The 49,415-nt window shown below is 67.0% G+C and carries 41 protein-coding genes and 1 pseudogene; 10 read left to right on the top strand and 32 right to left on the bottom strand.

What is annotated here, in order from left to right; genetic code table 11:
• Window positions 1-78 precede the first annotated feature (78 nt).
• The 3 genes and pseudogenes from QSJ19_RS23745 to QSJ19_RS23735 all read right to left on the bottom strand — a co-directional run bounded on the left by QSJ19_RS23745 (window position 79) and on the right by QSJ19_RS23735 (window position 3,160).
• Window positions 79-825, bottom strand: a pseudogene (locus tag QSJ19_RS23745) (SDR family NAD(P)-dependent oxidoreductase).
• A complete protein-coding gene (locus QSJ19_RS23740; protein ID WP_286323485.1) occupies window positions 822-1,772 on the bottom strand; it encodes an alpha/beta hydrolase in 951 nt (316 codons plus the stop codon). The pseudogene QSJ19_RS23745 and the gene QSJ19_RS23740 overlap by 4 nt, the downstream one beginning before the upstream one ends.
• The gene (locus tag QSJ19_RS23735; RefSeq protein WP_286323484.1) at window positions 1,769-3,160 is read right to left on the bottom strand and encodes a flavin-containing monooxygenase; all 1,392 of its coding nucleotides are present in this window, start codon (window positions 3,158-3,160) and stop codon (window positions 1,769-1,771) included. Before QSJ19_RS23735 ends, QSJ19_RS23740 begins: the two co-directional genes overlap by 4 nt.
• A gap of 124 nt (window positions 3,161-3,284) precedes the next feature.
• On the opposite strand from QSJ19_RS23735, the gene QSJ19_RS23730 reads away from it, so the two are divergent.
• Window positions 3,285-3,896: a TetR/AcrR family transcriptional regulator gene (locus QSJ19_RS23730; RefSeq protein ID WP_286323483.1), complete on the top strand. Its 612-nt coding sequence runs from the start codon at window positions 3,285-3,287 to the stop codon at window positions 3,894-3,896.
• 139 nt (window positions 3,897-4,035) lie between these two features.
• Here QSJ19_RS23730 and QSJ19_RS23725 read toward each other — a convergent pair whose 3' ends face one another.
• The 5 genes from QSJ19_RS23725 to QSJ19_RS23705 all read right to left on the bottom strand — a co-directional run bounded on the left by QSJ19_RS23725 (window position 4,036) and on the right by QSJ19_RS23705 (window position 9,752).
• Window positions 4,036-4,893 (bottom strand): LLM class F420-dependent oxidoreductase, encoded by an 858-nt coding sequence (locus QSJ19_RS23725; RefSeq protein ID WP_286323482.1) that lies wholly within the window; start codon window positions 4,891-4,893, stop codon window positions 4,036-4,038.
• A 66-nt stretch (window positions 4,894-4,959) separates the two neighbouring features.
• Window positions 4,960-5,931 (bottom strand): prenyltransferase, encoded by a 972-nt coding sequence (locus QSJ19_RS23720; RefSeq protein WP_502876338.1) that lies wholly within the window; start codon window positions 5,929-5,931, stop codon window positions 4,960-4,962.
• Between the two features lie 71 nt (window positions 5,932-6,002).
• Window positions 6,003-6,761, bottom strand: a complete 759-nt coding sequence (locus tag QSJ19_RS23715; protein WP_286323480.1) for a class I SAM-dependent methyltransferase — start codon at window positions 6,759-6,761, stop codon at window positions 6,003-6,005.
• A 34-nt stretch (window positions 6,762-6,795) separates the two neighbouring features.
• Window positions 6,796-8,070 (bottom strand): glycosyltransferase family 4 protein, encoded by a 1,275-nt coding sequence (locus QSJ19_RS23710; protein ID WP_286323478.1) that lies wholly within the window; start codon window positions 8,068-8,070, stop codon window positions 6,796-6,798.
• Between the two features lie 2 nt (window positions 8,071-8,072).
• Entirely contained in the window at window positions 8,073-9,752 is a 1,680-nt protein-coding gene (locus tag QSJ19_RS23705; protein WP_286323477.1) for an FAD-dependent oxidoreductase, read from the bottom strand.
• A gap of 99 nt (window positions 9,753-9,851) precedes the next feature.
• On the opposite strand from QSJ19_RS23705, the gene QSJ19_RS23700 reads away from it, so the two are divergent.
• Window positions 9,852-10,679 (top strand): acyl-[acyl-carrier-protein] thioesterase, encoded by an 828-nt coding sequence (locus QSJ19_RS23700; RefSeq protein ID WP_286323476.1) that lies wholly within the window; start codon window positions 9,852-9,854, stop codon window positions 10,677-10,679.
• A gap of 57 nt (window positions 10,680-10,736) precedes the next feature.
• Here QSJ19_RS23700 and QSJ19_RS23695 read toward each other — a convergent pair whose 3' ends face one another.
• The 9 genes from QSJ19_RS23695 to QSJ19_RS23655 form a co-directional block, all read right to left on the bottom strand.
• On the bottom strand, window positions 10,737-11,285 hold the full coding sequence (locus QSJ19_RS23695) for a DUF3558 domain-containing protein (protein ID WP_286323475.1): 549 nt from the start codon (window positions 11,283-11,285) through the stop codon (window positions 10,737-10,739).
• Complete coding sequence (locus QSJ19_RS23690) at window positions 11,282-12,178, bottom strand: DUF3558 family protein (RefSeq protein WP_286323473.1); 897 nt, start codon at window positions 12,176-12,178, stop codon at window positions 11,282-11,284. Before QSJ19_RS23690 ends, QSJ19_RS23695 begins: the two co-directional genes overlap by 4 nt.
• A 134-nt stretch (window positions 12,179-12,312) precedes the next feature.
• Window positions 12,313-12,507 carry a hypothetical protein gene (locus QSJ19_RS23685; protein WP_286323472.1) on the bottom strand — a complete coding sequence of 65 codons (195 nt, stop codon included), beginning with the start codon at window positions 12,505-12,507 and terminating at the stop codon, window positions 12,313-12,315.
• Window positions 12,508-12,712: 205 nt separating this feature from the next.
• Window positions 12,713-14,422 (bottom strand): hypothetical protein, encoded by a 1,710-nt coding sequence (locus QSJ19_RS23680; protein ID WP_286323471.1) that lies wholly within the window; start codon window positions 14,420-14,422, stop codon window positions 12,713-12,715.
• Window positions 14,423-14,552: 130 nt separating this feature from the next.
• Entirely contained in the window at window positions 14,553-16,214 is a 1,662-nt protein-coding gene (atzF, locus tag QSJ19_RS23675) for an allophanate hydrolase (RefSeq protein WP_286323470.1), read from the bottom strand.
• Window positions 16,211-18,259, bottom strand: a complete 2,049-nt coding sequence (locus QSJ19_RS23670; RefSeq protein WP_286323469.1) for a 5-oxoprolinase/urea amidolyase family protein — start codon at window positions 18,257-18,259, stop codon at window positions 16,211-16,213. The genes atzF and QSJ19_RS23670 overlap by 4 nt, the downstream gene beginning before the upstream one ends.
• 45 nt (window positions 18,260-18,304) lie before the next feature.
• Window positions 18,305-19,006: an urea amidolyase associated protein UAAP2 gene (locus QSJ19_RS23665; RefSeq protein WP_286323468.1), complete on the bottom strand. Its 702-nt coding sequence runs from the start codon at window positions 19,004-19,006 to the stop codon at window positions 18,305-18,307.
• A gap of 24 nt (window positions 19,007-19,030) precedes the next feature.
• Window positions 19,031-19,867 (bottom strand): urea amidolyase associated protein UAAP1, encoded by an 837-nt coding sequence (locus tag QSJ19_RS23660; RefSeq protein WP_286323467.1) that lies wholly within the window; start codon window positions 19,865-19,867, stop codon window positions 19,031-19,033.
• A gap of 172 nt (window positions 19,868-20,039) precedes the next feature.
• On the bottom strand, window positions 20,040-21,596 hold the full coding sequence (locus QSJ19_RS23655; protein WP_286323466.1) for an amino acid permease: 1,557 nt from the start codon (window positions 21,594-21,596) through the stop codon (window positions 20,040-20,042).
• 284 nt (window positions 21,597-21,880) lie between these two features.
• Here QSJ19_RS23655 and QSJ19_RS23650 point away from each other — a divergent pair, with 284 nt between their 5' ends.
• Entirely contained in the window at window positions 21,881-22,582 is a 702-nt protein-coding gene (locus QSJ19_RS23650) for a TetR/AcrR family transcriptional regulator (protein ID WP_286323465.1), read from the top strand.
• A 140-nt stretch (window positions 22,583-22,722) separates the two neighbouring features.
• Here the strand turns inward: QSJ19_RS23650 and QSJ19_RS23645 are convergent, their stop codons facing one another.
• Window positions 22,723-23,217: a DUF4188 domain-containing protein gene (locus tag QSJ19_RS23645; protein ID WP_286323464.1), complete on the bottom strand. Its 495-nt coding sequence runs from the start codon at window positions 23,215-23,217 to the stop codon at window positions 22,723-22,725.
• Between the two features lie 60 nt (window positions 23,218-23,277).
• On the opposite strand from QSJ19_RS23645, the gene QSJ19_RS23640 reads away from it, so the two are divergent.
• Window positions 23,278-23,871, top strand: coding sequence for a TetR/AcrR family transcriptional regulator (locus QSJ19_RS23640; RefSeq protein ID WP_286323487.1), 594 nt, complete (start codon window positions 23,278-23,280; stop codon window positions 23,869-23,871).
• A gap of 9 nt (window positions 23,872-23,880) precedes the next feature.
• Window positions 23,881-24,384, top strand: coding sequence for a MarR family winged helix-turn-helix transcriptional regulator (locus tag QSJ19_RS23635; protein WP_286323463.1), 504 nt, complete (start codon window positions 23,881-23,883; stop codon window positions 24,382-24,384).
• 15 nt (window positions 24,385-24,399) lie between these two features.
• Here the strand turns inward: QSJ19_RS23635 and mmsB are convergent, their stop codons facing one another.
• The 3 genes from mmsB to QSJ19_RS23620 form a co-directional block, all read right to left on the bottom strand.
• The gene (gene mmsB, locus QSJ19_RS23630) at window positions 24,400-25,269 is read right to left on the bottom strand and encodes a 3-hydroxyisobutyrate dehydrogenase (protein WP_286323462.1); all 870 of its coding nucleotides are present in this window, start codon (window positions 25,267-25,269) and stop codon (window positions 24,400-24,402) included.
• A 78-nt stretch (window positions 25,270-25,347) separates the two neighbouring features.
• On the bottom strand, window positions 25,348-26,514 hold the full coding sequence (locus QSJ19_RS23625) for an acyl-CoA dehydrogenase family protein (protein WP_286323461.1): 1,167 nt from the start codon (window positions 26,512-26,514) through the stop codon (window positions 25,348-25,350).
• Between the two features lie 49 nt (window positions 26,515-26,563).
• Window positions 26,564-28,099 carry a CoA-acylating methylmalonate-semialdehyde dehydrogenase gene (locus QSJ19_RS23620; protein WP_286323460.1) on the bottom strand — a complete coding sequence of 512 codons (1,536 nt, stop codon included), beginning with the start codon at window positions 28,097-28,099 and terminating at the stop codon, window positions 26,564-26,566.
• Window positions 28,100-28,308: 209 nt separating this feature from the next.
• Between QSJ19_RS23620 and QSJ19_RS23615 the strand changes: the two genes are divergently transcribed.
• The gene (locus QSJ19_RS23615) at window positions 28,309-28,770 is read left to right on the top strand and encodes a flavodoxin domain-containing protein (RefSeq protein WP_286323459.1); all 462 of its coding nucleotides are present in this window, start codon (window positions 28,309-28,311) and stop codon (window positions 28,768-28,770) included.
• A 71-nt stretch (window positions 28,771-28,841) separates the two neighbouring features.
• Here the strand turns inward: QSJ19_RS23615 and QSJ19_RS23610 are convergent, their stop codons facing one another.
• Window positions 28,842-29,708, bottom strand: a complete 867-nt coding sequence (locus QSJ19_RS23610; protein ID WP_286323458.1) for a DMT family transporter — start codon at window positions 29,706-29,708, stop codon at window positions 28,842-28,844.
• A 104-nt stretch (window positions 29,709-29,812) separates the two neighbouring features.
• On the opposite strand from QSJ19_RS23610, the gene QSJ19_RS23605 reads away from it, so the two are divergent.
• Both QSJ19_RS23605 and QSJ19_RS23600 read left to right on the top strand, forming a co-directional pair.
• Entirely contained in the window at window positions 29,813-30,124 is a 312-nt protein-coding gene (locus QSJ19_RS23605; RefSeq protein ID WP_286323457.1) for a hypothetical protein, read from the top strand.
• 17 nt (window positions 30,125-30,141) lie between these two features.
• Window positions 30,142-30,606 carry a SixA phosphatase family protein gene (locus QSJ19_RS23600; RefSeq protein ID WP_286323486.1) on the top strand — a complete coding sequence of 155 codons (465 nt, stop codon included), beginning with the start codon at window positions 30,142-30,144 and terminating at the stop codon, window positions 30,604-30,606.
• 44 nt (window positions 30,607-30,650) lie between these two features.
• On the opposite strand, the gene QSJ19_RS23595 is transcribed toward QSJ19_RS23600, so the two are convergent.
• The 5 genes from QSJ19_RS23595 to QSJ19_RS23575 form a co-directional block, all read right to left on the bottom strand.
• On the bottom strand, window positions 30,651-31,616 hold the full coding sequence (locus tag QSJ19_RS23595) for an esterase/lipase family protein (RefSeq protein ID WP_286323456.1): 966 nt from the start codon (window positions 31,614-31,616) through the stop codon (window positions 30,651-30,653).
• On the bottom strand, window positions 31,616-32,788 hold the full coding sequence (locus tag QSJ19_RS23590; RefSeq protein ID WP_286323455.1) for a DNA polymerase IV: 1,173 nt from the start codon (window positions 32,786-32,788) through the stop codon (window positions 31,616-31,618). The genes QSJ19_RS23595 and QSJ19_RS23590 overlap by 1 nt, the downstream gene beginning before the upstream one ends.
• A gap of 352 nt (window positions 32,789-33,140) precedes the next feature.
• A complete protein-coding gene (locus QSJ19_RS23585) occupies window positions 33,141-33,872 on the bottom strand; it encodes a hypothetical protein (RefSeq protein WP_286323454.1) in 732 nt (243 codons plus the stop codon).
• 304 nt (window positions 33,873-34,176) lie between these two features.
• Window positions 34,177-34,998, bottom strand: a complete 822-nt coding sequence (locus tag QSJ19_RS23580; RefSeq protein ID WP_286323453.1) for a carbon-nitrogen hydrolase family protein — start codon at window positions 34,996-34,998, stop codon at window positions 34,177-34,179.
• Complete coding sequence (locus QSJ19_RS23575; protein ID WP_286323452.1) at window positions 34,995-36,656, bottom strand: flavin monoamine oxidase family protein; 1,662 nt, start codon at window positions 36,654-36,656, stop codon at window positions 34,995-34,997. Before QSJ19_RS23575 ends, QSJ19_RS23580 begins: the two co-directional genes overlap by 4 nt.
• Before the next feature lie 157 nt (window positions 36,657-36,813).
• Between QSJ19_RS23575 and QSJ19_RS23570 the strand changes: the two genes are divergently transcribed.
• A complete protein-coding gene (locus QSJ19_RS23570) occupies window positions 36,814-37,188 on the top strand; it encodes a VOC family protein (RefSeq protein ID WP_286323451.1) in 375 nt (124 codons plus the stop codon).
• A 136-nt stretch (window positions 37,189-37,324) separates the two neighbouring features.
• On the opposite strand, the gene QSJ19_RS23565 is transcribed toward QSJ19_RS23570, so the two are convergent.
• Window positions 37,325-38,779, bottom strand: coding sequence for an MFS transporter (locus QSJ19_RS23565; protein ID WP_286323450.1), 1,455 nt, complete (start codon window positions 38,777-38,779; stop codon window positions 37,325-37,327).
• Between the two features lie 111 nt (window positions 38,780-38,890).
• On the opposite strand from QSJ19_RS23565, the gene QSJ19_RS23560 reads away from it, so the two are divergent.
• Window positions 38,891-39,601 carry a TetR/AcrR family transcriptional regulator gene (locus QSJ19_RS23560; protein WP_286323449.1) on the top strand — a complete coding sequence of 237 codons (711 nt, stop codon included), beginning with the start codon at window positions 38,891-38,893 and terminating at the stop codon, window positions 39,599-39,601.
• Window positions 39,602-39,716: 115 nt separating this feature from the next.
• Here the strand turns inward: QSJ19_RS23560 and QSJ19_RS23555 are convergent, their stop codons facing one another.
• The 4 genes from QSJ19_RS23555 to QSJ19_RS23540 form a co-directional block, all read right to left on the bottom strand.
• Window positions 39,717-43,673, bottom strand: coding sequence for a DNA-directed RNA polymerase subunit beta' (locus tag QSJ19_RS23555; protein WP_286323448.1), 3,957 nt, complete (start codon window positions 43,671-43,673; stop codon window positions 39,717-39,719).
• Between the two features lie 45 nt (window positions 43,674-43,718).
• Complete coding sequence (gene rpoB, locus QSJ19_RS23550; protein WP_286323447.1) at window positions 43,719-47,207, bottom strand: DNA-directed RNA polymerase subunit beta; 3,489 nt, start codon at window positions 47,205-47,207, stop codon at window positions 43,719-43,721.
• 424 nt (window positions 47,208-47,631) lie between these two features.
• Window positions 47,632-48,615, bottom strand: coding sequence for a hypothetical protein (locus QSJ19_RS23545; protein WP_286323446.1), 984 nt, complete (start codon window positions 48,613-48,615; stop codon window positions 47,632-47,634).
• Window positions 48,615-49,298: a hypothetical protein gene (locus QSJ19_RS23540; protein ID WP_286323445.1), complete on the bottom strand. Its 684-nt coding sequence runs from the start codon at window positions 49,296-49,298 to the stop codon at window positions 48,615-48,617. Before QSJ19_RS23540 ends, QSJ19_RS23545 begins: the two co-directional genes overlap by 1 nt.
• Window positions 49,299-49,415 lie beyond the last annotated feature (117 nt).

The raw sequence follows: 49,415 nt of genomic DNA, 5'->3' as shown, positions 1-49,415 counted from the left end.
CCCCCCCCCCCCCCCCCCCCCCCCCCCCCCCCCCCCCCCCCCCCCCCCCCCCCCCCCCCCCCGGGCGGTCAGGAGCGGTCAGGTCGCCATCATGGCTCGCACCTTGCCGAGCACATCCGGATAGCGCTGCAGGTGTGCGCCTCCGTTGACGTCGAAGGCGGCCCCGGTGATCCATCCGGCCCTGTCCGAGGTCAGGAAGGCCGCCATGTCGGCGACCTCCTCGGGTTGTCCGGCACGACCCAGCGGCGTGTTCTCGATGTACTCGTCCGTGAGACCGGGGACGAGGGCCAGGCCCTCGGTGAGCGGTGTGTCGACGACGCCCGGCGAGATCGCGTTCACCCGCACCCGTCGGGGGGCCAGCTCCAGCGCGGCGACCTCGACGAGCATCGTCACGCCGGCTTTCGACGCACAGTAGGCGCCCATCCCCGCGCCGGGCTGCCGCCCGTTGAGCGACGAGATCACGACAATGCCCCCGCCGTCGACGATCCTTCGGCCCGCGTGCTCGAGCACCAGGAACGTCCCGGTCAGGCACACGTCGATCGTGGTCCGCCAGTGATCGAGCTCGAGGTCGGTGATCGCGCCCGGGGATCGTCAGACCGGCGCAGCTGACCACGGTGTGCAGGTCGTCGAGGTCGGCCAATCCGGCCGCCACCGAGTCCTCGTGGTGACGGCTGTCGTGGCACCGCCGATATCGCCGGCTGCGGCGCGGGCCTTGTCGCCGTCGATGTCGGCAATCCTCACCGCGTGATCGTCGGCGGCCAGCACACGCGCGGTCGCCCGACCGATGCCGGAGGCACCGCCGACGACGACAGCACGCCGCGTCACCGGGCACCTGCCGCTTCGGAGTCAGCCGTTCGCTCGACGGCCAGATGTCGTCGGAGGAACGAGAGCTGATGTGCGACAGCCGGTTCGAACCAGTCTCGGCCGTCGAACACGTCGAAGTGGTCGCACGGGTAGTGACGGACCTCGGCGCGTGCCTTGAAGCCGGCCTTCGCGGCGGCATGCGGCGGCGCACCCTGGTCGAAGTCGGCGATCTGCATCAGCACCGGAGCGTCGATCCGTTCGGCGGCCTTGTCGGCGCGAAAGCTGCCCAGTTCGAGGCCCACCGTCGCGTCGACCTCGTTGCGCCACGAGGGCCCCGCGATGGAGAGATAGGCGTCGTAGAAGCCCGGCGAGGTCAGTGCCGCCTTGTCTCCCGGCCGACCGACGACGGGCATCGTGGTCGGCGGACGTCCCAGACGCACCGCGATCGCGCTGCCGATCCCGACGGCGGTCGATCGTGCCATCGCCGCCCCGCCCACCTGCGGGTAGTGGTGGACACCCGCGGAGAGACCGTTGACCAACGGCACCATCGCGATGATCGCGGCGATGTCGGTGCGATCAGCGCCGACGATGAGGCTGTGCCCACCGGATTGCGAGATGCCCCAGAGGATCACGCGTGACGCATCGACCCCCCTCTGCGCAGTGGCGGCGTCGATGGCGGCGCGATAGTCGTCGGCCTGACCGGCCATCGAGATACGTTGCCGCGGTTCACCGTCGGACAATCCGAATCCACGGTAGTCGAAGGCCAGCACCGCGAGCCCGGCGTCGGCGAATCGGCGCGCGTAGGGCTCGAGGCCGGAGTCCTTGGTGCCGGCGAATCCGTGCGCCATCACGACGACCGGTCGTCCGCCCGGGCCGTCGAATCCAGAGATGTCGACGCCGGGGAAAAACCAGGCGTCACAGTCAGTTCCGTGCGAGGTGTACGTCAGGTCGTGTCGTTCGGTGCTCATCGCGAACCCCCTCCTGCAGCCGCCGCCGTGACGTCGTCGGCGACCCGCGCCCATGCCGGCGCGCCGTGCGCCTGCGCCCGTCGTCGTCCCGCGGGTATCTCCTTCGTGCGGATGTTGTGTTCGTAGAGATAGTGATCGAGTTGCTGGGTGTGGCGGGGACGATCGAGCATGTGCCCCGTGAAGAACTGCTGATCGGCGACGATCACCTCGTGCATCTCCGCTTCCGACGGCAGGCGATACCGCCCGACGGCGTAGGAACCGATCACTCGCGCCTGGCATTCGACGAACGGGAACAGAGTCGGTGTCGCCTGGGCGAATCCGGCGAAGACCAGATCGTCGACACCCGGGTAGAACATGCGCTTGTAGAGGTCGATGCGGTTGTCGGGGGCGCTGATGAAGTCCGGGTCGAAGAAGGGGAACGTGATGTTGTAGCCGGTCGCGTAGATGATGATGTCGAAGTCGTCGGAGGTTCCGTCCACGAAGTGGACCGTCGAGCCGTCGAGGCGTTCGATGTCGGGTTTGGGCAGCACATCGCCCGAACCCAGCCGAAGAGGCAGTTCCACCGACTGGGTCGGATGTGCCTCGAAGAACTTGTGATTGGGGGTCGGGAGGCCGAAATCCTCGGGCCTCCCCGCCGTCATCGGCTGCATGACCTGCATGAACTTGCGTTGCCACGAGAACGGGATGTACGGCGACGTGTGGTAGTACTTGTCGGCCGGCTTGCCGGCGAAGTACTTCGGCACGATCCACGCCCCGGACCGCGTCGACAGGGTCAGCGTGTTCTCGAGCGATTTCGAGGACAGCTCGACGGCGATGTCGGCGGCGCTGTTGCCGAGACCGACGACCAGGATCCGCTTGCCCGAGAAGTCATGTGGTGTCTTCGGGTCGATGTAGTGGTGGGCGTGCATCTCGGTACCGTCGAACGTCCCGGGAAAGTCGGGGTACCGCGGATCCCAGTGGTGCCCGTTGGCGACCACGAGCAGATCGAAGAGTCGGCGTTCACCGCGTTGCGTCTCCAGCTCCCACCCGCCGCCGTCGAGCCGACGGGCGTGGGTGACACCGTTGGTGAACTCGATGTTGTCGAGGAGTCCGAACGCCTCTGCGTAGGAGTCCAGGTACGACTTGATCTGGGTGTGATGGGGAAAGTCCGGGTACTCTTCCGGCATCGGGAAATCCCGGAACGACAGTTGGTGTTTGGACGTGTCGATGTGCAGCGAGCGATAGGCACTGCTGTGACCGTTGGGGTTGCCGAAAGCCCAGTTGCCGCCGATTCGGTCCGAGGATTCGAAACAGGTGTAGGGCACGCCGTAGTCGGCGAGCATCTTGCCGGACGTGAGACCGCTGATCCCGGCCCCGATGACCGCTGTACGCGGCAGATATGCGCTCATGGTTCCTCACGGAGATGGCCCGCGCTCTCCGGGCAGTAGACAGATTGTTTATTCTGTCTACCCCATGACGCCGCGGAAGTGAACAGAATCCGAGATATGTCTACAGAACTGCTAGGGTTCGATCGTGAGCGAGGCATCGACGGACCAGCGACCGACGACCGGAATCAGCGCCCGCCTCCTGGATGCCACCGAGAAGCTGCTCGCCGACAAGGGCATCCGCGCGACGACGATGCAGGAGGTCGCGGAGACGGCCGGGGTGTCGCGTGCATGGCTCTATCGACACTTCCCCGACAAGTCGACCCTCATCGGCGCGGCGATCGTCCGGCTCAATGAGGCATTCTGGAACGACGCCCGAGACGAGTTGGAGGCCATCGACGGATTCGATCGTCAGATCGCGGCGGGTGTGCGGATCGGGCGCGGCGCGTACGACGATCCCGGCACCCTCCTGTTACGTCTGCGGACCGAGGAACCCGACGAGTTCGCGGCCTGCGCGGGCATGGGTGTCACGGGCCTCGTGCCCGATCTTGCCCTGTTCTGGCGGCCGTACATCGACGCCGCCGCCGCGCGCGGCGAGATCCATCCGGGTCACGACCTCGACGAGGTCGCGGAATGGGTTGCGCGCGTGCTGATCAGCCTCGGCACGGTGCCGTCGGAGACGATCGATCCCGACGACATCGATGCCCTACTCCGACACATCCGCCGCTACCTCATGCCGGCGCTGCGCGCTGAACCGTAACGCCGCGCACTCGCCCGACCCCCCGACGCGACCAGCACGGGGATCCCGCGCCCGAGCCCCGACGCGACCAGCACGGAGGTCGCGAAACAGGACACGACGCGGCGAGACCGCAAGGCCGCGACCCCACTCCCCGCGCGACTCAGACCGCGGCCGGAGCGAGTCCGAGCTTGCCGGCCAGCTTGGCGAGGTAGCCGGTCGCCCGTTCGACGCTGTCGTCGGGCAGGCCGTAGAGCACCTGGGTCACGCCGATCTCGCGCCACTTGTCAAGTTTCTCGGCCACCGGCTTGAAGTCGAGAACCACGATCTCGGGGACGCCCGCACGGCCGGCGTCGGTCCAGATCTGTTTGAGCAACGACACCGATCCCTCGATGTCCTCCTCACCAGGGGTGGTGATCCAGCCGTCCGCGCTTCGGGTGATCCACGTGAAGTTCTTCTCGTTGCCGGCAGCGCCGACGAGCACGGGGATCGTGGCCTGCGTCGACTTCGGCCAGGCCCAGCTCGGGCCGAAATCGACGAACTCACCGTGGTATTCGGCTTCCTCCTGGGTCCACAGTGCACGCATCGCCTCGAGGTACTCGCGGAGCATCGTCCGACGACGCTTCGGCGGGACGTTGTGATCCGCCAATTCGTCCAGATTCCAACCGAATCCGACGCCGAGCGTGACGCGTCCCGCAGAGATGTGGTCGAGGGTGGCCAGTGTCTTGGCCAGCGTGATCGGGTCGGATTGGACGGGCAGCGCGACCGCGGTCGCGAGTCGGATGCGCTCGGTGACCGCGGCAGCCGCGCCGAGCGACGTCCACGGATCGAGAGTGCGCATATATCGGTCGTCGGGCAGCGACGAATCCCCGGTCTGTGGGTGGGCGGCATCGCGTCGGGTCGGGATGTGTCCGTGTTCGGGCACGAAGTACGACGCGAACCCGGCGTCCTCGATCAGCGGCGCCAGCACATGTGGCTTGAGCCCCCGATCGCTGGTGAACTGCACGATTCCGAACTCCATGAACCCTCCAACGCCGCATCGCGAACTGAGCCGCCCACGACTCTGGACGACTGACTGGACACCAGTCTAGGGGATTCGGTCCCCCACGGCCAGGGTTTGCCGGACGTCGCGGAAGATTCCGTGTCCGGGAGTGGCCCGGCTGATCGCGTCGGCCGCCAGGACGACGGCGGCCGACGTCCAGCAGCTCTTCTCGACCGGCCATCGCTTGCCGTCGGAGAACACCAGCCCGGTCCAATACGATCCGTCCGGGTCACGCAGGTGCTGGATCGAATCCACCAGTACGATCGCGTCGTCGGTGTCACCGAGGGCGTCCACGGCGAGGGCGAGCTCGCAGGTCTCGGCACCGGTCACCCACGGGCGATGGTCGACGCAGCGAATCCCCTTGCCCGCGACGACGAACTCGTCCCACCGCTCGGCGATGACCTCTTGACCGGCTCGACCGCGTACCGCGCCGCCGAGCACCGGGTAGTACCAGTCCATCGAGTGATCGGACGGCGGCTCGAAGATCTCCGGCCGCTCACGAAGGGCCTCACCGAGCGCACCGTGCGCACGATTCCAGTCGTCCTCGGGTTGCCCGACCCTGTCGGCGATCCGCACAGCGCAGTCGAGTGCCTGGAAAATGCTTGCGTTGCCAGTGATCTGGGCCTGATCGAACATCGCCCCGGTGACGTGATCCCCACCCCACCGGAATGCACCGTCGGGTCGTTGGAACTTGACGACGAGGTCGATCGCCGACCACACGGTCGGCCACAGTCGTTCGAGGAACGCGTCGTTCCCGGTGATCAGGAAGTGATGCCACACGCCGACAGCGACGTACGCACAGAAGTTGCTGTCGACATTCGGATCCTCGACCCGCCCGACGACCGTGCGGATGGGCCACGACCCATCCGCACGCTGATGCCGCCGCGACCAGTCGTAGGCGGCCTCCGCCTCGGCGAACCGGCCGGTGACCGACAATGCCATCGCCGACTCCACGTGATCCCACGGGTCGGTCTGGCCACCCGGGAACCAGGGCAGCGCCCCTGAATCCTCCTGCATCGCAGCGATCGCCGCGCCGGTGGCGTCGACCTGCTGTGCGGTCAGGACTCCCGCGATCGCGGGAGTCGGGATCACGGCGCGTCGGCGCCGGAAGCGGAGCGCTCGGGCCGTGTGTCAGCGGCGGGCTTGCGCAGATACAGCGCCACCGACTTGCCGATGAACGGATTGAGCACCAACTCGCCCACGCGGGTGAGCGCGGGCTTGCTCATCATGTCCCACACCAGCAACCGGTGATAGCCCTGCACCAGGAAATTGTCGTTGTTCTCCACGCCCACAGCACATTTGAGCCACCAGTACGGCGCATGGAGGGCGTGCGCGTGATCGGTTCCGGTGACTTCGAGACCGGCGGCGGTCAGTTTTCCGGCCAGCTCCGAGGCCTTGTAGATGCGGACGTGGCCGCCCTCGACCTCGTGATACTCGTCCGACAGCGCCCAGCAGACCTTCTCCGGCCAGTAGCGCGGAACGGTGACGGCGGCAACGCCGCCGGGCTTGAGGATCCGGACCATCTCGGCGATCGCGGCCTCGTCGCTTGGGATGTGCTCGAGGATCTCGGACATCAATACGACGTCGAAACTGTTGTCGGCGTAGGGAAGTCGGAGAGCATCACCGACCTCGGCACGTGCTTTGGCCGCGGCGGGCACGTGTCCCTCCGCCATCATCGCGTCGAACATCTCCGCGACCTCGCCCATGTCCTTCTCGGACTGATCGAAGGCGATGACGTCCGCGCCTCGACGGAACATCTCGAACGAGTGCCTGCCCTGTCCCGCCCCGATGTCGATCGCCTTGGTCTGCGGACCCACCCCCAGGCGGTCGAAATCCACTGTCAGCACGTGATCTTCCCTTCGTTCATCCGGTACTGCGAGATCAGCGAGTCGCCGGCTCGGACGCGGCCGCATCACGGGCCACTCGTTCGAGAACGGTCTCGTAATGGGCCGCGGTCTTGGCCGCCACCGCCGCCCAGCTGTAGCGGTCCTCGACCCGCCGACGACCACCGTCGCCGAGGCGACGGCGCATGTCGGCATCGTCGAGCAGCCGCCCGATCGCCTGGGCCAACTTCCCCGAGTCGCGCGGCGGGACGAGCACCGCCGCCTCCGCAGCGGTCCCGACCACCTCGGGGATCGCCCCGGCACGCGTGGCGACGAGTGGCGTCGCACAGCTCATCGCCTCCACGGCGGGAAGCGAGAACCCTTCGTACAGCGATGGGACGCAGGCGACCTCAGCGGACGCGAGTAGCTCGGCCATCTCCTCGTCCTCGAGGCCCGACACCACCCGCACCTTGTCGCCGATGGCGAGGTCCTCGATCATCCTCGCCGACGGACCGTTCGGATCGAGTTTGGAGACGAGTACCAGCTCCACCGGGCGCTCGGCACTGAGTTTGGCCACCGCCTCGAGCAGATACGACACCCCTTTGAGCGGGGCGTCGGCGCTGGCCACACAAGCGATCCGGCCGGGCACCCGCTCGACACCGGGGCGGAACACCTCGGTGTCGACGCCCAGCGGGATCGTCGTGATCCGGCCTGAGGGGATGTCGAACGCCTTGCGGATGTCGACCTCGCTGCTCCGGGACACCGTGAGGAGTTCGGGGATGCGGCGTGAGACTCGACCCTGCATGCGCAGGAAGGAATGCCAGCGCCATGCGGTGATCTTGCGCCACCCCTTCGCGGCTTTCACCGCCAGGGTCCGGTCCCGGGTGATCGGGTGATGGATCGTCGCGATGAGGGGGAAGCCGGCCTTCTGGATGTCGAGCAATCCATAACCGAGACACTGATTGTCGTGCACGATGTCGAAATCGTCGCGGCGCTCCTTGAGGATTCGCGCGACTCGCAGACTGAAGGTCAGCGGCTCACCGAAACTCGCGGTCCACATCGATCCGACCTCGAGCAGGTCGATCCAGTCGCGGTACTCGCCCGGACGCGGTGTGCGGAACGGATCCGGCTCGTCGTAGAGCGCCATGCTCGGCACCTTGGTGAGCGTGACCCCGGCATCGACGGCCACCTGGTCGAGTTCGGGATAGGGCTGGCCGGAGAAGATCTCGACCTCGTGTCCGAGCAACGCGAGCTCGCGCGACAGATGACGGACGTAGACCCCTTGGCCGCCACAGTGCGGTTTGCTGCGATAGGACAGCAGTGCGACGCGCATCCCTATTGCACCGGTTCCATGCCGGCCGCGGTCTCGAACTCGGTGATCGAGACGAACTTGACCCGTCGGCGACCACCGCTCTTGCCCGCCGACTTCTCCGCCGCGTCGATCGCCTTCCAACCGTCGAGGTCGATCCGCCGCGCACCCCGGTCGGCGACGAGATCGGCGACGTCGTCACGGCTCGTCTGCGGCGCCGCGAGGACTCCGTCGACATGATCCCTCAGCACCGCCTCGGCGGTCTGTTGTCCACATACTCGGTTCATCCCTATCCCCCCGGTCGCACCCCGTTTGATCCATCCCGTCACGTACAGACCTGCGACGACATCACCGTCGGCCGAGGCCTGCACTCGTCCCTCGGTGTTCGGCACGACGCCTCTGACCTCGTCGAACGGCAGATCGATGACCGGAACGCCGCGGTAGCCGATCGCCCGCAGGACCAGTCCCGTCTCGAGTTCGAAGCGCTCGTCGGTCGGGGTCACCGCCACCCGTTCGGTGCCGTCGGCGTAGGCGTTGCGCACGACGGTGAGTCGCTCGATCGCGCTGTCGCCGGTGGCCTCCATCGGCGACACGAGGAAACGGAAGACGATGCGGCGATTGCCGTCGGTCGGCGGCCGCTCGGCGAACTCACGCGCGAGCCGGATCTTGGTGGCGATGGTCGAATCGAGGGTGTCGTCGTCGAGGGCCGACTCCGTGGCCGGGTCGAGGGCGAGTTCCTCCGCATCGATCACGACGTCGACGCCGTCGACATCGCCCAGCGCAAGGAACTCGCTGTTGGTGTAGGCCGCCTGCGCGACACCGCGGCGTGCCAGCAGCACGACCTCGGTGACCTTGGACTCGCGCAGCGCTGCGAGCGCGTGGTCGGCGATGTCCGTCTTCGCCAGCTCGTCCGGATCGCTGACGAGGATGCGCGCGACGTCGAGCGCGACGTTGCCGTTGCCGATCACCACCGCTCGCTCGCCGGTGAGATCGACGTCGAGGTCGGCGTAGTCGGGATGTCCGTTGTACCAGGCCACGAACTCGGTGGCCGGGATGGATCCGGCCAGGTCCTCTCCCTCGATGCCCAGGCGTTTGTCCGTCGCCGCACCAACCGCGTAGATCACCGCGTGGTACCGGTCGACGAGTTCGGCATGCGTGATGTGCTTGCCGACCTCGACGTTCAGGAAGTACGTGAAGTTCCGCTTGGCCGCCGTCGACGCGAACGTCTTCTCGACGCCCTTGGTCGGTGCGTGATCGGGAGCCACACCGGCACGCACGAGGCCGTAGGGCGTCGGCAGGCGGTCGAACATGTCGACCTTGACCTGCTGCTTGCGTACGAGCTCCTCAGCCGCGTAGAACGCGGCCGGGCCGGCACCGATGACCGCGACGTGCAGTTCCCCCTCAGGGAGTTGCGGCCCTTTCTTCGGCGGCACCAGCCCGCCCTCGACATCGTGATCCTTGTAGTAATCCGCGTTGATCTGGAGGTAAGGCTCGTCGCGTTCTTCCAGCTGGTCGTCGGGCAGGATCGCCTCGACGGGGCACTCATCGATGCAGGCACCGCAGTCGATGCAGGTCTCCGGATCGATGAACAGCATCTCCGCCGTGAAGAACTCAGGCTCGTCCGGAGTCGGATGTATGCAGTTGACCGGACACACGCTGACGCAACTGGCATCGTTGCAACATGGTCTGGTGATCACATGCGCCATCTGCTGTTTCCTTGAGATCCGACACGTGGAACGTGTTCTAGTTTTTCCGTCCTGAGTATCTTAACTGCAAAGATACCGGCGGCCGAAAGTAGGGACCGAGTGAGCGCCTCACCCAGTGGGACGAATGTCGAGCCATTGCAGGATCGCAAGAACGGAGCGCGGTACTTCGAAGCCGCGTATCGCGTCCGCACCGGCGATGTCGATCAGCAGATGCGGGTGCGACTCGATGCGGTCGCCCGCTATCTACAGGACATCGCCAACGACAACATCGAGGCGACCGACTATGGGGCGAGCGATCCGTTCTGGATCGTCCGGCGGACGGTGATCGATGTGATCCGGCCGTTCTCGTGGCCTGCCGGGGTGACGGCGCAGCGCTGGTGCGGTGCCCTGTCGACGCGCTGGACGAACATGCGGGTGCGGCTCACTGCCGACCACGAGACCAACCGCTTCAACCCCGACGAGCGCGCCCCCGGTCTGATCGAGACCGAGGCGTTCTGGATCAACGTCAACGACCAGGGCATGCCGTCGCGCATCACCGACGGCATGCTCGACATGTTGTCGCAGATGACCGACGAACATCGGCTGCGGTGGCGGTCGATGAATCCCGACAAGGCCCCCGATGCGTCGTCGGTCGAACTGCCCGACCGCCAGCATGTGCTGCGCAGCACCGACTTCGACCCGTTCAAGCACCTCAACAATGCGGCTTACCTGGAGGCGATCGAGGATGAACTGATCGATCAGCCGGATCTCGTCGAGGGACCGCATCGAGTGGTCATCGAATACCTCCGGCCGATCGTGCCCGGTGTGTCGATCACCTTGCGCAGGGTGCGTGAGGCCGACCGCCTCCTGGTGTGGATGCTCATCCCCGACGACGCCGGTGACCAGGTCGTCGCGGCGACGGTGTCGGTGTCGACGTTGCCGGCCTGACCCCCCACCGCGCCCTCCGGCCTCCCCGGGACCCGATCCGCCGCCGTCCCACGAGGCTCACTGACCTCCGCTGAGGAGCAGCTCCATGAGTTTGGTCGGCGCGGCGCACGGATCGGCGGGCACGGCGCTGGTGCGCGGCTCGACCCACCAGGTGTAGACGCCGCGACTCGGCGCCCTCGCCGTCACGCCGCACACCGCAGGCCGTTTCGGGTCGCGCTGGGTGAACGCCGACTGGCTGGCTATCTTGATGTTCTCCGTCTCGTAGCCGAGCTTCTTCGCGGTGTCCTTCTCGACCGTCGGGTTGCCCCATTCGAACCAGTTGAACGTGACGCCCGCGGTGACCGAGCCCTCGACGATCCACCGGCAGATCGCGCCGTTGAAGGTGCCGCGCGCGACCTGTCCCCCGACCACCTCGGCGATCTTCGCCGGCGAGAGCACCTCGCATTCGAGCAACAGCTTGTCGAACTGGTCGGTGTCGACGTGGCCCTGTTGCTCGTTGTCGGCGGCGCCGACGGCGACCGGTTCGCCGTCGATGCTCCGGGCACATGCCGACCCGAGACCGACGAGCATGATGAGCACCGCGACCAGCGAGAGTGTCCGCCTCATGACGCACGCTCGATCGACAGTCGCGACAGTTCGCGGGTGGCATCGCAGATCTGCTCGGTCGGCGGCGGCTGCTCCCCCATCAGGGCCTGTGTCCCGGCGCTGACAGACCATTCGAAGAAGTCGGCGCCGAAGGCGATGCCGATCTCACAGATCCCCACATCGGAGGCGATGAATCCCTTGTGCCCGTTGATGTCGATGTCCTTCGTCGACTCGCGTGACAGTTGCTCGGTGGCGCGTTCGCGTCCGATCGGTGAGCCGCGGTACCAGTTGAAGGAGGCCACCGGTCCGGTGCGGTCGTTGCTGCCGTCCCACTCACACACCGACGCGTTGTTCACCGTGTTGGAGAGGCCGGCGAACTTGGTGATCCGGATGACCTCGTCGGTGCTGAGCCCGCCGCACGCGCCGAAGAACGGACCGGCACCCGCGTTTCCCGGTGCTTCCGGCGTCGTGGGCGCCGCCGGGTCGTCGGAGTCGTCGGAGGAGCAGCCGGCCAGGACGAGAGCGAGGACGGCGACCATGGCGACCAGGAATCCGCTGCGCATGCGCAGGCGGTCGAGGTCGCGGCGTTCACGTTTTGTCGGGCGACCCGCGCCGGGATCGCGGCGCGGCTGGCTCGCGCGGATCTCCGTGGGCGGCGGTGGCGGACTGTTGTCGATGTAGCACTCGGCGGCAACCGGCGCGGACACCCGCTTGCTGATCAGCTTGGTGACCTCGACGACCCGTTCGATGCCGTGCAGGCGCACACGTACCTCGTCGCCGATCGACACCGGTTGCGCGGGTTTGGCGGTCACACCGTTGACGCGGACATGTCCGCCGCGGCACGCTGCGCCGGCCGCCGATCGGGTCTTGGTGAGCCGGATCGCCCAGATCCAGCTGTCGACGCGAGTGGCCACGTCAGAGGCCGATCCGGTCCGTCACGCGCAGGGTCACCCGACTCGGAGCCACCACCATGCAACTCTCCCTCCAGACTCGTTCGGTGCCCACTGTAGGTCGTGTCGGCCGTGGGTCGTGTCGGCTGTAGGTCGCGTCAGCTCCTCCGGGTCAGCAGGTAATACCCACCGGCGACGGCGACGATCCCGAAGAGGATCGCCAGGAACGGGTTCGTGAGCCACCACAGCAGCCCGAAGACGACGATGCCGGGCGACACCGCGACGAGACTCATCGCGGGATGCTGCCGGACGACTCCGGTGACCGCTTGACGTTTGGCCGGATCCACCGCCATGACTTCCTCCTTGGCCGAGGTGAGTGGTGATTCCACTGTAGCCAAGGCCGGACGGCGACCTCGTCCGTCGCGGACGTAGCGGACACCGTCGGTGGGCGACGATCTCGGCTACGTCTGCAGCGGACCGCGTCCTCGGCCGGGGAAGGGAAGCGCCCCGCGCGACGCGAGATGGGAGCGGCGTCACGCGGGGCGCAGTTCAGGGAGGTCAGTCGGTACCCGACTCCGAGGACGAGGAACCAGACGACGAGGAACCAGACGACGAGGAGCCGGACGACGTCGAGTCCGACGCGTCGGCACCCGAGCCCGATTCGGAGCTGTCGGTGATCGACGCGCCGGTGTCGCTGCCGCCGGCGTCAGAGCCCGTGGCACGACTTCCGCTGTCGCCGGAGCTGCTGTCTGTCGCGCTGCTGTCCGTCGAGCCCGCCGCTTCCATGCTTGGTGAATCGGCGTCGGCGCTCCGATGCTTGCCCACGTACTCCGCCGAGGACTCGGTGGCACGGTGTGTGCCGACGTATCCGCCAGCATCGCTCCCGTCGTCGGAGGTCGTGTGGCCGACGGCCGCGTCATCGGAGACATCCGACGACCGGGCGCCCGTCGCCGCGGTGGCGGGTTCCGCGCTCTCCGGGAAAGTCGCCGCGGTTCGCAGGCTCGTCGTCGCGGTCGTCGCCGCACTCGGGCCGGGTAGGCCGAAAGGCAATTCCACATCCGGGAAATGGATGATCGGAACGATCTCACCGGAGTCGAGCGCACCGAACTCGATCACCGGGGCACCGATGTGATTCGGCCGCTGCACTCCGTTGACCGTCACCCACGGGTTGAAGGTGACCTTCTGCCCGAGCCATTCGACGGTCGTCGGCGCCTGCGTGCCATAGTCACTCGTCCAGCGCACGAAGTTCCCGCTGCCGAGGTCGTAGTCGCCGCCGAAACTCAGGCGGCCGAAGTCCTTGCTCAGGGTGATCGGCAGATCGCCGTCCCCGGTGACATTGGTGATCACCGCGGTGATCACGTTCCCGAGCACCGTCTCCGGGTCGAAGAGGATGCCCGTCGGATCCGTCAGGCCGAACTGTACCTCGTTGTTGGGCGCCTTCCATCGAAAGTCGAACGTGCCCAAGATGTTTGCGCATGCACCGACCCCCTCCGCGTACGCGCCGGTCAGACCTCCGTAACAGCTGACGTGCTCGATGCCGGGAAGGCTGATCGGCAGTTCGATCCCGACGAGGGAGGTGGTCACCTCGTCGGTGGTCCACGCGTTGGCCATCCCGACCAGCGCGAGCGCATAGGCCGTACGGCCGTCACTCGCGCCCGCTGTGGCGAGACTGACCGGAAGGTACGAGACAGCAGTGGCGTTCCCACCGGTGGTCGCGAAGGCGAACTGGAATCCGCTGCCGATGATCGTCGCACTGCCGACCGGCTCCTCCGGGTCCCGAAGGGGCGGGATGACATCGAGGAGATCGATCGAGTTGAGGACGTTGTACACGCCGGACGCGGCGGGCCACAGATCGGTGGGCACGAGCTCGATCCGTCCGGGTGCCACGATCGCAAGGCCGACGCCGGTCGACCGCGTGCAATCCGCGCCCCCGGTCTGACCTCCGGAGCCGCACAACTGGATTCGCCACTGCTCGGCGACGTCCGAGCCACCACCGTTGACGACGGCCATCAGACCGTCTTTCAGATCTCCCAGCTGATCCAGACCGCTACTGCCACCGAGTGCGCCGGAGACGACGTCGGAGATCACGTCGTCGATCGTCGGAGCAGCCTGCGCCTGCCCCGGCCCGATCGCCTGGCCCGCACCGACGGCGGCGACCGTGGCCATGGCGGCGACACCCACCGCGACGCCGGCGCGCTTCCGCTTGCGATTCCGGCGACGCTCATCCTTCCGCGATCGCCGAATTGCGTTGCGCCCCAAGTCGGTCATGTGTCCCACTCCCCTGTCCGCCCAATCAAGCGCGCTCATTGAATCACGGCGCCGAGCCGGTGTGTGCGATTTCACAGAAATGGTCAACAGAGTCGAATCGCGGGACAGTTCTCGGGGAGGGGACCTCTCGTCACCAGCGTGTTCGGTCGAGACGCTCACCGCTCTCCGCCGCGTCGGCCGCACAGCCGAAGCCGACCACCCACCGGCCGTCGGCGAGTTCGACGCGGCCGAGCATCATCGGCGACGGCAGCGCCGCGAGGAACTCGCCGAGGGCCTGCGGCGACAGCCGCCACAACTCACCCTCGACGGCACACCCCGACGCCCGGTCCCGCACGAGCCCGGGCTTGGGCGGGGTCGTGTCGAGGGCGACGAGTCGATAGCTCGCAGTGGTGATCACCTCGCCCACCCAGCGTGCCCCGCGCTCGGAGAGCTCATGAGTGAGCGGACCGCCCCGCATGTGCGCTCCGAACACCGCGAGTTCCACCGAGGGCGCCCCGGCGATCTCGGGCCACGCGGCGTGCGGGGGTTCGGCCTGCCCCGCGAAACGTCGGGCGAGATCCACCAGCGCCGCGTCGTCATGCGCGCGGCCCAGAAAGGTGACGCCGAATTGTGCACGTGTACCATCAAATTCGTCGATCTTTCCTGCGGGTATCGCCACCGCGGACAAGTCGAACAGATTGCAGAAGTTCGTGTAGGTACCCATACGCGAGTTGACTCCCACCGGGTCCGCGGCCACGCCGGCGAGGCTCGGATGGAAGGGTGCGGTCGGTACCAGGAGCGCGTCGGCGTCACCCAGCTCGGCCATCGCCTCCGAGCGCAGCTCCGCCAGATGCCGGCGTGCCCGCAGCAGTTCGACTGCCGTGTGGTCGCCGGCGTTGCGGATGATCGCGGACACCACCGGGTCGAGGCCGGCATCAGGTCCCATGGTGTCGACATGGTGTCCGACGGCATCGTACCGCTCGGCGACCAGCGCATCGTCGTAGAGCAGTCTCGCGGCCGCGAGGAAGGCCGACAGGTCGATGGGTTTGATCCGCAGTCCGGCCGCCTCCGCCTGGGCGACTGCGGCGTCGAACGCTGCGCGCCAGGCGCGGTCGAGTTCCGGTAGTTCGGCGGGGATCGCGATGGTCGGCTGTTCCGGCGCGGCGAGTGCGGTGCCGGAGCCGAACGGACGAGGTCCTCGCGCGTCGGCCATCGCCGCCATGGCGCGGTCGGCCAGCCCCAGGGATGGGGCGAACATCGTGACCACGTCGAAGCTCGCGCACGCGGGCACGACACCGTCTGTCGAGACGACTCCGAGCGTGGGTTTGATCCCGACGATCCCCTGCAGACCGGCGGGTATCCGCCCCGATCCGGCCGTGTCGGTGCCGATCGCGATGTCGGCGAACCCGAGCGCGACCGCGACCGCCGACCCGGAGCTGGACCCGCCGGAGATGCGATCCGGTCGACGCGAATCACGCACCGCGCCATACGGACTACGCGTGCCGACGAGTCCGGTGGCGAACTGGTCGAGATTGGTCTTGCCGATCACGACCGCACCGGCGGCCCGAAGAGCGGCCACCGTCGGCGCATCGCTCGCGGCCGGACGCGTGAATCCCGGGCAGGCCGCTGTGGTGGGCAGACCCGCCACGTCGACGTTGTCCTTGACGGCGAGGACGATCCCCGCCAGCGGCCCGCCGGCCGCGAGCGATTCACGATGATCCGCCTCGACGTCCGCGCGATCCCGCAGGGTGATGAAGACCTCCGGCCGATCGGCCTGGGCGATCCGCTGATAGATATCGGCGATCCTGCTCATGCGACTCTCCCTTGCTCGATCATCTGATCCCCGGCCGCCATGTCGTCGTGCGCACTCACCACGGCCGCGAATTCGCCCGACCGCGACCATCGTTCACGTTCTTCGGCGCGCGCCCTCTCCATCGATGTGCGCGCCGCGGCGATGTCGTCGGCGTTGGCGTCGAGGAAGCGCTGATGTTCGGCGAGTGAGAAACTGCCGTCGGTGATCCGGACGCTGTCGCCACGTCCGGCAGCGACGTCGGCACGCATGTCGACCAGTTCGTCGGCGCTGACCGGGTACCACCGGATCTGATCGAAGAAGCGCAGCAGCCACGGGTGCTCCGGATCGAATCCCGATGCGGGCAGGGGATGACGGTGGTTCCACACCTGGGTGGTGCGTCCGACGAACTGATAGCCGCCCGGCCCTTCCATCCCGTAGATGCACATGTACGCACCGCCGATTCCGACCGCGTTCTCCGGCGTCCAGGTTCGGGCCGGGTTGTACTTGGTGGTGACGAGCCGATGGCGCGGGTCGAGCGGAACAGCCACCGGCGCACCCAGATACACGTCGCCGAGACCGAGCACGAGATAATTGGCGTCGAACACGATGCGGTGCACGTCGTCGACCGACGACAACCCGTTCATCCGCCGGATGAACTCGATGTTCCACGGGCACCACGGTGCATCAGATCGCACGCCGAGCATGTAGCGCTCGATGGCCTCGCGCGTCGCCGGATCATCCCACGACAGGGGCAGGCTCACCGTCCGGCTCGCGACGACCAGGTCCTCGGCGGCGGGGAGGTGACGCTCACACTCGGTGAGCCAGGCGAGCATCCGTTGCTGCGACCACACGTCGGGGTCGGCCTTCACCTGCAACGACCGTATCCCGGGGGTGAGGTCGATGAGGCCTGCCGGACGTTCGGCATCGATCCGCTCGCTCAGGGCGTGGACGCGCGCCCGCAGAGCGAGATCGAGTCGCATGTCCCCGTATTCGACGAGGATGTTGTCGTCGCCGCTGCGTCGGTAGGTGACCTCGGTGGTGCCGTCGGCGGTCGTGGTGCGACCGAGTATCCCGTGGTCGGCGTCCCCGCCGGCAGACAACACGTCGACGCGGCAGGCGCGTCGTGCCAATCCGGTCTCGGCCGGGCTGGCCGCCTGATCACTGCGCACCGGGACGAACCGGACGGTGTCGCCGGGCTTGAGCTGGCCGAGCTTCCATCGCTCGGCCGCGGTCGAGGTGACCGGACAGACGAATCCCCCGAGGCTCGGTCCGTCCGGGCCGAGCAGGATCGGGGTGTCGCCGGTGAAGTCCAGTGCGCCGACCGAATACGCGTTGTCGTGGATGTTCGACGGATGCAGCCCGGCCTCCCCACCGTCGCCCCGCGCCCACCGCGGTTGCGGACCGATCAGGCGGATTCCCGTGCGATCGGAGTTGAAGTGCACCTCGTAGTCAGTGGCGAGCAGATCCTCGATGTCCTCCTCGGTGAAGAACTCCGGGGCGCTGTGCGGCCCGACGGTGACCCCGAGTTGCCACGCGTGGGTGAACGCCGGTTGTTCATCCGTCAGGATTCGTCGCACCGCTCCGGCGGGTAGGCCCTCGCTCGACATCTCGTCGCCGTCGGCGAGTTTGCGACCGTGGTGACCGCCGAAGCGTCCCATGGTGAACGTCGATTTGCTGCCCAGCAGATCGTCGGCGTCGATGCCGCCGGCGACGGCCACGTAGATGCGCATGCCGAGGTCGGCGGCCGCACCGACATCGAGGACGTCACCGGCCTCTACATGATAGGGAACCCATTGCGAGACAGCATGTCCCGCGATCGTGACTTCGGCGGGCGCTCCGGTCACGGCCACAACGGTCGCCTCGTCGAACCGGAGCGACGGCCCGATCATGGTCGCCTCGAGACCCGCGGCCCCGGGCGGGTTGCCGACCGCCGCGTTCGCCAGCCGGAACGACAGGTCGTCCATCGGTCCGGACGGCGGCACGCCGACCTTCCAGTAGCCGAGGCGGCCCGGCCAGTCCTGGATGGTCGTGAGCGGCCCCGCGCGCAGGACGGTGATGGTGGCCATGAGATCGAGAACTCCTCGTGATGTTGTGTGGGTGGCGGCGAGCGACTAGGACGCGACCGGTCGCGTGACGACGACCCGCACGGCGGTCGGATCGAATCCGTTGCAGGGGTTGTTGATCTGCGGGCAGTTCGAGATCAGGACGAGGGTGTCCATTTCGGCCCGCAAGGCCAGACGCTTTCCCGGCGCGGACAATCCGTCGACGATGCCGAGGGAGCCGTCGGCGTCAACGGGCACGTTCATGAAGAAATTGATGTTGCCGACGATGTCGCGTTTGCCGAGACCGTGTCGGGCGCCGCCGATGAGGAAGTTTTCGACGCACGCGTGCTGATGCTTGGTGTGGTGTCCGTAGCGCAGGGTGTTCGATTCCTGAGAGCACGCACCGCCGAGGGTGTCGTGGTTGCCGACCTCGTCGCCGACGACGGTCATCATCGGGGTTGACTCCTGATCCCGGATGACCGATCCCGTGGTCAGGAAGATGGTGCCCTGGACCGCAATCGTGGTCTGTGCCGAGTATCGGATGGTGTGGTCGGCGGCACCGTAGAAGAGGGTGTCGACGGCCTGGTTGCCGTAGAGATCGACGATGGTCAGCACGTCGCCCGCCTCGACGACACCCGTCCAGGGCGCGCGATCGCCGATGATCTCGTCGGCGATGACGGCGCCGGGAACGAGGGCGAGTTCGTCGGCCGGGGCGGTCTCGAGCGCGGCCCGGTTGGACGTCGCGGCGTCGCCGGTGGTGATGGTGGTCATGGCTTCTCCTGTTTCGAGGCGCGGTCAGAGTGCGGCGGCGGCGAACGCGTCCTCGCTGTTCGCGACGGCGCGTTGGTATTCGGGATCACGGTCGGCGGCGTCGAGGGTCAGGGTGTCGAGATCGGACGGCGCCCGCCAGGCGAGTACCTCGAGCGGGCCGGTGTCGAACGTCGGCGACGGATCGAGCGGGTGCGCCGTGTTGGCGATGGCCACGATGCACGGCAGGTGCAGGATCAGCTCCACCGTCTTGTCCAGTCCGGCGGATCCCTTGGAGGTGAGGGTGCCGTCGGATTCGACGACGACACCGTGGAAGAAGGAGACCGACGGCGCGACGTCGGCGGGCGTCAGCCCATGCTTGGCGGCTGCCAGCGTGAACATCTCGCGGCCGGCCGGAGAGTCCGAGTGGACCTGTCCGCCACCGTACTTGGCAGTGTTCCCGGCGAGGGTGGTGGTCCCGCAGAGGGCGTCGTGATGACCCGAGTCGTCGGCGACGACGGTCGCCAGGACACGGCCCTGATCACTCAGAAGAGGATGTCCCGCACCGAGATACGCCTGCCACGGCACCTTCACGGTGTCGGCGACGTTGAGTCGCTCCCACGGGGCGTCGGCGCGCCAGAGGAGCACGTGTGCGCAGGCGGTGCCGGTGACGTCGCGCAGTCGCAGACGGGTTCCGCGGGCCAGGACCTTGACGGTGTAACGACCGCCCGGCACGGTCTCGGCCCAGGTCAGTGCCGCCGCGTCGACCCCGGCCGGCGGATTCGGCCACCGGGTCGCCGGGACGACTGGCATCGAGTCGGTGATGGTGCCGGCCTGCGCCCGTGCGTGCTCTCGCGCGCCGGCGGTGTTCGCGGTGGTGGTCATGGTGATGGAACTCCTTGTGGGGATGGGGATGTGGTCGACCCTTCGAGACGCTCGCTGCGCTCGCTCCTCAGGGACCGGGGGAACGCGCACGGATTCCGGGGGCCGTTCCCCGAGGTGCGCGCGGATTCCGGGGGCCGTTCCCGGAGGTGCGAGCGGAGCGAGCCTCGAAGGGTTACGCGCCGAGCTGGACGGGCTTGGGATGCTCTGTGCCGCGGGGGAAGCAGGCGATGCCGACGAGAACGGTCACGGCGATACAGATCGGGCCGGCCCACTGCAGGATCGGCATCTCCCCGGACGGGTCGAATACCTCCGCACGCGGCCACGCCAGGTTGACGACCATCAGCGCGCCGTAGAGCACGGCCAGCACGTTCACGACGATGCCGATCCGGCCCATGGTGAACAGCTTCCTGCCCTCACTGTCGACGGTGGCCCCGCCCTTCGGCCAGCCCTGCAATCGGCGGTACAGCATGGGCGCGGTCACCGCGAGGTAGGCCAGGTAGATGAGGATGATGCAGACGCTGGCGAGGGTGGCGAAGATCGCGGAGTTGCCGACATTGACCAGCAGTATTCCGACGCACAGGACGCCGATGAGGATCGATGGCGCGATCGGGGTCCCCGTGCGTGCGTTGACATGCGAGAGCGTCTTCGAGAACGGCAGCCGGCCGTCGCGGGCCATCGAGAACATCAATCGCGAGCAGGCCGTCTGGATCGCAAGGGTGCAGATGAAGATCGCCACCGCGACGTCGCACAGGAGTACCTTGCCCCAGAAACTGCCCAGCACCGAGTCGAGCACGTAGGGCAGGCCCCCGGCGGCGAGCTGGTCGTCGAGCGTTGGTGCCGCCATCAGCGCACCGAGCAGCATCAGGCCGCCCCCGATCGCGGACACGGTCAACGCGAGCCGGATCGTTCGCGGTGCGATGCGACGCGGATTACGCGTCTCCTCGGCGAGTTCGCCTGCAGAGCCGAAACCGACCATCACGTAGGCCGCCATCAGGCCGGACACGATGAACGCCCAGATGTAGCCGGGCTGCTGGCCGGGGATGCCGGTGTCGAACACGACGTCCGGGCCGCGCTGGGCGTGGGTGAACAGGGCCAGCACCACAGCGGTGACGCCGACGAGTTCACAGGTGACGCCGATGTTGTTGATCCGGCTCATCCAGCGGATGCCGACGCAGTTGATGGCGGTCACGATCACCAGCAGGATCGAGCCGAGCAACACCGCGTTCGCCGCACCGCTGGTGCTGGTGAGGGTCGGGTCGTCGCCGATGATCTGGAATCCAGTCCACACCGACGGCAGGACCACCTGCAGGGCGATTGCCGCGGCGGACGCGGTGACGATCTGCGCGATGATCATGAACCATCCGCCGAACCAGCCGATCACCTCGCCGCCCATGCGTCGCGACCACTGGTAGATGGCCCCCGAGATCGGGTAGCGCGCCGCGATCTCGGCGAAGCAGAGGGCGACGAGGAACTGACCGGCGTACACGATCGGCCAGGTCCAGAAGAACGCCGGACCACCGAATCCGAAGCCGAGGCCGAACAGCTGGAAGATCGTCGTCAGGATCGACACGAAGGAGAAACCCGCCGCGAACGACGCGAACTTGCCGAGAGACCGGTGGAGTTGCTGGTCGTAGCCGAACTCGCTGAGGTCGTGGGTGTCGCCGACCGCGGTATGCCCGTCGGCGGAGTTGGGTGGTTCGGCGGGTGGCTTCATGGCAGTGGAGGTCATTGTGGTCCATCTCTGTCGATGAGGTTCGTCATGGGCTCCACGGTGAGCCGCTTACCTGTCGATTGATAGATAACTCTACAGCCATTTCTGTCGAATGACAGAAATGTTTCGGGTCTGAAAACTCGCACTACGAGTGCGTTACACGGCGCAGGTCAGCGCCCCGCCACTTCTCGTGTCCTGGGTTAGAGTGGGTCGTCCGGCGATCTCAGCACGTCTCGCCGGACCGCAATGAGACGAGAACGCGCCACCGACGGGGCGCGACGGGCGAGGAGATCGGGAACGAGATGGCGACGCGGTCGGGTTCATCGCACTCGGCGACGAGCGGCGGCGGCAACGGCAGCGGCAGCGGCACCGACATCCCACAGGGCGCACCGGTCCGGGGCCGGCCGCGCCTCGTCAAACCGAGACGACGCGGGGATACCGCACGCGACGAGATCCTCGACGCCTCGGCGGAGCTGTTCACGCGCCACGGTTACACCGGGACGTCGACGCGGATGATCGCCGACGCCGTCGGCGTCCGGCAGGCATCGCTGTATCACTACTTCAGGACGAAAGACGACATCCTCGCCGCGCTGCTCGCGACGACGGTCGACCCGTCACTCGAACAGGCGCGGGAACTCCTCGCCGCCGACGGCGACCCCCTCGAACGACTGCTCGACCTCGCCCGCTACGACGTCACCCAACTCGCCGCCGCGCGCTGGAACCTCGGGGCCCTCTACCTCCTTCCGGAGCTCGCCGACAGCAGATTCGCCGAGTTCCGCACGGCCCGACTGGAGTTGGCCGCAGCCTACGAGTCGTTGGCGACGGCCGCCGTCGGCGTCGCGTCCGATACGCGCTCGATCCTGCCGTTCCGACTGGTCGAGTCGGTGATCATGATGCGGTCCGACGAGACCCGCGGCGAGCTCGGCGACCACACGGTGACCGGTCTGGTCGACACCATCGTCGGCGCGATCGAGATGTTGATGACGCACCGGCCGGGCAGCTGACCCACCCCGCACCCACCGCCCCGGGTCCCCCGTCGCGCCGCCCCTCGCCCCCCGGGTATCCGTTCTTCCCCCGGGTATGTGTTCCTCCGCCGCCTGCTCGCGGGGGAAGAACGCACACCCGGAGGAAGAACGGTGCGGACTCAGGTCGACGCGGTGAATGGGCAACCGCTTCGCGCCAATCGTCCTGCGGCCGTTGATTGTCCGACTCCGATGGGTTGTGCGCCGACAGCTTCGGCGAGCCCCCAGGGTGGCATGCCGCTGCTGATGGTCTCGTGTCCTCCGACGACATAGGTCTCATGCCAGATCCCCACCGAAGCGGTGTCGGCGAGGCGACGATTGAACCATCGCCAGGCGGGCAGATGCGGCCCGTCGCCGTCGGCGGCGAAACGTCGGAGATCCTCCGGCGAACGCCAGTACGACACGACCATCAACGAGGGGCCCAGGTACAGGCGATAGGACAACATACCGGCGTCGACGTGGCGCCTCAGGTGCACCAGCATGCGTGGCATCGCGATGAGCACCGACAGCCAAGCTCGTACCCGGAGCGGGTGCGTGACCCTCATGCCGATGAGGAACAACGTCGTGCCCGCAGGCGGTTGGACATTCGTGATCCGACGCGAGTCCGGCTTGGTCATGGTGACCTCCCGCTGAGACGCTGATTTCATAACGTCGTTACAGAACAACGTTATGACACAATCGCCCTCGTGGCAAGACCCAAGGTGCACACCGATGAGCTTCGTGAGCGGCTCCTCGACGAGGCGGTCCACATCGTCGGGGAGCACGGCGTGTCAGCTCTGTCCGTCCGCGACGCCGCTCGGGCGGCGGACACGTCCACGTCCGCGGTGTACTCACTGTTCGGCAACAAGGAGGGTCTCACCCGCGGTGTACTCATCCGCGCCTTCGACTCGTTCGCGACGGCGCAGGAGTCCGGTGTCGCCGTAGACGCCGCGGCGCACCTGTCCACGCTCGGGGTGCACTACGTCGCGTGGGCTCTCGAGCACCCCCGTCTCTATGAGCTCATGTTCGGTCAGACGCTCGCCGGGATCACATCGACAGCGGAGACCGAGGCCGCGTCGGCCCGAGCCATCGCTCCCCTGCGTCAGGGCGTCCAGTCGGCGATCGAGTCGGGCCTGTTCCGCCCCGCCGACGTCGACACGATCGTCGCCTCGCTCTGGTCCCAGGTCCACGGGATGGCGATGCTGCTGCTGTCAGGGCGATTCCCGGCCGGAGCCGACCCGGTCGCCGCCGCAACCGCCGTCATCGACGGATGGCGCCCCGATCCTGGCTAAGGTGATCTCATGGCCGGCCGCAGCATGAGTTTCGACCCGATCGCCGAGGCACGACAGAACTGGGCCGACGCGGGCTGGGGTGACGTGGCCGATGGCATGGTTGCCGTGACGTCGGTGATGCGTGCGCACCAGATCCTCCTGGCGCGCGTCGAGTCCACTCTGCGCCCCTACGACTTGAGCTTCTCGCGCTTCGAATTGCTTCGACTACTGGCATTCTCGCGACAGGGTGCGCTGCCGATCACCAAGGCCAGCGATCGGCTCCAGGTCCACGTCACGAGTGTCACGCACGCCATCCGACGACTCGAGGAAGCACACCTGGTGCGTCGGGTCCCCCACCCGACGGACGGCCGCACGACGCTGGTGGAGATCACCGACCTGGGCCGCTCGACGGTCGAGGACGCCACCGCCACCCTCAACCGCGAGGTGTTCGGTGCGGTCGGTATGAGCGAGGACGAGATGGCCTCGATGGTGAAAGCGATTCAGTCTCTTCGACGCGACGCCGGAGACTTCTGACGCCCGACGCCCGGTTCAGTGCAGCGAGGTGATGATCGCGCTGAAGTCCAGGCCTGCATGCTGCTCGGCGAAGGACTTGTAGAGCTGGGCGGCATGAGTTCCCAGCGGCGCCCGGGATCCGGTACTGGCCACCGCATCCATCGCCAGGCCGAGATCCTTGTTCATCAGGGCGGTCGCGAAGCCCGGCTTGAACTCGTTGTTCGCCGGTGACGTGGGAACCGGACCGGGCACCGGGCAGTTCGTCTGCACCGCCCAGCAATTGCCGGTTGCGCCGGTGATCACGTCGTAGAGCGCCTGATCGGACAGACCGAGCTTCTCGGCGAGCACGAACGCCTCGCCCACCGCGATCTGCTGGACGGCGAGCACCATGTTGTTGCAGACCTTGGCGGCCTGGCCTGCGCCTGCCGAACCGCAGTGGATGATCTTGCCCGCCATGGGTTCCAGAGTGGTTCGCGCCGCGACGAACGCCTCGTCGTCGCCGCCGACCATGAACGCCAGGGTGCCTGCCGCCGCTCCCTTCACGCCACCGGAGACCGGTGCGTCGAGCTGGGCGAAGCCGTGTTCGGCCGCCTGGTCGTGGACGGCGCGCGCGTCGTCGACCGAGATCGTCGAGCTGTCGATGAACAGCGCGCCTGTCGGTGTCGCGGGCAAGATGTCGGCGTAGAGGCTCTTCACGATGGCTCCGCTCGGCAGCATCGTGATCACGACCTCGGCGGCGGCCACCGCCTCGACCGCGGTCGGGAAGGTCTCGACACCGCTGAGCTTGGCCTGCTCCACCGCGTCCGTAACCGGGTCGAAGCCATGGACGGTGTGTCCGGCCTTCACGAGGTTCGCGGCCATCGGGCCGCCCATGTTACCGAGGCCCAGAAAGGCGATCGTCGTCATTGTCGAATCTCCTGATGTCGTGAGTTCACTTGTCTGCCGAAGCGCTGTGGTCACCGGCGATTCCAGTTCGTCCGGCGGTCAGCTCTCGCGGTATCGCGTGGCGATCGACCGCCCGACCACCACGCGCATGATCTCGTTCGTGCCCTCCAGTATCCGGTGCACGCGGAGATCACGGACGATCTTCTCCAGACCGTACTCGGTCAGATATCCGTAGCCACCGTGCAACTGCAGCGCCTGATCGGCGACGGTGTAGCAGGTGTCGGTGACGAATCGTTTGGCCATCGCACACTGTTCGACCTTGTCCGGTGCATCCGCGTCGAGCGCCGCCGCCGCCTGCCACAGCATCAGGCGGGAGGCCTGCAGAGAGGTCGCCATGTCGGCGAGTGTGAAACGGATCGTCGGTTCGTCGATCAGGGCTCCGCCGAAGGCCTTACGGGACGCGACGTAGGACGCAGCCCGGTCGAATGCCGCCTGCGCGCCGCCCAGCGACGAGGCCGCGATGTTGAGTCGACCACCGTTGAGGCCGTTCATCGCGATGCCGAAACCGATGCCCTCCTGCCCACCGAGCAGATGATCCGCCGGCACCCGCACGTCGTCGAGGACGACCTGCGCCGTCGGCTGGGCGTGCCACCCCATCTTTCGTTCCTGCGCGCCGAAACTCAGTCCGGGGGTGTCCTTCTCGACCAGGAAGGTCGAGATGCCGCGGGGTCCGTTGTCGCCGGTGCGGGCCATGACGACGTACACGTCGCTCGCGCCCGCACCGGAGATGAACTGCTTGACCCCGGTCAGCACGTAGTCGTCGCCGGAGCGGACGGCACGCGTGGACAAAGCGGCGGCATCCGACCCCGCTCCCGGCTCGGTCAGGCAGTAGCTGGCCACGGCCTCCATCGACGCCATCCGCGGCACCCACTGGTCCCGCTGCGCGGGGGTGCCGTAGCTGTCCACCATCCAGGTGCACATGTTGTGGATGGAGAGGAACGCGGCGACGGCCGGGTCGGCGTAGGCGAGCTGCTCGAAGATGCGCACACCGTCGAGCCGTCGCAGCCCACTGCCACCGACGTCGTCGGAGCAGTAGATGGCGGCCATGCCGAGCTCGGCCGCCTCCCGGAGTTCGTCGACCGGGAAGTGGTGGCTTTCATCCCATTCCAGCGCAAACGGGGCCAACTTCTTGGCGGCGAACCCGGCCGCGGTCTCGACGATGACGCGCTCGTCGGCGTCGAGACCGCTGTCGGTGATGGTGGTCATGGTCGTGGTGTCTCCTGCGTCGTCGATCCCCGCCGTCGATCCGGCACGATCAGTCCATCGTCGGGATGACGAACTCGGCGCCGTCCTTGATCCCAGACGGCCAGCGCGACGTGATCGTCTTGGTCTTTGTGTAGAACTGGATCGACGCGGGCCCATGCTGATTGAGGTCGCCGAAGCCGGAACGCTTCCAGCCGCCGAAGGTGTAGTAGGCCACCGGAACCGGGATCGGCACGTTCACGCCGACCATGCCGACGTTGACCCGGGAGGTGAAGTCGCGGGCGGCATCGCCGTCCTGGGTGAAGATCGCCACGCCGTTGCCGTACTGGTGATCCGACGCCAGTGCGAGCGCCTCTTCGTAGTCGGCGGCACGCACGATCTGCAGCACCGGGCCGAAGATCTCGTCGGTGTAGGAGGTCATGCCCTTGGTGACGTGATCGAACAGCGTCGGTCCGATGAAGAACCCGCCGGAGATGTCGTCGTCGCCGTAGGACTGCTCGTCGCTGGTGCGCTCACGGCCGTCGATGACCAGTTCCGCACCCTCCTCGACGCCCGTGGCGATGTAGCCCTTCACCCGCTCGAGGGCCGCCGCGGTCACCAGTGGTCCGTAGTCGGCCTTGGGGTCGAGGCTGTGCCCGACGCGCAACGCATTGACCTTGTCGATGAGCTTGGCGCGCAGTCGTTCTGCGGTCTGCTCGCCCACCGGGACGGCGACGCTGATCGCCATGCAGCGCTCACCGGCGCTGCCGTAGCCCGCGCCGATGAGCGCGTCGGCGGCCTGATCCAGGTTCGCGTCCGGCATGATGATCATGTGGTTCTTGGCGCCACCGAAACACTGTGAACGCTTGCCGTTGGCGGCCGCGGTCGAGTAGATGTACTGCGCGATGTCGGAGCTGCCGACGAAACCGAACGCCTGCACGTCAGGGTTGTTCAGCAGCGCATCGACCGACTCCTTGTCCCCGTGCACGACCTGGAAGACGCCGTCGGGCAGGCCGGCCTGGCTGAACAGCTCGGCGAGCCGGACCGGAACCGACGGGTCGCGCTCGCTGGGCTTGAGGATGAACGCGTTGCCGCACGCGAGCGCCGGGCCGGCCTTCCACAGCGGGATCATCGCGGGGAAGTTGAACGGGGTGATGCCCGCGACCACACCGAGCGGCTGGCGGACGGAGTGCACGTCGATGCCGCCGCCGGCACCCTCGGTGAACTCGCCTTTCAGCAGGTGCGGGATCCCGATGGCGAACTCGATGACCTCGGTGCCGCGCTGGATGTCGCCTTTCGCGTCGGCATGGGTCTTGCCGTGCTCGAGCGACAGCAAGGTCGCGAGCTCATCGGCGTTCTGGTTGACCAGATCGACGAACCGCATGAGCACACGGGCACGACGTTGCGGATTCCACGCCGCCCATTCGCGCTGTGCCTCGACGGCGGTCGCGACCGCGGCGTCGACCTCGGCGGTCGAGGCCAGCGGGACCTTGGCGGCGACGGCTCCGGTGCTCGGATTGAACACGTCGGCGAACCGGCCCTCTGTGGCGGTCACCGCGGAACCGTTCAGGTAATGCGGGATGGAGCGGACGGAATCGGTTGTGGACACGAGGAGATCACCTTGATTCGTGAGTCGGGACAGACGCTGTGCGATTGTGGCTTCCGTCTCCGTATAGTAGGACATCCAAGTAATTGGCGCCACCACCTCCCACCTGCGAATTTCACCCGAAACGGCTGGTTAGGTTACCCTTTCTCCGAGCACAATGTCAGGCGTTGTCGTGCCCGGACGCGGAGCACGACGTCGAAAGGGGTATCTCCATGTCCGTCGTCATCCTCTACGGCACGGAAACCGGGAACAGCGAGTTGGTCGCAGACGCGATCTCGGATGTGCTCGCTGTCGATCACGATCCCTCCATCTACGACATGAGCGAGTTCGCCGTCGAGGATCTCGACCCGGCCGACTTCCTCGTGGTGATCTGCTCGACCTACGGCGAGGGCGAACTCCCGACCGGCGCGGAGCCGTTCGCCGAGGAACTCGACGCCGTCGAGCCCGACCTCACGGGGCTGCGCTTCGCGGTGTTCGGCCTGGGCGACACCGTCTATGGCGAGACCTTCAACCGCGGCGGAGAGATCATGGCCGAGAAGTTGACCGCCCGCGGAGCGGTGCAGGTCGGCGACCATGCCCGTCACGACAACTCATCGCCGGTCAAGCCGGCCAAGTTCGCGGCGGAATGGGCCGCGGGCATCGTGGGCGTCATCGATCCGGTCAACGCCGGCTGACCCCTCGGCGCCGCTCGCCGACCCGACACCCTCGACGTCCCGACACTCCTCGGCGACCGCGGACGATCCACTCAGCGGGCGGCGACCCGACCGGCGTGTGGCCGGCGGGCGTGTCGCGAGATCTCCTCGGCCCGGATCGCGGCCAGCTTCGCCAGCTCGAGGACGGCACGCACCATCACTGCCAGCACGATCCCCAGGAACACCGCGGTCGGGACGGAGACGTTGAGGTTCTCCCCCAGCACCACGACGCCCAGCGCCATCGACACCGCCAGTTCGACGACGGTGAGCGCCGGGAACGATGTCTGCAGCTCACCGGCACCGAACGCGCGCTGTTGCGCGACGATCGCGCTGCTGGCCACGACGAGGAAAAGGTAGAGCTCGGGCTGGAGGAACGCGCCTGCGAAGTCGTGCAGGAACTGGTAGGCGACCGTCTTGACCAGCAGTGCAGACATGCCGAACAAGGCGCCGCCGGTGACCCCGTAGAGAAGTGCCTTGTAGTGACGGTTGGATCTCTCGGCGGCGATGACGCAGATCAGTAACGCCACGATGACCCCGCCGATGGTCGCCACCATCAGCAGATCCTCGGGACGTCGCGGCGACGGTTCCGGCCGGGACACGGCCAGGAAGATCGTCACGCACGCCACCAGCACCGCACCCCAGGCCCATTCCTTGCGCAGTGGCCGACGATGATCGGCCCACGCCTCCATCGGCAGCGCGAACAGGATCGCGAGAACCACCAGCGGCTGCACCAGCAGGATCGACCCCAGGCCCAGGGCCGCGACCTGCGACGCGAAGCCGCACAGGGCGATCACCGCACCGATCCACCATCCCCGGGCGATCGCCCCACTGGCGTGGGATGCGCGCTGCCGCATCACCGTGCCGGCGGCGATCAGAATCGCGGCCAGCACCGACAGCAGCGCGGGTACCCAGGAATGCACACGTCCCAGGCTATCTGTTGACGGTCGAGCTTCAAGCCGATCGGATCCCGGTGGGCACGGTGTGGATCCCCCACCCTGTCGGTTCGTCGTCGTAGGTTGGGTGCATGCGGTACCAGTCCGAACTCGAACGACTCACGACCCTCGATGCCGACACGATCGTGCGCGCGTGCTCGTCGCCGGGTGCCGTCGTCGAGCTGATCGATCAGGCCGTGGACGAGTGCATCGAGTTCGACGAGCTCGCCGATGAGCATCTGATGACCGGGTCCGACGACGACGCCGCATACTGCCGGCAAGAGGCGGCCGCATGGCGGGCCACCGCAGCGGTGCTGCGGATGCTGTCCCGCGACGAGTCGGCGAGCTCACGGCGCGACGGTGATGCGGGCGCCAGTCGCGAACGGGGTCGGGGTGCCGCGTGAGCCGCACCCTCGTGCTGATGCGGCATGGAAAGTCCGGGTACCCTCCCGGCGTCGACGACCATGACCGCCCACTGGCGGATCGCGGCCGTCGGGAGGCGGCACTGGCCGGCCGATGGATGTCCGACGAGGGCCTGACGATCGACGCGGTGCTGTGTTCGACCGCAACCCGCACCCGACAGACACTGGAACGAACCGGCGTCGCCGCACCGACGACCTTCGTCGACGACATCTACGGCGGCGCACCCCACGAGATCCTCGAAGCGATCCGACGCCACGCTCCCGCCGACGCCGGAACCGTCATGGTGGTCGGGCACTCGCCGGGTATGCCCACCACGGCGTTGACCCTCGATTCCGACGGATACATCGAGCGCTTCCCCACGTCCGCGTATGCGGTGGTGACCGTCGGCGTGCCGTGGGATCGTCTCGGGCTCGACGTCGATCCGGACGCCCGGCTGGTCGGGACGCGGATTCCACGCGAGTGACCTGATCCGCAGGACCCCGTTCGCCGCCGGCCGGCCAGGCCTGTTCAGGCTCCCGTGTAGGGCGGCACCGCGACGCACGGCACCGGCGGCGCATGTGCAGGGTCGAGTGCACCGAGCACCAGCGCCGCGCTCCGTCGATTGGACGTGATCGACGCGTGGTCGGACCGGTCGATCGGGCAGCCGTCCTGCACCACGATGTTGCGGACGTCGGTGCCGGGCGGACCGGCCAGGATGCCGCTCGAGTAGGGGGTGACGATCTCGTCGTCGCGGGTGACGATGTTCGTATACGCGACACCGGGTAGGTACGGAGTGGGTTGCCGGACCGCCTGATTGAACGAGAGGTCACGCGGCGGCGCGACACAGTCGGGACACGGTGGTCGCGGCGCGTCGCGAATCCCGAGCGCGTGCCGGAAGTCGTCGATGGCCTCGCCACGGTCGTCGTCGGAATCGGGACCCTGCCGCCAGTAGGGCGCCAGTGACACATAGTGGGCGACCTTGCCGCGTCCGCGGAGATACTTCATCCAGTACGTCGGGATCTCGGTGCCCAGTGAGTGACCCACGATGTCGACCTGCCGGGATCCCGTCGTCGCCCTCACCCGGTCGGCGAATCCCGCGATCTGCCAGGCGCTGTCGAGCTTCGGTCCGAGGCCGCCGAGCGCGGACGCCGGCCACACGGTCGACAACGCGCCGTAGGTCGGGGCGAAGACACAGTAGCCCGCATTGGCGAGCACCGGTGCGAGAGTGGCCCAGTTCGTCTGTCGCCCACCACCACTACCGTGTACGAGGATCACCGGACGCGGATGCCGCGCCGACGGCCGACAACCCCGGTCGTTGGTTCCGGGCAGCGACCCGCCCGGGTGTGCGAGTTCGGCGCGGATGCCGGCAGTGAAGTCGTACTGCACGGGTAGTGGAGGTGACGGTGATGCCGCGGCGGCGCCCGGCGCCGACACCACGCCGACCGCGGCGGCGAGAACCGTCACCGCGATGATCAGGGCGCCGCGTAACCGCATCACTCGTCTTCCGGTGTCACCAGATCGCATCGAACCCCGAGAAGCCGTACCGGACGGTCGATCTCGAAATCCCCGAGCAGGCCGTCGATCACCGGGACGATGTCGTCGTAACGGATCGTCGGCGCCGGCAGTTTCCTCGACTTCGTCCGCGTACAGAAGGTGGTGGTGCGTACGGTCACCGCGACCCGGAAGACCTCGCGCCTCTCAGCGAGAACCTGATCGACGAGCTCCGCAGTGAGTTCCCGTGCAGCCGAGAGCATCTCATCGAGATCTGTCATGTCGACCGGGTACGTGCGCGACTTGGAGTGCGAGCGGGCCAGCCAGGGCTCCGGCGTGATCGTCGAATCGCCGCCGCCGCGACACAACACGTAGAGCCAGTTGCCCTGATGCGGCCCGAAGGTCTCGATCAGGTCCTCGCGCGGTGTGGCGATCAACTGATGGACGGTGTCGACACCACGAGCGGTGAGTTTCGCCGCGGTCTTCGGTCCGACGCTCCACAGGTCGCGACAGGGACGATCTCCCATGAGCGGCAACCAGTTCTGCTCGTCGAGTTCGAAGACCCTCTCGATCCGGAACGGAGCCAGGGCCGCCGACTCCGGGTCGGGCTTCTTGGCGAAGCCGGTCGCCATCTTGGCGCGTTGCTTGTTGTCGGAGACGCCGATCGAGCAGCGCAATCCGGTGGACTCGAACACCACGGCCCGAATCCGTTCGGCGAGAGTGCCGATCGTGACGCGATCGTAGGAATCGGCGGAGGCATCGGAGGCAACGGCCTGGGCATCGGCGTTGTCATGCGAGCGCATGCCGCCGACGGCCTGCACGCCCATGTACGCCTCGTCCCACCCCCATACCTCGACGGGATGTCCGAACTGACGCAATGCGTTCATCACGTCCGCCGAGGCGACATCGTAAGCGGGGACGTCGAGGGGCAGGTAGACGGCGTCGGGCATCTTGCGGTAAGCGGCCCGCAGCGGCATCCCGGCACGGACACCGACGTCCCGCGCCTCATAGGACGCACAGGTGACGACCTTGCGCGCCTCGGTGGGATCTCCGTTGCCCCCGACGATCACCGGGACGCCCACGAGCTCCGGACTGCGCAACCTCTCGACGGAGACCTGGAACTGGTCCAGGTCGACGTGGATCAGCCATCGGTACCGTCGTGGTGTCTCGGCCACCGGTCAAGCGTACTGCGCCGGCCACCTTTGCCGCGGTCACGCGAGCGGCGGTCGAACATTCGGGTCGGACCGGTCGCACTGCCGAGGCAGCCGACCGGCCCGGCCCGACCCCGCGAGCGACGCCCTCCCCTGCGTCGACGTGGAAACGTTGCGACGCGCTGCCGTCAGTCACCGCCGAAATCCCCTCTGACGTGCTCTGATCTCTCACCGTGTCGCGGTTACCAAGCAGTAGGTTACCGATGCGTAGCACGCTAGAGCAGAAACCCCGCACTGTCCAGTGGTACGGGTCATATTCGCTGTCAACAATGGCCTGCGGCACTGACAAACCCACGCAAACCCACTGCGGGACCGGTCAGTGACGCGCCGCGATCCGCAGCGTCGTGGTGTCCAGACCGATCCCGCGACAGGCCTCGCGCAGCGCGTCCGGGTTGTAGGCGAGCAGCGATGACGACATCCCCACGTCGTGCGCGTCGGCTCCGAACAACCGTGACCACCGCAGCGCGTCCGGATAGGCGAAGAATGCGCTCGCCTTGCTGATGTGGATCGAGAGCAGGTCGCGCGTCGACGGGTCGAGTGCCACGCGCGCATCGGCGAGAACGCGCCGGAACAAAGCGCGGTCGTCGTGCAGCGGCCTCGGGCGCAGATGCAGTGCACGCGAGGAGGTTCCACAATTCGTCGGATCGGTGAGCGCATGGACGGCGACGAACGCGAAAGCAATCCGGACCAGGTCCAGACCATGCGGGTCCATCGACCACCGTGCCTGTCCGGCGATGTACCGGACGGCGCGCACCGGCAACGCCGCCGGCACGCGCTCGAGAATGCCTGGACCGCAGCGCCTCTCGTGCAGGTCCTCGATGAGCATCTGCGAGAGTATGCCGATGCGCTGACTGTGTTTGCGCAGCATCCCGGACAGTGAGATCGAGGCATCGAAGGTCAGATCGAACTCCTGCGGCGCGTCCAGCAGTGCATCGAGACCCGGGATGACGACGAGTTCCGCCACCTCGATGGCCTCGAGCAGGGCCGTCGCGCGGCGGAGCCCGTCGTCGACGCGGGCGCGTGAACGGCGCGTGAGTGTGTCGGGCATGAGTCCCCCTCGTTCGACGTCTGACGATGTGACGTCATGACCTACGCCCCGGCATGTGCGCATGACGATTGGCGATCCGGTCGACCGTCGTCGGCCACCGAAACGTGACCGGAACCGAACCCGTTGCCGGACAAACGATCTGACAACGAGCGTTTCCGATGTTGGCGCCATCGCCGACCCCCTACTCGCGAGTAAGGTGCGATACGCATCGCTACCGTAGAGTAACTTGGCGTCGCTGTCCAGAGATCCACTCAGCTCGCGATGGCTGATCCACGGCAAAGGATCCTTTGCGGCACAGTTTGACTCACGTGTAAAGGTCCGGCAGCCGATCCTCGAGATAGGGAAATCGACGTCGCGATTCGACGAGGGTGGCTCGGTCGAGTTCGGCGACGACGAGGTCCGGTGCACGATCAGCAACCGCGATGACATCACCGGTGGGAGCGACGATCTCACTCCGTCCGCCGTAGATCAGCTCGTTCTCGGAGCCGCAGTAGTTCGCGTACGCCACGAAGACCTGGCTCTCGACGGCACGTGCGCGGACGAGCACGTCCTGGACGACGTCGTACTCGATCATGTTGGCCGTGGGCACACACACGACGTCGGCGCCGCGCAGCGCGAGAGATCGGACGAGCTCGGGGAACTCGACCTCGTAACACGTCAGAAGACCAAATCGCCATCCGGCGACCTCGACCACCGGGGGCCTCGCGGACCCGGACGCCACCATCCGGCGGTCGAGGTCGCCGAAGAGATGTGTCTTGTGGTGAGTCGCCGACCCGATGCCTTCCGCGTCGACGAGCCGGATGGCGTTGTACACCGATCCGTCCGGGTCGAGTTCGGCGCAGCCGTAGAGGACGGCGATCCGATGGCGGGCGGCGATCACACGGACGCGATCCGCGATCGGCCCATCGGGCGGATCGGCCAGTTCTCGCGCCCGCACGGCGCCGATGTCGTAGCCGGGGACCACCATCTCGGGCGTGACGATCAAGTCCGCTCCGCGGCGGGCGGCGTCGGCGGCCGCCGCATCGAGGCGGTCGAGGTTCTCCCCCGGCGCACCCGGCCGAGGTTCACACTGCCAGAGGGCGATCCGCAGGCGCTCGTCGTCGGCCGTCATCGCTCGTTCGCTCACGGACCGACGTCGATCGGGCCGAGGTCGACGTACCGGTCGCCCGGACCCGGGTTGTCCGGATGCGAGGTACCTCCGACGTGATGCATGACGCCCCACACCGCGTTGAGCGCGGTCTGCACCGCACCCTCGACCCAGGCGGGCATGAACGAGACGTCGTCGCCGGCGATGAAGATCCCCTGTTCCTCGACGGGCAGCCGGCCCTGGCCGTGGAAGTGCCCGTACATCCGCGTGTTGTACCGGTAGTGTCCCGGCAGCGCGCCCTTGAACGCGCCGAGGAAGTGGGGTTCGGCCTCCCAGGACACGGTCAGCGGGCGCCCCACGATGTGCTCGGCGATGTCCACGTCGGGATAGATCTTGCGTAATGCATCCAGCGCCAACGACACCCGCTTCTCCACCGGATGCGGCAACACCTTGAGCGCATCGCTCATCCAGGTGTAGCTGAGGCAGATCACGCCGGGACGGTCGGGACCGTTGTCGAACAGGTACGTCCCGCGGGTGAGCCTGTCGGTCAGCGTCATGCTGAGGACGTCGCGCCCGGTCGCCGGGTCACGGTCGGTCCAGAACGGCCGGTCGACCATGACGAAGGTCTTCGACGACTGCATGTAGCGGGTGCGGTCGAGGGCCATCCACAGGTCCTGGCTGAACAGGCTCTCGTCGCACTCGATCTCGGTCGACAACAGCCATGCCTGGCACGTCGCGACGACCGCCGGGAACACCCGGGAGTCACCCCAGCGATCCACGACCTCGATACGGTCGGGTCCGAGGCGCCGTAGCGACGCCACCCCGGCCCGGGGCACCCCGCTGTGCAGCGAGGACAAGCTGGTGCCGACCGGCCAGTGCCGGATGGTGGCCGGCGAGTCGGACCACAGTTTGCGCGGTACCTGTTCGGCGCCGCCGACGACGAGGTGCTGATCGGTGTCACAGTTGGTGACGACCACCCTCAAGATCTCCAGCATCGAATTCGCGAAGTCCGAATCCCAACCGCCGGTGCCGAATCCGACCTGCCCGAACAGTTCTCGATGCCGGAACGACAAGGAACCGAACTCGTCGGAGGTGGCCAGGAAGTCGTAGAAGCTGCGGTCGTCCCAGTCCACGACCAGCCGGTTCCACAACGCCTTGAGCGTCGCGGTGTCACGCTCGCGAATGGCGTCCTGCAGAGCGGAGAACCCCGCGACCCGCTCGAGCGCACTGTCCCAGGCGGTCTCGATCTCGGTGTAGATCGGCGGCAGGTCGTCGAGCGTGCGGGCGTAGAGCGTCTCACCGCCCAGGTCGATGACCGTACTCCCGGCGGCGGCGGTGAGCGGATTCGGGAACGGCCGCGTGCGGAGTCCGAAGGTGTCGACGTAGTGGAAGAACGTCGACGACGACGCCGGGAAACGCATCCCGCCGAGCTCGGCCACCTCTGGTTCGCCGGGGACGAAGTGCTCGGAACGCAGGCGGCCGCCGATGCGCTCGGGTTCGTACACGACCGGTCGCAGCCCGATCTTCATCAACTCGTACGCGGCGACCATCCCGGCCATGCCCGCGCCGATCACGGCGACCTCGGTGCCCAGCGCGTCCGATGGAACCGAACCGATCCCGGCCGGGTGCGTGATCCAGTCGTCGTAGGGGAACGGGAAGTCGGGACCGAAGATGGTCACCGGCCGGTCAGGGTGCACGCGTTCAGCGTATTGCCGATCGATCGGCGCCGCCCGGCTCGTCACCGGCGTGGCGAATCGTCGTCGGCCGCTTTATTGAGGACCGAAGTCGTCCGCATTGTGGCGCACACTGGGTTCTGTCGAGATCGAACATCCCCCTTCGCAGAGAGGCACCATCATGGACTGGACACTCGAGGTCGCGTTTCTCCCCGTCAGCGACGTCGATCGGGCCAAGGAGTTCTACACCAGGATCGGCTTCAATCCCGATCACGATCAGTCGCCCACCGACGACATCCGGTTCGTGCAGATGACTCCCCCCGGCTCGAACTGCTCGATCGCCTTCGGCACGGGCATCGTCGACGGCGGTCCGCCGAATCCGGGCACGCTCATGCTCTGTGTCTCCGACATCAACGTCGCACGCAAGCATCTCCTCGACGCCGGTGTCGACGCCAGCGACGTCGACGAGCAGGCGTGGGGGCACTTCGTCTACTTCGACGATCCGGACGGCAACCACTGGAACGTGCAGTATCTGCCATACCGGTGCCAGAACTGACGTGAGCTGACCCGGCTCGCGAGGCACCGATACGAGAGCAGTCCCAACGCCGCCTGCCCCGATTCCGTAGTACGAACACGCGCCTGAGGCGGGTTCGTACTACAGATTTCGGGGGGTCGGTCAGAATCGGGGCCGGTCAGTGGGCTTCCTCGGCCGAGTGCGAGTTGGTGAGTGTCAGCGCACCCCACCCGGCGATCAGCCCGACGACCACCGCGAGTGCGGCATATGTGATCCGCTCCCCGTGGAAGAACGACGTGACGAGGTCGCTGCTCCACACACCGGTCGGCAGACTGACGGTCACCAGTGCGGCGATGAGGGTTCCGACGACGGCCGTCCCGACGCTCGTGCCCACCTCCTGTGCGGTGTCGTTGAGCGCGGCGCCGATCGACGTCCGGTTCTCGGGCATCGCATCGACGAGGGCGACCGCACAGATCGTCATGACCGTCCGCAGGCCGATCGTCAGCGTCGCCATGAACACCGCGATGGCCAGATAGCCGTGGTCCACGCCCCATGCCAGACCCGCGAGCGAACCGGCGAGCAGTACGGCGCCGACGAGGCACGCGATCCGGTGACCGAACTTCTTTGCCAGGCCCTCGGATATCGGCGTCGCGGCGATCATCGTGATGATCATCGGCAGGTTCGCGAGTCCGGCCTTCACCGGACTCCACCCGAAGGCGTACTGGAAGTGCAGGATCAGGCCGAACATCACCCCGGCCATCGCGATCGAGGTCCCGATCTGAGCAATCGCCGCGCCACGCACCGTACCGGAGGCGAAGACGGTCAGATCGAGCATCGGTTGCGCGGTCCGTCGTTCGTGCCAGACGAACGCGATGAGTGCGAGGACGGCGCCCAGCGCGCATCCGACCGTGACGATCGATGCCCAGCCGTGCTCGACACCGCTGGTCAGTGTGTAACACGCCAGACCGATCGTCGCGATGCTCAGGACCGCGCCGGGTAGGTCGAGCCGATCACCCGTCAGATCTTCCGGACTGTCGGCCGCCACGCCCATGCGCACCCCGATCCACGCGATGAGCGCGATCGGCGCGTTCACGACAAGCAGCCACTCCCACCGGACGTGGGCCAGAGCGGTACCGCCGAGCAGCGGGCCGAGAATGAATCCGCTCATACCGACGACGATCATCAGCGTCATCGCGCGCATGCGCAGATCCTCCGCCTCGAACAGGCGGAACACCAGGGAGTTGGTGATCGGTGCCATCGCCGCGGCGGCGACACCGAGGGCGGCACGCAGGGCGATCAGCTCGCCCGGCGAGTGGACCCAGATCACCAGCAGGCTGATCAGGCCGAAGGCGGCGAGGCCGACGAGCAGCACCCGGCGCCGCCCCAGCCGGTCGGCGGCCGAACCGGCGGTGAGCAGCAGTCCCCCGAAGGTCAGCGAGTAGGCGCCGGTCACCCACTGCAGAGCGGTCGTGCCGCTACCGAGATCGCGACCGATCGTCGGCAGGGCGATGGTGAGAAGTGTGTTGTCGACCATCTCCACGAAGAAGGCCAGGCACAGGGCAGCGAGAGGAATCCATGCGGCACGCAGAGACGTATAGGTCCGGCCGGGAAGCGATTCGGTCATCGAGGTCATCGCTGCACCTCCTTTCATCGAACGTTGTTCGAGTTTCGAACAGAGTTCGACAATAGAACGTCGTTCGATGCGGCGCAAGGCTCCTGACAGCGGTGTGATGGGATAGATGGCATGGCACCTGAACGACGCGGCTCCCGGCGACGCGTCTCCCACTCACTCGAGGCCGTCGTCGACGCGGCGGTCGAGTTGCTCGATGAGGCCGGAGAGCCGGCGCTGACGTTCCGGGCCCTCGCGGCCCGGCTCGGCGGTGGGGTCGGCAGCATCTACTGGTACGTATCCAACAAGGACGAACTGCTCAACCTCGCGACCGACCGCGTCATCGCCGCGGTCCTGGAGGACACCGTCGAACTCGCCCCCGACGCTGATCCACTCGACAACGTCCGCACCCTCGCGCTGTCACTGTTCACCACTGTCGCCGAACGACCGTGGCTCGCGGCGTATTTCATGCGGAACACGACCATCCAGGCCAACGGACTCGTTTTCTACGAACGGCTCGGGGAACAGATGATGCGGTTGAAACTGTCCCCTCGCAAGACCTTTCACGCGGTGTCGGCCGTTCTCGGGTATGTGATCGGGGTAGCCGCGGACCTCGGTCAGGAACCACCGAAAGAGGTCGTCGACGGCGAGGTCGCCGCGGCGGACTACCTGCACGGTATCGCCGACGAGTGGCGTGCGCTCGATCGGGACGAGTATCCGTTCATGCATTTCATCGTCGACGAGTTCGACGGCCACGAGGACATCGACCAGTTCCGCGCCGGTCTCGAATTGCTGCTGGACGGGATCCGGCTCGACGCCGGACTGCCCGCGACCGGCGCTCCCTGACGCGCCGATACGACGACAACGGCCCCCGCACTCTCAGAGTGCGGGGGCCGTTGTCTGCCTGTCGATTTCGTAGTAGATACCCGCGCTAGACGCGTGTTCGTACTACGGAAACGGGTCAGCGGTAGTCGTTGGAGAACCCGTAGTCGTCCAGCGGCACCGCAGCACCGGCGGGAGCACCGAAGGTGCCGTCCGGGCTGTAGTAGGTGTCGTCGTAGGACGGCACCGCGTAGGCCGCGGCACGTGCCTCTTCGGTCGGCTGCACCTGGATGTTGCGGTACCGGTTGATGCCGGTACCGGCCGGGATCAGCTTACCGATGATCACGTTCTCCTTGAGACCGATCAGCTTGTCGCTGCGGCTGTTGATGGCCGCATCGGTCAGGACACGCGTGGTCTCCTGGAACGACGCCGCCGACAGCCACGACTCGGTGGCCAGCGATGCCTTGGTGATACCCATGAGCACCGGACGACCGGCGGCGGGCTCGCCACCCTCCTGCACGACGCGACGGTTCGCCGACTCGAACTCGGAACGCTCGGTGAGCGATCCGGGCAGGAACTCGGTGGCACCGGAATCGATGATCGTCACGCGACGCAGCATCTGACGAACGATCGTCTCGATGTGCTTGTCGTGGATCGACACACCCTGGCTGCGGTAGACCTCCTGGACCTCGTTGACCAAGTGCACCTGCACCTGACGGGGACCCATCACGCGCAGCACCTCGTGCGGATCGGCAGCACCTTCCATGAGCTGCTGACCGACCTCCACGTGGTCGCCGTCGGCGAGCAGACGCTCGCTGCCGTCGTCGTGCTTGAAGACACGCAGACGCTGGCGCTTGGAGATCTTGTCGTAGACGACCTCTTCCGAACCGTCGTCGGGGACGATGGTGATCTTGTAGAAACGATCGTCGTCCTCGAGCCGCACCCGACCGGACACCTCGGCGATGGGCGCCTTGCCCTTCGGCACGCGGGCCTCGAACAGCTCCTGGACACGGGGCAGACCACCGGTGATGTCGTCACCGACGCCACCCTGGTGGAAGGTACGCATCGTCAGCTGGGTCCCGGGCTCACCGATCGACTGGGCCGCGATGATGCCGACGGCCTCGCCGATGTCGACGAGCTTGCCGGTGGCCATCGAACGGCCGTAGCACATGGCGCAGACGCCGGTGCCGGTCGCACAGGTGAGCACCGACCGCACCTTGACCTCGGTGATGCCCGCACCGAGGAGGGCCTCGATCGCCGGATCACCCAGATCGTGACCACGCTCGACGATCACCGTGCCGTTCTCGTCGACCGCGTCGGCGGCCAGCGTGCGGGCGTAGGTGGAGGTCTCCACGTGCGCATCGCGGATCAGCGTGCCGTCGGCCTGCTTCTCGGCGATGGTGGTCATGATGCCGCGCTCGGTGTTGCAGTCGGTCTCGCGAACGATGACGTCCTGGCTCACGTCCACCAGACGACGAGTGAGGTAACCCGAGTCGGCGGTACGAAGAGCGGTGTCGGCCAGACCCTTTCGAGCACCGTGCGTGTTGATGAAGTACTCGGCCACGGTCAGGCCCTCGCGGAACGAGGACTTGATCGGACGCGGGATGAACTCACCCTTCGGGTTGGTCACCAGACCCTTCATGCCGGCGAGCGAGCGGATCTGGGTCATGTTGCCCGCGGCACCCGACTTCACGATCATCGGGATCGGGTTGTCGTCCGGGTAGTGGGCCTCCATCGCGGTACCGACCTCTTCGGTGGCCTGCTTCCAGATCTCCACCAGGGCGTCACGACGCTCTTCCGGGGTCAACGCACCGCGCTGGAACTTGCGCTCCAGACCGTCGGCGCGCTCCTCGTACTTGTCGAGGATCTCCTTCTTTGCCGGCGGCACGAGCACGTCGGCCATCGACACGGTGACACCCGAACGGGTGGCCCAGTAGAAGCCGACGTCCTTGAGCTTGTCGACGGTCTGCGCGACCACGATCATCGGATACCGCTCGGCCAGGTCGTTGATGATGACGGCCTGACGCTTCTTCGGCATCTGCTCGTTGACGAACGGGTACTCGACCGGCAGCAACTCGTTGAACAGCACGCGACCCAGGGTCGACTCGATGTCCCACGGCTGACCGTAGGTCCAGCCGTCCGGGAACTGCTCGGCCTCGATGTCGGCGGGCGGACGCTGGTCGGTCAGACGCACCTTGATGCGCGACTGCACGGTGAGCGCACCGCGGTCGACGGCCATGATGGCCTCGGCCGGGGTCGAGTAGACACCGCGCTCGACGTCGTCGGAGCTCGCCGGCGCGTACTCGCCTGCCGCACCCTCCTTGAGGGTGGTCAGGTAGTACAGACCGGTCACCATGTCCAGACGCGGCATGGCGAGCGGACGGCCCGACGCCGGCGACAGGATGTTGTTCGACGACAGCATGAGGATGCGTGCCTCGGCTTGCGCCTCCGCGGACAGCGGGAGGTGCACGGCCATCTGGTCACCGTCGAAGTCGGCGTTGAACGCCTCACAGACCAGCGGGTGCAGCTGGATGGCCTTGCCCTCCACCAGCTGTGGCTCGAAGGCCTGGATGCCGAGGCGGTGCAGCGTCGGAGCACGGTTGAGCAGCACGGGGTGCTCGGCGATGACCTCTTCGAGGACATCCCACACCGCGGGACGCTGACGCTCGACCATGCGCTTGGCCGACTTGATGTTCTGCGCCTGGTTCAGGTCGACCAGGCGCTTCATCACGAACGGCTTGAACAGCTCGAGGGCCATCAACTTCGGCAGGCCGCACTGGTGCAGCTTCAGCTGCGGGCCGACGACGATGACCGAACGGCCCGAGTAGTCGACGCGCTTGCCGAGCAGGTTCTGACGGAAACGTCCCTGCTTGCCCTTGAGCAGATCGCTCAGCGACTTCAGCGGACGGTTGCCCGGTCCGGTGACCGGACGGCCGCGACGACCGTTGTCGAACAGGGCATCCACCGACTCCTGCAGCATCCGCTTCTCGTTGTTGACGATGATCTCGGGTGCACCGAGGTCGATCAGTCGCTTGAGGCGGTTGTTGCGGTTGATGACACGGCGGTACAGATCGTTGAGGTCGGAGGTCGCGAAGCGGCCACCGTCGAGCTGCACCATTGGGCGGAGCTCCGGCGGGATCACCGGCACGGCGTCGAGCACCATGCCCAGCGGCGAGTTGCCGGACTGCTGGAACGCCGCGACGACCTTCAGTCGCTTCAGCGCACGCAGCTTCTTCTGACCCTTCCCGCTGCGGATGGTCTCGCGCAGCGAATCGGCCTCGGCGTCGATGTCGAAGTTCTCCAGGAGCTTCTTGATCGCCTCCGCGCCCATCGCACCGGCGAAGTACTCGCCGAAACGCTCGTCGAGCTGACGGTAGAGCTTCTCGTCGATGATCAGCTCACCTGGGCTCAGCTTGACGAAGCGGTCCCAGATCTCCTCGAGCTCGTCGAGCTGACGCTGCGCCTGATCGCGCATACGACGCATCTCGCGTTCGGCACCGTCACGCACCTTGCGGCGCACATCGGCCTTGGCACCCTCGGCCTCGAGCTCGGCGAGATCCTGCTCGAGCTTCTGCTGACGCTCGTTCAGGTCCACATCACGCTGATCGGTGAGTGCCTTCTTCTCGACCTCGATCTCTGCCTCACGGGTCGACAGCTCCGCGTGGCGCAGCTCGTCGTCGACGGAGGTGATCACGTAGGCGGCGAAGTAGATGATCTTCTCGAGATCCTTCGGCGCCAGGTCCAGCAGGTAGCCCAGACGGCTGGGCACACCCTTGAAGTACCAGATGTGCGTGACCGGGGCGGCCAGCTCGATGTGGCCCATCCGCTCGCGACGCACCTTGGCACGGGTCACCTCGACGCCGCAGCGCTCACAGATGATGCCCTTGAAGCGCACGCGCTTGTACTTGCCGCAGTAGCACTCCCAGTCGCGGGTCGGCCCGAAGATCTTCTCGCAGAACAGGCCGTCCTTCTCGGGCTTGAGCGTGCGGTAGTTGATCGTCTCCGGCTTCTTGACCTCACCGTATGACCAGTTGTGGATGTCATCGGCCGTGGCGAGACCGATCTTCAGTTCATCGAAGTAATTGACGTCGAGCACTTGTTACCTTTCGTGGCTCTGTCAGATGTTGCTGGTCGGTGATAGTCAGTTGGCCAAGTCGTCGACTGTCGCGGATTCGTTGCGCGACAAGTTGATTCCCAGGTTCGCCGCAGCGCGCTCGAGATCCTCGTCGTCGGTGTCGCGCATCTCGATGGCCGCGCCGTCGCTGCTGAGCACCTCGACATTGAGGCAGAGCGACTGCAGCTCCTTGAGAAGCACCTTGAACGACTCGGGGATGCCCGGCTCGGGGATGTTCTCGCCCTTGACGATCGCCTCGTACACCTTCACGCGGCCGACCACGTCGTCCGACTTGATGGTGAGCAGCTCCTGCAGGGTGTAGGCGGCGCCGTAGGCCTGCATGGCCCAGCACTCCATCTCACCGAAGCGCTGACCACCGAACTGCGCTTTACCACCGAGCGGCTGCTGCGTGATCATCGAGTACGGACCGGTCGAACGCGCGTGGATCTTGTCGTCGACCAGGTGGTGCAGCTTGATGATGTACATGTAACCCACCGACACCGGGTACGGGAAGGGCTCGCCGGAGCGACCGTCGAACAGCGTCGCCTTGCCGTCGCCGTTGACCATGACCTCGCCGTCGCGGTTCGGCAGCGTCGAGGACAGCAGACCGGTCAGCTCCTCCTCGCGGGCACCGTCGAACACCGGGGTGGCGGTGTTGGTGTCGGGCTCCGCCGAGTACATCTCCTCGGGCAGCTTCGACGCCCAGTCGGGCACGCCGCTGGCCACGTCGATGTTCCAGCCGGCCTTGGCGACCCACCCGAGGTGGGTCTCCAGGATCTGACCGATGTTCATACGACGGGGCACACCGTGGGTGTTCAGGATGATGTCGACCGGGGTGCCGTCGGGCAGGAACGGCATGTCCTCCTGCGGGAGGATCTTGCCGATGACGCCCTTGTTGCCGTGCCGGCCGGCAAGCTTGTCGCCGTCCTGGATCTTGCGCTTCTGAGCGACGTACACACGCACGAGCTCGTTCACGCCGGGGGCCAGATCATCGTCGTCGTCGCGGCTGAAGACGCGGACGCCGATGACCTTGCCGGTCTCGCCATGCGGCACCTTGAGCGACGTGTCGCGGACCTCGCGCGCCTTCTCACCGAAGATCGCGCGGAGCAGCCGCTCCTCCGGGGTCAGCTCGGTCTCGCCCTTCGGGGTGACCTTGCCGACCAGGATGTCGCCGTCACGGACCTCGGCACCGATGCGCACGATGCCACGCTCATCGAGATCCGCGAGGACCTCGTCGGAGACGTTCGGGATGTCCCGGGTGATCTCCTCGGCGCCGAGCTTGGTGTCGCGGGCGTCGATCTCGTGCTCCTCGATGTGGATCGAGGTGAGCACGTCCTCCTCCACGAGCCGCTGGCTCAGGATGATGGCGTCCTCGTAGTTGTGACCCTCCCACGGCATGATCGCGACGAGCAGGTTCTTGCCCAGCGCCATCTCACCGTTCTCGGTACACGGACCGTCGGCGAGGACCTGACCGGTCTCGACGCGCTGACCCTCGTCCACGATCGGACGCTGGTTGGCGCAGGTGCCGTGGTTCGAGCGGGCGAACTTGCGCATCCGGTAGGTGTCGCGGCTGCCGTCGTCGGCCATCACGGTGATGTAGTCGGCGGAGACCTCCTCGACCACACCGGTCTTGGTGGACACGACCACGTCGCCGGCGTCGACCGCGGCGCGCAGCTCCATGCCGGTACCGACCAGCGGCGACTCGTTGCGCACCAGCGGCACGGCCTGACGCTGCATGTTCGCACCCATCAGGGCGCGGTTCGCGTCGTCGTGCTCGAGGAACGGGATCATCGCGGTCGCGACCGACACCATCTGTCGCGGCGAGACGTCGAGGTAGTCGACCTCGTTCGCGCCGACGAACTCGACCTCCGAGCCCTTCTTGCGGACCAGGACACGCTCGTCGGTGATACGGCCGTCGAGGGCGTAGTTGGTGTTGGCCTGCCCGACGAGGTAGCGGTCCTCCTCGTCGGCGGTCAGGTACTTGACGTCGTCGGTGACGACACCGTTCTCGACCTTGCGGTACGGGGTCTCGATGAAGCCGAACGGGTTGACCCGCGCGTACACCGAGAGCGAACCGATCAGACCGATGTTCGGACCCTCGGGGGTCTCGATCGGGCACATGCGGCCGTAGTGCGACGGGTGGACGTCGCGGACCTCGAGGCCGGCACGCTCACGCGACAGACCGCCGGGCCCCAGCGCCGACAGACGACGCTTGTGGGTCAGGCCCGACAGCGGGTTGTTCTGATCCATGAACTGCGACAGCTGGCTGGTGCCGAAGAACTCCTTGATCGCCGCCACGACGGGACGGATGTTGATCAGGGTCTGCGGTGTGATCGCCTCGACGTCCTGGGTGGTCATGCGCTCACGCACGACACGCTCCATGCGCGAGAGGCCCACGCGGATCTGGTTCTGGATCAGCTCGCCGACGGTACGCAGGCGACGGTTGCCGAAGTGGTCGATGTCGTCGACCTCCACCGGGACCTCCACGCCGCCGGGGACGGTCATGTAGGTGGTGGTGTGCGGATCGGCCTCGTGCAGGCGGACCAGGTACTCGACGGTCGCGACGATGTCCTCACGCGTGAGGACGCCCTCGCCGACCATCGGGTTGTCGGTCAGGCCGAGCTTCTTGTTGACCTTGTAGCGGCCGACGCGGGCCAGGTCGTAGCGCTTCTCCTTGAAGAACAGGTTCTCCAGCAGGTTCTCCGCGGACTCCTTGGTCGGCGGCTCGCCCGGACGCAGCTTGCGGTAGACCTCGAGCAGCGCCTCGTCCTGGTTGGCGGTGTTGTCCTTCTCCAGGGTGGACATCATGATCTCGGAGAACCCGAAACGCTCGGTGATCTCCTCGTTCGTCCAGCCCAGGGCCTTCAGGAGGACGGTGACCGGCTGACGGCGCTTGCGGTCGATACGGACACCGACGGTGTCGCGCTTGTCGACGTCGAACTCCAGCCAAGCACCACGGCCGGGAATCACCTTGACGGTGTGCAGCGTCTTCTCGGTGGTCTTGTCGATCGCAGCGTCGAAGTAGACACCGGGGCTGCGGACGAGCTGGCTGACGACGACACGCTCGGTGCCGTTGATGATGAAGCTGCCCTTGTCGGTCATGATCGGGAAGTCGCCCATGAAGACGGTCTGCGACTTGATCTCACCGGTGTTGTTGTTGATGAACTCCGCGGTGACGAACAGCGGCGCCGCGTAGGTCATGTCCTTGTCCTTGCACTCCTCGACGGAGGCCTTGACCTCGTCGAAGTGCGGGTCGGAGAAGGACAGCGACATCGAGCCGGAGAAGTCCTCGATCGGGGACAGCTCGTGCAGGATGTCCTCGAGTCCGCCGGTCGGGTTGTCATCACCGCGGGCGATCGACTTGGCGCGCCACTCGGGAGAGCCGACGAGCCACTCGAACGAGTCGAGCTGCAGGTCGAGGAGGCCGGGGACCTCCAGTGGCTCATTGATCTTTGCGAAAGATGCGCGCGCGGGCGCGCCGGGGATGGTTGAGGTGGACTGGCGGTCGAGTGCCAAGATGCGTCCTTCCAACACGAAGTGTTCTACCTAGCTCGGTGCTTGGCTTGATGGGCCGTTCGCCGGTGACACCTGAGATTCGGCGATCACCACGAGCACACACAGCAAAGGTGGCCAGAGGAAGGATCGTGAAGTGGACAGGAGGCAGCCAGCGCAACGTCCAACTGTAGCAGAAAATAGACCCACTTTGTCAAGCGGCGTCTGAAACGAATTGCGCGCCGATGGCTGCCTGCACGTGATTCGCTGGTGACAGCGTGGCCCGACAACGGCCGTTCGTCAAGCGCTACGCGCGAAATTTCTGCAAGTCATGCCAGATCAGAACGCCTCGACCTCATTGATCAGCGAGTCGTCGCCGACGTGAGCACAGATGACGGGGAACGTAACGGTCGGCGTTACGTTCCCCGTCATCTGTGGGCAGGCCGGATCAGAACGCCTCGACCTCGCTGATCAGCCAGTCGTCGCCGTGTCGGACCATCCCGAACTGGTAGCGCGGGGCCGCACTCTGCCCGGCGACACCGGCCTGCTGCTGGCTGACGATCATGTTGACGACGACACGCGCGGTGGCGCCGTCGTCGGCGCCGGACAGGTCGGCGACGCCCACGGACTCGACGCGACAATCGGCGACCTGTTTGGTCTGGTTCAGGATCTCGCGCTGCTGCGGCAGGTACTTGTCGAAGTCGCTGAGCGCCGTGCCGGTGAGCACCGACCGCGCCTTGTCCGCCCATTTGTTGACGTCGACGGTGTCGACGGTCAGGTTGCAGGCCTTGCTCTGCACCTGGGAGGTGAGCTCGGTGGTGGCCGCCTGATCGACGAACGCCTTGTTGGCGCCGATCGAGGCGCCGGGGTGCAGACCGGCGATGACCGCGAAGACGGCCACGAGGGCCGCGACCGCGGCGAGGATGCCGATGGTGCGTCGTCGGTCGGATGCCGATGTCGACTTCTTCTTCTTTTGCTTCTGCGGCGGGCCCGACCCGGCGCGTGTGCTCGCGGTCGACGAGTCGCCGGGACGGAGGGTGGACACCCGCGACACCGGGCGGGTCTTGCCAGTGGGTGCGGGCTTGTCGGGGGTGGTGTCGTCGGCGGTGGCGGAGTGGTCTCGATCAGCGTCGGACTCGCTGCGCTCGCTCGGCGCTGCTCGACCAGCAGGCGGGGTCGCGTCGGGGGTCGGGGTCGAGGTGTCCTCGACGGACTCGGTGCTCGACTCCGTGGTCGGGGTGCTCGACTCCGTGGTCGGGGTGGTCGGGGTGGTCGGGGTGGTCGGGGTGGTCGGGGTGCTCGACTCCGCGGTCGGGGTGGTCGGGGTGGTCGGGTCGACGGAATCCGACGCACCCGGGCGCGGATGGCCCGCGATGCGGCGTGTGACGGGCCGATTCGTCTTCTTACGCGGTGGGCGTGGGTTCGTGGGCATCAGTTACCTCCCCCGGGGGTCGCCGACGGGGCGGGGGCTCCCCCGCCGCCGGGCACGCCGGCGGCGGTACCCGGATCCTGGTAGGCCATCGACTCGAGCGGAGTGATGTCGCTGGCCTTCCAGTCGTCGCCCTCCTCGGTCATCGAGACCGAGAAGCCCATGGTCTGTGTGACACCGGCCTCGTTCTCCCGCTTGGAGGTCGCCGCCACGTAGACGAGCACCTTCGCGGTGCCGTCGTCGGCGTCGACCTCGGTCGGGGCACTGCGGATCAGGCGCGACGACAGCGCGGCGGCCTGCGGGCCGGCCTGGGTGATCATCGAGTTGAGATTGCTGACGTCCTGCGTGGTGATCTGTTCACGGGCTTTGCCCGTGAGAGACCCGTCCACACGCTTCTTCCATCCGGCGGTGTCCTTGGGGTCCACCGTCGTCACGTTGATGATGGCCTGCTCGGCGCCGTCGACGGCGCCGTCGCGGGCGGTCTGGATCGGTTTCTGGACGAAGTAGGCCTGATAGCCCTGATAGCCGAACCAGATCGCGCACACGGCGGCGACGATCACGGCGAGCACCGCCAGCGCGAGGGCCAGCACCTGTCCCCTACCGGCCCGGCCACTGTCTGCTGGGCTGCTGCCGGTAGGTCCGTTGTGGGCTCCTCGTGTCGAGGCTGTCGGTGTGTTGCTAGTCATCGGCCGTCACTGTAGTCAGAGGCACCTGAGAGCAGGCCAAGCGACAAGATGTCGCCGGCCTGTGCAGGGCCTTGCGGTCACTTCTCGTGCACACCCATCAATGCCGCGAGCTGCTGC

The organism is Gordonia sp. ABSL11-1, assembly GCF_030315685.1.
Taxonomy (GTDB): domain Bacteria; phylum Actinomycetota; class Actinomycetes; order Mycobacteriales; family Mycobacteriaceae; genus Gordonia.
This window is presented reverse-complemented; position numbering and strand designations above follow the sequence as displayed.

Coding starts and splice junctions, on each gene's coding strand:
- QSJ19_RS23665 (WP_286323468.1), bottom strand. CDS start 19,006: ATGACCACCATCACCACCGGCGACGCCGCGACGTCCAACCGGGCCGCG.
- QSJ19_RS23650 (WP_286323465.1), top strand. CDS start 21,881: ATGGCGACGCGGTCGGGTTCATCGCACTCGGCGACGAGCGGCGGCGGC.
- QSJ19_RS23705 (WP_286323477.1), bottom strand. CDS start 9,752: ATGGCGCATGTGATCACCAGACCATGTTGCAACGATGCCAGTTGCGTC.
- QSJ19_RS23660 (WP_286323467.1), bottom strand. CDS start 19,867: ATGACCACCACCGCGAACACCGCCGGCGCGCGAGAGCACGCACGGGCG.
- QSJ19_RS23735 (WP_286323484.1), bottom strand. CDS start 3,160: ATGAGCGCATATCTGCCGCGTACAGCGGTCATCGGGGCCGGGATCAGC.
- QSJ19_RS23615 (WP_286323459.1), top strand. CDS start 28,309: ATGTCCGTCGTCATCCTCTACGGCACGGAAACCGGGAACAGCGAGTTG.
- QSJ19_RS23565 (WP_286323450.1), bottom strand. CDS start 38,779: ATGACCTCGATGACCGAATCGCTTCCCGGCCGGACCTATACGTCTCTG.
- QSJ19_RS23740 (WP_286323485.1), bottom strand. CDS start 1,772: ATGAGCACCGAACGACACGACCTGACGTACACCTCGCACGGAACTGAC.
- QSJ19_RS23720 (WP_502876338.1), bottom strand. CDS start 5,931: ATGCAGGAGGATTCAGGGGCGCTGCCCTGGTTCCCGGGTGGCCAGACC.
- QSJ19_RS23695 (WP_286323475.1), bottom strand. CDS start 11,285: ATGAGGCGGACACTCTCGCTGGTCGCGGTGCTCATCATGCTCGTCGGT.
- QSJ19_RS23585 (WP_286323454.1), bottom strand. CDS start 33,872: ATGCCCGACACACTCACGCGCCGTTCACGCGCCCGCGTCGACGACGGG.
- QSJ19_RS23655 (WP_286323466.1), bottom strand. CDS start 21,596: ATGACCTCCACTGCCATGAAGCCACCCGCCGAACCACCCAACTCCGCC.
- QSJ19_RS23635 (WP_286323463.1), top strand. CDS start 23,881: ATGGCCGGCCGCAGCATGAGTTTCGACCCGATCGCCGAGGCACGACAG.
- QSJ19_RS23545 (WP_286323446.1), bottom strand. CDS start 48,615: ATGCCCACGAACCCACGCCCACCGCGTAAGAAGACGAATCGGCCCGTC.
- QSJ19_RS23710 (WP_286323478.1), bottom strand. CDS start 8,070: ATGCGCGTCGCACTGCTGTCCTATCGCAGCAAACCGCACTGTGGCGGC.
- QSJ19_RS23560 (WP_286323449.1), top strand. CDS start 38,891: ATGGCACCTGAACGACGCGGCTCCCGGCGACGCGTCTCCCACTCACTC.
- QSJ19_RS23645 (WP_286323464.1), bottom strand. CDS start 23,217: ATGACCAAGCCGGACTCGCGTCGGATCACGAATGTCCAACCGCCTGCG.
- QSJ19_RS23680 (WP_286323471.1), bottom strand. CDS start 14,422: ATGACCGACTTGGGGCGCAACGCAATTCGGCGATCGCGGAAGGATGAG.
- mmsB (WP_286323462.1), bottom strand. CDS start 25,269: ATGACGACGATCGCCTTTCTGGGCCTCGGTAACATGGGCGGCCCGATG.
- QSJ19_RS23725 (WP_286323482.1), bottom strand. CDS start 4,893: ATGGAGTTCGGAATCGTGCAGTTCACCAGCGATCGGGGGCTCAAGCCA.
- QSJ19_RS23600 (WP_286323486.1), top strand. CDS start 30,142: ATGCGGCATGGAAAGTCCGGGTACCCTCCCGGCGTCGACGACCATGAC.
- QSJ19_RS23685 (WP_286323472.1), bottom strand. CDS start 12,507: ATGGCGGTGGATCCGGCCAAACGTCAAGCGGTCACCGGAGTCGTCCGG.
- QSJ19_RS23540 (WP_286323445.1), bottom strand. CDS start 49,298: ATGACTAGCAACACACCGACAGCCTCGACACGAGGAGCCCACAACGGA.
- QSJ19_RS23595 (WP_286323456.1), bottom strand. CDS start 31,616: ATGCGGTTACGCGGCGCCCTGATCATCGCGGTGACGGTTCTCGCCGCC.
- QSJ19_RS23670 (WP_286323469.1), bottom strand. CDS start 18,259: ATGGCCACCATCACCGTCCTGCGCGCGGGGCCGCTCACGACCATCCAG.
- QSJ19_RS23605 (WP_286323457.1), top strand. CDS start 29,813: ATGCGGTACCAGTCCGAACTCGAACGACTCACGACCCTCGATGCCGAC.
- atzF (WP_286323470.1), bottom strand. CDS start 16,214: ATGAGCAGGATCGCCGATATCTATCAGCGGATCGCCCAGGCCGATCGG.
- QSJ19_RS23570 (WP_286323451.1), top strand. CDS start 36,814: ATGGACTGGACACTCGAGGTCGCGTTTCTCCCCGTCAGCGACGTCGAT.
- QSJ19_RS23625 (WP_286323461.1), bottom strand. CDS start 26,514: ATGACCACCATCACCGACAGCGGTCTCGACGCCGACGAGCGCGTCATC.